Genomic DNA, 56825 nt, shown 5'->3' with positions numbered 1-56825 from the left:
GGAATTCGTCATCGTCCAGGACATCTTCATGACCAAGACGGCGATGCTCGCCGATCTGGTTTTGCCCGCCACCTCCTGGGGCGAGCACGAGGGCGTCTTCACCGCCGCCGACCGCACCTTCCAGCGCTTCTATCAGGCCGTGCCGCCGAAGGGCGAATGCAAGCACGACTGGGAAATCATCGCCGAGATCGCGACGGCGATGGGATATCCCATGCACTACCAGAACACCCAGGAAATCTGGGACGAGCTGCGCGAGCTCGCACCCAAGTTCTACGGCGCGACCTACGAGAAGATGGAAGGCCTCGGCTACGTGCAGTGGCCTTGCTATGAGGTCGAGGACGCCCATGGCGCCAAATACCTCTATCACGGCAACAAGTTCGAGCGTCCGAGCGGCAAGGGCCTGCTCTATGCGTGCGAATGGCATCCGCCGATGGATCAGACGGACAGCGATTTCCCGATGATCCTGTGCACCGTGCGCGAGGTCGGCCACTATTCGTGCCGCTCGATGACCGGCAACTGCTCGGCGCTGCAAACGCTCGCCGACGAGCCGGGCTTCGTGACGATGAACCCGAAGGACGCCAAGCGCCTCGGCATCAAGGACCGCGAGCTGGTCCACGTGTCGTCGCGTCGCGGCAAGATCATCACCAGGGCTCAGATCACGGAGCGCACCAACGAGGGTGCGGTCTACATGACCTACCAGTGGTGGATCGGCGCCTGCAACGAACTGACGGGCGAGAACTTCGATCCGACCTCGAAGACGCCGGAATACAAGTACAGCGCCGTCAAGGTGGAGCCGATCGCCGACCAGCTCTGGGCGGAAAACCACGTGCAGCAGGAATATGCCAGCCTCAAGGGCAAGCTGCGCGGCGCCGTCGAGAACACCGCCGCGATGAAGGTTGCGGAAGTGGCCTGACGAGGGCAAGCCTTGCGGGCTGCCGATGCGGCGGCCCGACGAGGCGCGCGATGCGGAAGAGAAAACAACGGGGCGCCTCGATTGAGGCGCCCCGTTGGCAATTCAAGGCCTCGACAGGGTCGGCATCAGCTTGATGCGTCGAAGAAATCTCAAGCACATCCTTCGACATAGCCCAGGATCGGCATCGTACCCACGTGGATCTGGCTGACCTTGCCATCAGTCCCGATCTCGAAACGCAGCGCGGAACTGCCGTCCTTGGCGTTCGGGGCGGTGAGGTATTTCGCTGGGGCGGACCAGTAGTTATGCGGCTCCTCCCGGAATCCGCCGAACCACTGCCTCACTTCTTTTTCGGTCGCTCCGACCCCAATCCCTTCTGCCAGTTTCACGTCCGAGCTCTTGGCGACGGAAATACGGCGGACCTTGCCATCCGTCACGATGGCATAGACTCCAGGATAGGCGGGCGAACTGACCGTCCGGCATTTGTCGCTGGTCTGCGCCCCGCGCTCCGCCCAGGAGCTGCCTCTGGGAACTGGCTCGCCGATCCGAAGATCGCCCAGCCCCTCAAGACCGATGATCTTGGCCGATGCGGGCTTGGGCGAAGGCGCCGGGGCCGCCTCGGCGGCGGCAACGACGCTCGTCCTCTCCTCCGTCTGGGAGCAGGCGCTGAGGGGAATGGCCACGGCGAGGGCGGCGACCGCGAAGGCAGGAAAATATCTCATGGCGCATAGAACGGCCGCGCGATGAAATTGGTTTCGCGCGACCGGAAAGGCGTTGTCGCCGACGCGCTCCCGAGAAGGCGGGGGCGTCGGCGGCATCATGGAATGTCAGGCGAATATCGCCGTTTCCAGGCTTCCGTCGCCACGAACGACGCCCCGGTACATGCCTGAGCAGTTGAACGGCATCGAAACATTGCCCTCGCCATCCACAGCGATCAATCCACCGGAGCCGCCGAGGGGCGCGATCTCGGCGATGATGCCCTCCGCCGCCTTCTTCAGCGACTGGCCGCCCCAGCGCATCCGCGACGAAATTTCGTGCGCAACGGCATGACGGATGAAGATCTCGCCGTGGCCGGTCGCCGAGATGGCGCAGGTATTATCCTCGGCCCATGTGCCGGCCCCGATCACCGGACTGTCGCCGACGCGTCCTTCGGCCTTGGCTGTCATGCCGCCGGTGGAGGTGGCGGCGGCGAGATGGCCGGCACTGTCCAGGGCGACGGCTCCCACCGTGCCGTGCTTGCGGGCCTCGTCGTTATCGTCCGCCTGCCCCGTGCGGCGGCGTTCCAGCTCGTCCTGCAACGACTTCCATCGCCGCTCGGTGCGGAAGTAGGATTCGTCTTCCATGACAAGGCCCGCCGAGCGACAGAAGGCAGCGGCGCCGGGGCCGGCGAAGAAGACGTGGTCGCTCTTCTCCATCACGGCTTTGGCCGCCAGGATCGGGTTGCGCGGGCCGCAGAGACCGGCGATCGCGCCGGCGCGGCGGTCGCTTCCGTCCATGATTGCCGCGTCCATCTCCAGCCGGCCCTCGGCGTTGAAGACGGCGCCGCGCCCGGCGTTGAACAGCGGGTCATCCTCCAAGGCCATGACCGCCGCGACCACGGCGTCCAGCGCCTTGCCGCCTTTCGAGAGCACGGCATGGCCGGCCTGCAGCGCGGTGCGGAGCCCCTCATGGTAGGCGGCTTCCATATCCGCCGTCATGGAGGCGCGAAGGATGACCCCCGCGCCGCCGTGAATCGCTAGAACGGGGCTCATCTTTGTCATGGTGGTCCTTTTTCGGATCAAGGTCTCGGTTTCGCACGCTGTCACAGAACGCAGGCGAATCCATCAAGTGGCACCGATGGAAATATCCTGTTGCGCGACGATGCAAGCCCTGATCCGGACCAATCTCGCTCAATCGGTGCTCTGGGCCGCGCCACCGGAGCAGAATGACGACATCTCGTCGGCGGAAAGCTGACCGTCGCCATTGGCGTCCATGGCCTTGAACATGCGGGCATGCACCGCCTGCACCTCGTCGAGCGACAGCGTGCCGTTGCCGTCGGTGTCCATCATGATGACCATCATTTTGGTCATGCCCGGTCCCATCATGCCGTGGGCGCCGCCGCGCATGCCGCCTTGGCCCATCATTCCCTGCATCATGCCGGCGCCCATCATTCCCGAGCCGGACATCATGCCCTGGCCCATCATGCCGGTTCCCTTCGCCTGTTGGTCCGCACCGCCATCGGGATGATGCGCCTCGTGCTCGCTTTGCGTCATGCCGGCTGGCTGCGCATAGGCGCTCGCCACGCCGAGGCTCATGAGTGCCGCCAATGCCGAAGCCGCGATCGCTCTTTTCATGGGAAAACTCCTGTCTTTCTGCTGCTATAAGGCTCGCGGGCTTGGTGCCCGGGGCGCCGTTCGAGAACCGCCGCGCTCGCGGCGATCATGGATGGGGCGTGGTCCTGGTCAGGGCCGCCCGTGTCCCACTGGCGTGTGGGCTTCGTCGGGAAACGGTCGGTCGCGGCTTTCCTCGGCCTGGGCCGCGCGCTGCTCCGGCGTCCAAAGGGTCTTGACGTAGATGAGGACCGCGCGGATTTCGCGGGGCTCCAGCACACCCTCGAAGGGGGGCATGGTGAGATCCTCCATCTTGTTGAAGGGATCACGCCAACCGTCGAGCACCATGTGGTAGAGCACCGCGTCCGGATGGCGCCAGGCGTGTCCGCTTGCGTCGTGCGGTGGCGGCGGGAGGTTGCCGTTCTCGTCCGGCTGCCGCCAGTTCTCCGCGCCTTGCCCGCGCTCGCCATGGCAGGCGACGCAGTTTTCGCCATAGATCGCCCTGCCGGCTTCGACCGTGGCGGGATCGAGGGGGGAGGGCACTTGAGCGGTAGAGGCGGATGTCGCCAGGACGCCCGCAAGGACGATGAGGCAACGCCTACTCATCGGCGCGGGTCCAACCCGCCGCCTTGTCGCGGCTGACGAGAACGGCGCCGTCCTCGGTGCCGGCATAGACCAGGCCGCCGGCCTGAACGGTCATGGCCGTCACCGGGGTCTCCGGCGCCGCAGCCGTGCTGAAGGTGCGTCCGCCATCGGCGCTCTTGAAGAGTTCCGCGCCGGCTGCGGCATAGACGTCTTCGGGGTGCGTGGGATCAGCGGCGACAGCCTCGACTGTGCCGGGAAATTCGCCGGTTTCCCGCCACAGGCAGAAGCAATCCATGGTCACGCGCAGGCCCTCCGAGGTGGCGGCGTAGAGCCAGCCGGATTCCATGCTGCCTTCCATGTCGGTGTGGAGAAACTGACGCACATTGTCGACGACCGCATCCATCTGGTCGAGCAGCGCGCCTTCGCGCGGCGCGGGGCCTCGCGCCATCATCGTCCACTCGCCGCCGGCGTCGCGGCTGCGATAGATGCCCTTCTCGGGGATGAAGGCATAGAGCGTGCTCGCCTCCGTGGCATGCGGGGCAAACGCCGTGACATGGAGGCTCGGCAGGGTGCCGCCGACATTCGTCCAGCTCTTGCCGTCATCCTTCGACTGGAAAACCCCGACGTCGGGACCGCTGGCATAGAGCGCTTCGTCCGGTCCGGCCGCGACGGCGACCTCGTCGATCCTTCCTGTCGCCTCGGCCGGCAGGGCAAGCTCGATCCAACTGCGTCCTTGGTCGCGACTGGCGTAGAGGTCGCCGCCCTGGACCTTCAACAGCTCGCCGTCCGTGGTTGTCGCAAGGGAGGAGACGGCGGCGCCCGACGCGCCATCCTCGGCCCAGCCGAGCGATGGGGAGGCAAGCAGGACAAGGGCGAGTGCCGGCCCGGCGAGACGCGAGGGGAAGCGGGCCGAGCTGCGAGAGGCTTTGGGTGCGGGCATGTCGATGGTCACGATGGAGGCTTGAAGAAGTTTGGCTGAGGGCAAGGGAGCGAATGCGAGACGCTTGCGGGCTACACCAGTTTGCCCACGACCCAGCCGGAATCGAGGGTCTCGATCTTCAGCTTGTCGCCGGGGCCGAGGCAGCGATTGTTCATCATGCGGTGGTTGTTGATCACGGTGATCGTTCGGCCGTCCGCCAGCTTGATCTCGTTGTGGCAGTGATTGATCCTGTCGGCGTCGGGCTCGCAGTCCGCATCACTCAAGACAGTGCCGGAGGTGGCGCTGGAGGGCGCCTGGCCGTCGATCAGTTCCAGCAGATAACGCCCGCCGCGACCGTTCTCGACCCAGGATGACAAGGTTTCGCCGCTCGGGATCGGCGGGTTGGCGGCCGCCGTCGCGGTCATGGAAGGATAGGCGAGGAAGACCGCGGCTGACGCGATGGCCAGGCCACCGACCGCGCCGAGCAGCCAGCGGCTCCTGGACTGCAAATTCCGGCTTTTGCTCTTTTTCATATCGGCTCTCTTGTGGGCGTGCCCGGCGCTTTGCGGCCCAAGCCGCCTGCCTTTGACAGTCCCCACCTGACAGCGGCCCTGAAACAGGGCTTTGTCACGCCGGCCGAAAAGTGTGTCAGTGTGTGACGAGCGCGCGCTTGGAGCATGATCCCGAAAAGTGGGAACCGGCTTTCGGAAAAGGTCATGCGCAAAGAAGAAGCTAGATCGGGACGATGAGCGACGCTCAACTCATCCTGCCCTAGCGCGGCAGCCGCAGGGTCGCGCGAAGGCCACCGCCATCGCGGTTCGCCAGGGCGATGTCGCCGCCATGGGCGTAGGCGACGCTGGCGACGATGCTGAGGCCGAGCCCGACGCCGCCGCTCTCGCGAGCGCGCGATCCCTCGAGCCGGTAGAAGGGGCGGAAGACCTCGTCGATCCGGTTTTCTGGAATTCCGGGGCCTTCGTCATCCACATGGATGAGAACCGCGCCGGGGTGTTCCTCGACCGCGACCTCGGCCCTGTGGCCGTATCTTGCGGCGTTCTCGATAAGGTTCCCCAGCGCCCGGCGCAGCGCCTGGGGCCGGCATGAAAGCACGAGCGAGGGGGGCTCGGCGCAGGAAACCGGCCTTCCGACCTCAGCGAGATCGTCGCACAGGCTTTGAATCAGCGCGCCGAGATCGACGCGCTGCATTGGCTCGCCTTCGGCGTCCTGCCGGGCGAAGGCCAGGGTCGAGCGGATCATCTCCTCCATCTCGTCGAGCGTCGCCAGCGTCTTGCCACGCTCCCCCTCGTCCTCGATCAGCTCGGCCCTGAGGCGAAGCAGGGTGATGGGTGTGCGCAGGTCATGGGAGATGGCCGCGAGCATCTGCGTGCGGTCCTCGACGAAGCGGCGCAGGCGCGCCTGCATTCCGTTGAAGGCGATCGCGGCGCGCCGCACCTCGTCCGGGCCACCTTCGTCGAGCGGGGGCGCGGCGACGTCGCGGCCCAGCCGTTCGGCGGCCAGCGCGAGCCGACGGAGCGGCCCGGTCATGCGCCGTACGGCGACCAAGGACAGCGCGAGAACCGCACCGGCCATCACCAGCGTGGAGGCGAGGGCGCCGCCGGACGGACGCATGCCATGGACAGGCAATGCGCCAGTCACCGAGATGTAGGACCCGTCGCCAAGGCCGATGGATGCCCGCACATTGGCCGCCGCCGTGGGGCCGAGGCTGGCAAGGCCGAAGCCGCCTTCGGGGTCCGGATCGAACACCTGGACGGTGGTGCGGCTGGCGAGCTCCGGCCCGAGTTCCTCGCCCAGAAGCTGGCGGATCATTGCGCCGCGCCAGTCTGATTCGTGTTCGCGCACCAGCGGGTTCTGCGGCGAGAGCGAGACGTCGAGATCGGTCGCCTTGGCCGCCTCGACGAGCTGCGGCCGCTGCGCGGCCGGCACGGCGGCGATCATCTCGACGACCACGGCGGCGCGGTGGGCGAATTCGCGCCCGCCGGTCGCGGCCAGCAGCGTGTCGCGATCGTGCGAATAGAACAACATGCTAACGGCGTGGGTGAGCGTCAGGCCGACGACGAGGAGCAGCATGGTCTGCCCGGCCATGCTGCGCGGCAGGGGCAGCCGCCAGCGCCTAGCTCTGATGGTCATCGAAGCTGACGTCGGCAGTGAACATGTAGCCATCGCCCCACACCGTCTTGATCAATGTCGGGTTGGCGGGATCGTCTTCCAACTTCCGGCGCAGCCGGCTGACCTGGGTGTCGATGCTGCGGTCGAAGGGGATGGCCGAGCGTCCTCGGGCGAGATCGAGGAGCTGATCGCGCGAGAGCACCCTTTTCGGCCGCTCCACGAAGGCGACGAGCAGCGTGTATTCGCCCTTGCTGAGCGGCAGCACAACGCCATCCGCCCTATGCAGGTCATGCCGCGCGAGGTCCAGCGTCCATCCGGTGAAACGGGCAATGGCCCGCTCGTCCCCGACTGTCGGGACCACCGCAGCGGCCGCCGCGTTCATCTGCGTTCGGCGCAGCACGGCCTTGATGCGCGCCAGGAGCTCGCGCGAGGAGAAGGGCTTGGCCATGTAGTCGTCGGCGCCCATTTCCAGGCCGACGACGCGGTCTGTCTCTTCGCCCATGGCGGTCAGCATGATCACCGGCGTCGTCGCCCCCTCGGCCCGCAGCCGCCGGCAAAGGCTGAGCCCGTCCTCGCCGGGCAGCATCAAATCCAGAACGATGAGATCGATCCGGTGATTGGAGAGCGCCTGCCACATCTCCGTGCCGTTGGCGGCCTGCGTGATGCGCAGGCCGTGCTTGGAGAGGAACTTGCCGACGAGATCGCGGATATCGCGATGGTCGTCGACGATCAGGACGTGAGGCGAGGCTTCCATGGCGCGGACTATACAGTCGCGGCGTGTCGCAACGACCGAAAAAAGTGTGACGGAGTTTGCCAGAAGCCATCCCTGCCAAGAACTGTCACCAAATCCCTCGCGGTCGTCAAACTTGAGAGAGCGTCGCGCGTCATCTTGTGCCGGCTTCGCAATGGCGGCGGCGTATCCGCTGCCTTGAACAAAGACTTGGGAAGGTCGCTGGATGTTGGACGGTATCGTCGGTTACGTAAGAAACAAGCCTCGGACGAGCGCCTTGACCGGCGCTGCCGTGGTCGCGGCTTTCGGGCTTCTTGCCTGGGACGCGAGCCGGGGCGGTGCGCTTCTGGCCTATCTGCCGCTGTTGCTCTGCTTTGCCATGCACGGCTTGATGCACGGGCGGCATGGCGGCCATGGCGGCGACCAGAATGGGGAGGGGGCGCTCAAGGAGATCATGCTCGAGCCGAACGAAGAGCGGACCAGCGGTCATGGCCACGACTGAGGGAGTGGCCGCTGCGGCCGGTGCCTCGGCGCGCCCGACCTCCCGCCATTGGCTCTTTGCGCTCCCCCTGCTGCTCTTCATCAGCCTCGGCGTCGCCTTCGCCGTCGGGCTGACGAGGAATCCGCGCGAGATTCCCTCGGCGCTGATCGGGCAGACCATCTCGGATTTCGAGTTGCCGCCGCTGCCGGGCCGGCCGCCCGGCCTCGCCAGCCGCGACCTCGTCGGCGAGGCCTCGATCGTCAACGTCTTCGCGTCGTGGTGCACCGCCTGCCTGGAGGAACATCCCTATTGGATGAAGCTGTCGGCGCAAGGCGCCGTGTCGCTCCACGGCCTCAACTACAAGGACGATCCGGACAACGCTCTCGACTGGCTCGCGGAACTCGGCGATCCTTATCACCGGGTCGGATCGGACCGTAACGGGCGGGTTGCCATCGATTTCGGCGTCTACGGGGTGCCGGAAACCTTCGTCATCGATCGCGGCGGGCGCATTGCCTACAAGCATATCGGGCCTGTCGACCAGAAGGCGCTGGACGAGACCATCCTGCCCCTGGTCCGACGCCTCCAGAGCGAGGCTTCCGGCGCCGAAGGGAACACGGCCGTGCGGGAAGGATCGGCTATCAAGGCCGAGCCTTCATCGCCAAAGCGATGATCTCGTTCAGCGCCTTCTTCTGGTCCTCGGCATCACCCGTTCGCGCCGCGACGCCCATCCGGTGGAGGCTGTGGTCGGCGAGGAGGAGCGCCTCGAACGATTGCAGCGCCCGGCGCACCGCCAGACTCTGGTCCAGGACATCCGCGCAGTCGCGGCTTTCCTCGATCATCTTGATGACCCCGCGCACCTGCCCTTCGATGCGCTTCAGGCGCTTCATCGCGGCGGCCCGGTTCTCTTCGGAATGCATCGAATGCTCCTTCGCCGCCGAAGCAAATCAAGCGGAACCGCAGGGGAACGAGCTTCGCGATCGGTCCGTTGCATACCCGCAGGGGTATCGGTGGCTGGAGCTTGTACGGCGCGGTGAGGGCGGCCGGCCCTTCGATCGCGCAAAGGAGGGGCACTTGGCGGGACTGGCTGGAGCATTGGTGATCGTGCTTGTCGCGGCAACGGTTGCCGCGCTGGTTCGGTCCGCGCGCTCGCCGTTCGCTGCTCCGATCACGGAGCCCCAAAAGGTGCCGTTTCTCGGCGGCGGCGCGCCGACCACTCACGCCTGGCAGCGCTATCACGTCCGCTACTATCCGATGACGCTGCTCTTCATCGCCTTCGAGATGGAGATGATGTTCATGTATCCGTGGGCCGTCGTCTTCGTCGAGGAAGGCGGCAAGGCGATGATGGAGATGGGCATGTTCCTCGCCATCCTTTCTGTGGGCATCCTCTATGGCTGGCGGGAGGGCGTCTTCCGGTGGCAGTGAGGCTTCTGGAAAAATCAGCTCCTTCGGCGCCCGTTTCCGTCTTCGCGGCCGTCGGCGCAGGAAGTCGCGGCCGGGTGGAGCGACTGTTCTATGATCCGCGGCTGACCCGTGTCCTCAGCGTCCGTCAGGCCAATGTTCTGCTTGTCGCCGGCTCCTTGCGCGACGAGGACCATGACGATCTTCGCCGGCTTCACGATCAGATGCCGCCCCCACGCGCAACGGTGTGGTGGGGGAGCGATCCCATCTTTGGTTTCGACGATCTTACGACAATCGCGGTGGAGGACGATCCGGTGGCTGCCATCGTGGCCGCTCACCGGGCGTTGATCATGGTTGAGCGGGCGAGCGAGCCCGACCTGTTGCCGAACGAACCAGCCAATCCATGGCGCGGTGAAGGCCCGCACGGCCAGGGTGGCAAGGGCATGATGGGTGGCACCCCCTATGGCCGGCCGATGGCTATGACCAACGACGATCTGCGCGACGGCTTGGCGCTCGACGCCTATACGGCGCCCTTTGGTCCCTTCCTGCCAATGCTGCCGCCGGGGCTGAAGCTGTCGCTGACGCTGCAAGGTGACGTGGTGCAGAAGGCTGAGGTGCTCCGGCCGCCGTTGGCACAGCACGACGATGGGCCAACACGCGCATTGCGCCTGCGCCGGGTCGCTCGCCTCCTGCGGATCCTCGGGCTCGACGCTCATGCCGATCGGCTTCAGGACGCATCCCGGGCTTCGGAGTGCGGAGAGGAGGTCGATTTCGCAAAGCTCCGACGTCTCGTGCGCTGGTCCGGCGCATTGGCGGCGATCCCGCCGGGGCTCGGAGTGGTTGATGGCCGAGACGTCAGGAGCCGGATGCGGCGCTGGCTCGATGAGTTGGGCGTGCAGAGACCCGATCCGGCCGATCCTGCCTCTTCGGAGCAACCCGCAAGGCTCGTCGACCTCCTCGAGGGACTCGAATGGACCGAGGCTATACTCGTGATCAACAGCTTCGATGACAAGGCTCTCCTGGCCATGGCGCCGGTCGAAAAGGAAGACGGGAACGCCGAGAAAGGCGAGGGCGAACATCATCATCACGACCATTCGAGCCGCGACCACCATTCCGCCGGCCACGCCATGAACCACGGCGGGGGCGGGAGCGCATGACACAGATGCTCGCGATCCTCATTCTACTGCTGTTCCTCACAGCCGGAATCGCCGCGGCGGCCATGCTGGACCGGGCGATTCCAGCGCTCGTCGCCGGGCGGCCGATGAAGAGTAGCCTTTCGGCGCCGTTCGCGGTGGCAGCGGCCATGGCCATCGCGCCGAAGAGCGACACGGAGCACCCGGATCGCGTGGGCTGGGTCCTTGCGCCCATCCTCTACTTCACCTTGGCGGCTGTCGGCCTCAGCGTCGTTCCGTTGTCGCCGAGGCTCGTCGCGGCCCCGTCTGAGGTCGGCATCGTTCTCTGGGGCGCTTGCGAGGCGCTGACCGTCGTCGCGGTCTTCCTGCACGGCTGGTCGGCCAACGCGCCGCTGCCGCTGATGGGCGCCTACCGCTATGTCGCCATCGGCCTGCCGGCAATGTTGCTCTCGATGTTCGTGCTGATCGGCGCGGCGCTTCCCGCGCAGTCCCTCGGCCTCGTCGAGATCGTCGAGTCGCAGCGGGACGTTTGGAACGTCGTGCGCCAGCCGGCGGGGCTGGTCCTCTTCCTGATGCTCGGCCTCTCGGTCAGCCTGCGCGGGCCTTTCGACTACGCCGATCCTTACGATCTCGCCGGCGGTACGCAGGCGGAGGTTTCCGGCGCCGCGCGGCTGAGCTGGCGGCTGGCGCGCCTTGCGATGCTCGTTTCGGTATCCGCCATGACGGCGACGGTGTTCCTCGGAGGGTATCTCGGCCCCGTCCTGCCCGGCTTCGTCTGGCTGGCGTTGAAGAGCGCCCTCGTGCTCGTCGCCTTGGTTGCGGCCGGTAACTGGTTCGCGCGGATGCCGCCGGCGCGCATGATGAGCTTTCTCTGGTTGGCGCTGCTGCCGCTGTCCTTCCTGATGCTCGCCGCCGTTGGCGTGGAGTTGCTGCTATGGGGTTGATCGACATCGCCTTCATCCTTCTCTCTGCGGTTGCGGTCATCTCCGGTTGGCGGGTCTTCGTCACCGACTCGATGGTGCGCGCCTCCTTCCTGCTGCTTCTCTCCTTCGTCGCCGTGGCGCTGATCATCCTCTTGATGGCGGCACCCTATATCGGCGTCGCGACTATCTTCATGATGGCGGTGGAGATGATGGTCATGGCCCTCTTCATGGTCATGTTCATGATGAACCCCGCCGGCCTCAATCCGATGATGATGGTTCATCAGAACCGCTTTGCCATCGGGGCCGGTGTCGTCGCCTTTGCCGGGCTGAGCCTTGCGGCGCTGGCCACGGACTTTGTGGACAACCGCGTCGATCCGGCCAAGCGCGTCGTTCATGATCTCGGCATAGAGCTTCTCGGCCCCTCGATGCTGACCTTCGAGACGGCGGGCGTCACGCTGCTCGCGACCATGGTCGGAGCCGTCGTCCTGTCGGCGCGCAGCGGCCGCTTCGGTGCTTCCGACGAAGGCTCGCTGCCGCCGGGGCTGGAGCCGGGCGGCGAGCCGGCGGGCCGCAAGCCGGAGGAATCCGGCGGTCACCACCATCACCATCACATGCACGGTTGAGATAAGGGGAGCCGGAAACTCATGACCCTATCCAGCGTCCTCATTGTCGCCGCCGCGTTGATCGGCATCGGCCTTTACGGCGCGCTGTCGCAGCAGTCCTTCGTCATGCTCATGATGGGACTCGAGCTGATGCTGAACGGCGCGCTCCTCGCCGTCATCGGCTTCTGGTCGTTCGCTCTCGGCGGCGCGCCCGAGGGGCAGCTTCTGGCGATCATCATCATGGCGGTGATGGCTGTCGACATGGCCGTGGGCTTCGCCCTGGTGACGGCGGTCTATCGCAAGCGACAGGCGGATACGACGGAAAGCCTCGGGACGCTGAAGAACTGATGCTGTTTCTTCTGATACTTCCGCCGATTTTGGCCGCCCTGGCTGTGCCCTTCGCGGTTTCGAATACCAGCGGAGGAGCGCGGGGCAGGCTGCTGGGCGTCGCCCTTGTGGGACTGGCGGGGACGCTGGCGTTTGCTTTCATCGCCGCCGTCAATGGCTGGGCAGGGATGCTGGTCTGGGCCAGACCCATCGTCCTGACGGCGGCGCTGACGCCGATCTCGGCCGCGATGGCGATGCTGGTGCCGCTGATCGCCCTGCCGATCCTCGCCTACGCAACCTTCCACGAAGAGGAGGAAGGGCTGGCGCGCCTTGTCGCTTTCCTGCTGCTCTTCGTTGCCGGCATGGAGCTTTTGGTGATCGCCGCCGACCTTCTGACGCTGCTCATCGGCTGGGAGCTGGTCGGCGCCTGCTCCTACCTCCTGATCGGGCACGAATGGCGCGAGGAGGAGAATCCCGCGTCCGGCCTTTATGCGTTCTTGGTGACGCGGCTCGGCGATCTCGGTCTTTTCGTCGCTGCCATCGCCACGTTCGCGGCCACCGGCTCCTTCTCCTACGCGGCGCTCGGCGGCATTCCTGCCCCCCTTGCTGCCGACGTCGCCTTCGGTCTCATCCTCTCGGCGGCGGCGAAATCCGGGCAGGTGCCGTTCTCGCCCTGGCTGTTCCGCGCCATGGCCGGCCCGACCTCGGTTTCCGCCTTGCTTCATGCCGCGACGATGGTCGCCGCCGGCGCCTATATCCTGATCCAGCTGGAGCCGTTCCTCGCTTCCGTGCCGGGCGCCTCGGTGACGATCCTCGGCCTGGGACTGGCGACGGCGCTCGCCGGCGGCATGGTGGCCGTGCTTCAGATCCACGCCAAGAAGCTTCTCGCCGCCTCGACCTCCGCTCATTTCGGCCTGATGTTCGTCGCCATCGGCGCCGGCTTTCCCGGCGTCGCATTCTTGCACCTCGCCGCCCACGCGGCGTTCAAGGCGCTCCTGTTCCTCGGCGCCGGCATCGCGGGAAGCCGCGCCGGCACCTATTCGCTCGATCGCATGAGCTTTGGGCGCGTCCTGCCATGGACCGCCGTCCTGGTGGCGGTCGGTGCGCTCTCTCTGGCTGGCTTGCCGCCGCTCGGCGGTGGCTGGACGAAGGAGGGGATCGTCACGGCCGGCGAGCACGTCGATCTTTGGATCGCGGCCGGTGTCATCGCGGCGGGCGCTCTGAGCGCGGCCTATGCGGCGCGATTCGCGCTTTCGGCTTTCGACGCTTCGTCGCCAGAAGAAGAGAAGGACGAGGGCTATCGCCCCGGACGGATAGAACTCGCCGCCTTGGCCGTTCTGGCGGTCCTGGTAGTCGTGACGTCGCTGCTCTGGCTTCCCCTCGTCCGGAACGCGGTGGCGTCTTGGCTGAACGTTGAGCTGCCGGAAGCGAAGCTAGTGACGTTCGTTCTCTCGACCCTTGCCGTGCTTTTCGGCGGCATCGCGGGCGCGGTTGTCGCCCGTCGCCATCCGGGGCTCGGGCGGGAGGGAGACGCGCGCGGCGCCGCGAACTGGCTTGGCTTGCCGGCGCTCATCGATCGGCTGGTGACACGTCCGGCCATCGGCCTGGCGAAAGCCGCCGCCGCCGTGGACGATTGGGTCATCGATGCGATGGTGCGGGCCATCGGCAAGGGCGGCAGACAGGCCGGACGGCTTTGGTCGAGTCTCGCCGATGTCAGCGTCGACAGCGTCGTCGCCGGATTGGCTGCCGCAACCAGTCGGGTGGCTTCACTCGGCGGAGGTGTGGGGGAAAGGCTGCTCAACGGTCTCGCCGATGGGACGGCGCTCATGGTCGGTCAGAGCGGCCGTGACGCCCGCCGCATCCAGACCGGGCTCTCCCACCACTACTACGCCCTGGCGGTCGCCGCGGGCGCTGTCGCCATCCTATTCCTCTTGTCCGTGTCCTGACCCATGCTGACGCTCGCCATCCTCCTTCCGTTGATCGCCTCCCTCGCGCTGGCCCTTGGCCCCGGCTTTGGGGAGAGAGTCGCGCGGGTGATCGCACTGGTGGCCTCCGCCCTGTCGCTGCTGGCGCTGGTCGTGGTCTGGCTCGGCTTCGACACCGGCGCCGGCGCGCCCGCCTTCCAGGCCGTGGCCGAATTTGCCTGGATTCCGGCGCTTGGTGTCGCGTGGCGCGTCGGCGTCGACGGCATGGCGCTGGCGGTCGCCCTGATGAGCGCGCTCCTCTTCGTCGGCTCGATCGCCTGGCCGGCCGACTACAAGGGCAAGGCGCGGCAATATTACGCCTGGTTCCTGTTTCTCCAGGGCGTTTCGCTCGGCCTGTTCCTGGCGCTCGACCTCCTTCTTTTCTACGTCTTCTTCGACCTCAGCCTCGTCGGCATGTACTTTCTGATCGGGCGCTGGGGGCATGGCGATGCGGAATATGCGGCGCTGAAGTTCTTCATCTACACGCTGGCCGGCTCGCTCGCGATGCTGCTGGCGATCCTTGCCCTGGTGCTGGCGAACGATACGCTCACCTTCGACATGCGCGCGCTGATCGCCGCCCAGCCGCTGCGGGGGACGGACCTTAAGGCGAGCCTCGTTCTTTTCGGCCTTCTCCTTGGCTTCGCCATCAAGACGCCGCTGGTGCCGTTCCACACCTGGCTGCCGCTCGCCCATGTCGAGGCGCCGGGGCCGGCCTCGGCCATTCTTGCGGGCGTCCTGCTCAAGATGGGCACCTACGGCATCGTGCGCATCCCGTTCTCGATGATGCGCGAAACCTTCGCCGCCTATGCCCTGCCGCTCGCCATTCTGGCGCTCGTTTCGATCCTCTGGGGTGCGATTGTCGCCCTCGGCCAGACCAGCCTGAAGCGGCGGATCGCCTACACCTCGGTCAACCATATGGGCTACACGGTGCTCGGCATCGCCGCCGCGGGCGCGGCCCTGGGGGCGGAAAGTGCCCGGACGTTGGCGCTCACCGGCGCCGTCACGGAGATGGTGGCGCACGGGCTGATCACCGGCTCGCTGTTCCTGATGGCGGGATCGTTCTGGCAGCGGGCACAAACCTATGAGATGTCGGCTTTCGGCGGCTTGGCGCGTACGGCCCCCAAGCTGACGGCCGCCTTCTTCCTGGCCGCCTTCGCCAGCCTGGGGCTTCCGGCGCTCGCGGGATTCGTCGCCGAATTCCAGATCTTCGCCGGCACCTTCGCCGTCTATCCCTGGCTGGCGGCGGTCGCGCTGATCGGCATCGTCGTCACGGCGGCGCTGTTCCTGTCCATGGCGCAGAAGCTCTTCATGGGCCGGGCGGCCGTTCCGACGCGGGACTTCCCGGATTTCTCTCGCACGGAGGCGGCGGTCGTCGCCGGGCTTCTCGTGCTCGTCGTTCTGATCGGCATCTACCCGAGTTGGCTTCTTACGCTGATCGAAACGGGCTCGGCGTTCCTGCCCGGTGCCGGGGGCGTCCGCTGAGATGCCGATCGGCGACATCCTTCCCGAGATCGCGGTCGTCCTTTCGGCGGTCGCGATTCTGCTCTTCGCGTCCTTCGCGCCGCAGCGCTTGCAGTGGATCGGCGCGCCGCTGGCGCTTGTCGGGCTCGCCGCCGCGGCCGCCCTGTGCGTTGCCCAGTTCGGCGAGACGCGGCTGACCTTCTCGCAAAGTTGGGCGCTCGATGCGGCGAGCCAGTGGGGGCGCCTTCTCATTCTCGGCGCCACCGCCTTTACGACCCTGCTCGCGCCGGGCTGGTTTGCCGAGGACCGGCGGCACGGGGAATACTACGCCATGCTCCTGTTCTCGGCGCTTGGCGCGATGGCGATGGCGGGGGCGGCCGATCTTCTGCAACTCGTCATGGGCGCGCTGCTCTCGTCGGCATCGGGCTATGTGCTCGCGGCCTATCACCGCGACTGGGCGCTCTCGGTCGAGGCGGGGATGAAGTTCTTTCTCATCGGCGCGCTCGCCAACACCGCAATGGTGGTCGGTGTCGTCCTGACATTCGGCATGCTTGGCAGCACGGGCTTTGCCGGCATGGGGGGCGCGCTGGCAGGCGGACAAGGCTCACCGGTTTTGCTCGTCGGCGCTGTGCTCGTCATCCTCGGCCTTGCCTATAAACTCGGCGCGGCGCCGATGCACGCCTGGATGCCGGATGTCGCGGAAGGCGCGCCGGTGCCGTCAACCGCCTTTCTCACCGTGGTGCCAAAGGTGGGCGCGGCGATCGCCTTCGCCCGCTTCGTCTCGCTGTTTCCTGAAGGCAGCGTCGCCATCCGGCCGCTGGTGGCGGCGCTCGCGCTGATCACCATGACGCTCGGCAACCTCGCCGCGCTCTGGCAGGAGGATCTTCGCCGGATGCTCGGCTGGTCGTCGGTCTCGCAGTCGGGCTATGCGCTCATGGCTGTCGCCGTCGTCGGCCTGTCGCCGCATGCCGTGCCGGCGTTGATCCTCTTTCTCTTCGGCTATGCCGCGAGCAACCTCACGGCATTCGCTGCCGTCGCGCATCTGCGCGGGCGGACGGCGCGCGCCGACTATGATGGTCTTGCCACGACGAGGCCATGGGTCGCGGGAACGATCATCCTCGCGCTGTTGTCGCTGGTGGGCATTCCGCCCTCGATCGGCTTTGTCGGAAAGTTGGAGCTGTTCCTGGCGACCGTGGACGGCGGCTATTCTTGGCTGGCGGCGGCGGCGGTCATCAACACGGTCGCCTCGCTCTTCTATTATCTGCGCTTCATCGCACCGATGATGTTCGCGCCGCCGACGAGGCCGGTGGCAACGCTCGGCCTGCCGACGGGCGTTGCAGTGGCGATCGGATCGGGTGCCATCCTGATCCTCGCCATGCTGGCCGAGGGGCTTCTCACGCCCCTCATGCGCTCGGGCTTCCTGCCGTTGGGGTGACGCTGCCGCCTGTCGGCGCGATTCCGGGGAAAATCAGTTGAGACGCGCGCCGGATGCCGCATCGAAGAGATGAGCGGCGGCAACGTCCGGCCGCAGGCGGATTGTCTCGCCCGGACGGGCGGAAATCCGCTCGCGGAACACGGCGATCATCTGTTGCCCGGCAAGGCGCAGCGTCACCTGCGTCTCCGACCCCATCGGCTCGACCAGAAGAACTTCCGCTTCCAGCCCCTCGCCATCGAGGGCAAGATGCTCGGGCCGTATGCCGTAGACCGCGTCCTGGCCGTCGCGTTCGGCTATCGGTCCTGGCAATGGCAAGGTCACGCCGCCTGCCTCGAAGCCCGCGCGGGTGATCGTTCCCGGCAGGAAATTCATGGCCGGTGAGCCGATGAAGCCCGCGACGAAGCGGTTGGCGGGACGATCGTAAAGCTCGAGCGGCGTGCCGATCTGCTCGACCTTGCCGCCGTTCATGACGACGATGCGGTCGGCCATGGTCATGGCCTCCACCTGATCATGGGTCACATAGACCGTGGTGACGCCGAGCCGCTGGTGCAGGCTCTTGATCTCCGCGCGCATCACCACGCGCAGCTTGGCGTCGAGGTTGGACAGCGGTTCGTCGAACAGGAACACCTGCGGGTTGCGCACGATGGCGCGGCCCATGGCGACGCGCTGCCGCTGGCCGCCGGAGAGCTGACGCGGATAGCGGTCGAGCAGCTTCGCAAGGTCCAGGATCTGTGCCGCCCACTGCACGCGCTCGGCGATCTCGGACTTCGAGTGGCCGCGATGTTCGAGCGAGAAGCCCATGTTCCTCTCGACCGTCATGTGCGGATAGAGGGCGTAGTTCTGAAAGACCATCGCGATATCGCGGAATTTCGGCTCCAAATCATTGACGACGCGATCGCCGATCGCGATCTCACCGCTCGAGATGGATTCGAGGCCGGCGATCATCCTGAGAAGCGTGGACTTGCCGCAGCCGGAGGGGCCGACCAGCACCAGGAATTCGCCGTCGACGATATCGACGTCGACGCCCTGGATGATCTCGACAGCGCCGAAGGACTTGCGCACGTTCGCGAGTTTGACGGGGGCCATGACGGGTCCTTTCAGCCTTTGAGGCCGGTATGGGCCAGGCCTTCGATGAACTGCTTCTGAGCGACGATGAAGACGATGAGAACGGGAATGGCGGTCATCGTCGCGGCGGCGAGCTGGATGTTCCACATGGCTCCGCCATAGGCGTCGGTGAACTGGGTTAAGGCCTGCGGCAGGGTGAACTTCTCCGGCGAGGAGAGGAACACGATCGGCTCGAGATAGAGGTTCCAGCTGTGGAGGAAGGTGAAGATGCCGACGGCGCCGAGCGCCGGGCGCGCCAGCGGCAAGGCGATGGTGCGGAAGATCTTGAAGCGGCCCAGCCCGTCGACGCGCGCGGCCTCCTCCAGCTCCACCGGCAGGGCGATGAAATACTGCCGCATCACGAAGGTCGCGAAGACCGAGGGGGCGCCGAAGATGGGCACCAGGATCAGCGGCCAGTGCGTGTTGACCATGCCCCACGACAGGAAGATGCGGAACAGCGGCACGATCGTCACCTCGGAAGGGATCAGCAGCCCGAGCAGCACGATCATGAAGAGCGTGTTGGCGAATGGGAAGCGGATGCGGGCGAAGGCATAGCCCGCCATGGAGGAGAACAGCATCGTGCCGACCGTAACCACCGCCGCGATATAGGCCGAGTTCCAGTATTGCTGCGCGAAGGGCTGCAGCTCGAAGACCTTGGCGTAGGTCGAAAGATCGAGGCGGCTGGGCACGATCTCCGGCGGAAAGGCGAAGATGTCTGAGATCGGCTTAATCGAGGACGTGACCATCCACCAGGTCGGAAACACGAAGGGAATCAACAGGACCGACATCAAGCCGTAGACGACGACCTTCATGCGCGGGGAGAGCTCACCGTTCATAGAAGACGATCCTCTTGCGCATCTGCCATTGGACGAAAGTCAGGACCGCGACGATGACGAACAGGACGATGGAGAGCGTCGAGCCGTAGCCGAAGCGGTGGAACTGGAAGGCCTGCTGGTAGAGGTAGTAGACCAGCACGGTGGTCGACATGCCGGGGCCGCCCTGGGTGAGCACCGCGATCTGGGCGAAGACTTGGAGCGAACCGACGATGGTGATGATCGAGGTCAGAAGGATCGTCGGGCTGATGAGCGGCACCGTGATGCGCCGGAACTGCTTGAAGGGCGAGACGCCGTCCACCCGCGCGGCCTCATAAAGCTCCTTCGGCACGCCCTGGAGAGCAGCCAGGAATAGGATCATGTTCAGGCCGACATTCTTGAACACCTGAACGACGATCACCGAGATCATCGCGGTCGTCGGATCGCGCAACCAGTTGCTGCCCTCGAGCCCGAAGACCTGCAGGATGGCGTTCAGGCCGCCGTTCTTCTGCAAGAGGAAGCTCCAGACGATCGTCCAGGCGACGAGCGAGACCACCACCGGGGAGAAGAAGAGGGTGCGGAAGACGGTGATGCCGGTGAGCTTCTGCGACAGAAGCACGGCCAGCAACAGCGCCAGGCTCATGTTGAGGACGACGAGGCCGAGCGAGAAGATCGCCGTCGCTCCGAACACCTCGCCAAGGCCGGGGTCGGAGAGCAGCGCCTTGTAGTTGGCCGCACCGGTATAGGTGAAGCGCGCCGCCAGCACGTTCCATTCGTGCAGCGAGAACCAGAAGACCAGGCAGAGCGGGATCAGCACGAAGATGGTGATCCCGATCAGCTGCGGCGCGATGAAGAGATAGCCGGCCAAGGCATCGCGACGCTCCATCGTCCAGAAGGGGCGGCGGCGCGATCCGGTGTGGTCCGAGCCGGTGGGTGACGTCGCGGGTGCCATGGCTTTGCCGTCGCCTAGAGCATCGGTCCGACGCGGTCGCAGACGGACTGCATCACCGCCGCCACGTCCGCGTCAGGACGCCAGAGACTGTCGAGCTGGGCGCGGACGGTCTGCTGGATCTGCGCGAAGTTCGTGTGTCCGGGCAGAACCTTGCCGTTCGCGATGCCCTTGATGACGACGTTCTCGATCTGCTCGGGCGAAAGGCGCGGGTTGGTGGACGACAGCGTTTCGGTGTTGAGGAGGCTCTTGCGCGCCGGCGGGAAGAACTGGGCCAGCTTCTTCGAGTTCTCGGGGTTGGACATATAGGCGAGGAAATCGATCGCCGCGTCCGGATGGGCCGAGTTCTGGAAGACGCCGATGCCTGCCTGGCCGACCACGGCATAGTCGCCGGCCGGGCCCTTGGGCAGCGGCACGAGATCCCACTTGAACGCGCCGTCGCCCTTGGGCAGCAGCGAGGCACGCGAGATCTGGGTGATGGTCATGGCCGCGTCGCCGGCGAAGAAGTCGACATTCTCGCCAGGGCCCGGCATCGCCTTTTGCTCAAAAATGGCCTTGTGGATGAAGCTCATGGCATCGACCATCGCCGGCTCGGTAAAGGCGCAGGTCTTGCCGTCCGCGCTCCAGGCGGTGGCGCCCCAGCCACGCCAGATCGTGGCGAGGTTCTGCCAGATCTGGTAGTTGAAGTCGCGCACGATCAGGCCCGCATGACCGGCTTTCGCGACCTTGGCCGAGACGTCCACCGCGTTCTCCCAGGTCCACTCGCCGCTCTTGATCAGCTCCGCAGGCGATTTTGCCCCGGCTGCCGCGACGAGATCGCTGTTGACGAAAACGGCGAAGGGCGAGGTGGAGAAGGGATAGGCGTAAAGCTCACCATCCTGCGTCCAAAGGGCGGTCGCCTGCTCGGACACGTCGTCGAGGTCGTAGCCTTCGGTGTTGGTGAACGCTTCATTCAGGGGCGCCAGCGCGCCGGAGGTGACGAAATCGGCTGCCGTGCCTTCCAGGATCCAGGCGAGGTCCGGCGGATTGCCGCCGGCGATCTGGGTGGTCAGCGTCGTCGTGTAGTTGTCGAACGGCAGGGAGTCGAACGTCACCGACACGTTCGGATGCAGCTTCGCATAACCGTCGGCGATGTCCTTGAACATCGCCAGATGCGCGTCGTTGGCGCTCCAGATCGTCATGCGAAGGTCGATCTTGTCCTCGGCCCGCGCCATGCCCGCCGCAAGGGGCAGGGCGAGGGCGGCGATGGCGACGGTGGTCCTCAGTCTCGCAATGGTCATGCTTTCCTCCTCTTGATTGCGCAGGCGTCTCAGTACCCGCGGATGACCGGCCAGCGGATTTCGATGCCTTCCTTGTGCAGGAGTGCCTGGAAGTCGGCCAAAGCCGCGTCGTCCTCCTGGACCGCGTGCGGCGTCGTTTGCCGGTCGAGACAGTGGCTGGCGAGCAGGCCGGCAACCTCGCCGATGTTCCACTCGATGGGATGCAGCCTGTAGCAGCCGTTGGTGATGTGCGTCGTGCCGATGGTCTTGCCGGCGGGAAGCAGGTTGCTCATGCGCGTCGGCAACAGCGCGCCGAGCGGGATCTCGAACGGGCAGGACGGCACGTCGATATAGTTGTCTCCGCCCGTCGAGGGATGGAGATCGATGCGGTACATGCCGACGCCGATGCTGTCGCGATAGCTGACCGCGCCCTGTTCGCCGCGCACCGAGTAGGAAAGATCCTGCTCGACGACCGTCGTCACCGCGCGGATGCGCCGGCTTTCGCGGATGTAGGGAGCCATGGCGAGACCATGATCGGTGCCGGTGACGTCGCCGCGCAGCCGCAGGCCGGGGAAGCCGACGCCGCCATCCTGCCTCGGCGCTTCCGTCTGCAGCCAATAGAACATGGCATAGGAGAGCTCCGCCGCCGCCTTGAGGCGGGCGCGATATATGTCTTCGGGAACGTCGATGATCGGCGCCTCGAAATAGTCGATCATCGGCCAGTTGACGAGGCAGATGTCGGAAGCATAGGCGCCGGGCACGAAGTTGTCGCGCGCGGCAATGCGCCGGAAGGTCCAAAGGTTGGCATCGCCGGCGTTGAGGCGCTGATCGGCGTCGACCTCCAGCGGATCGTCGCCGGGATTGGGCGTGAAGGAGCGCTCGGTGATCTCCAGCGTGCGCGGGTTCGGCCCCTTGAAGCTGAGGAGCGGCGCACCCCAGAAATCCGGTCGATAGGAGCGCCAGAAGTCGTAGTTGGCCGGCTTGTCGATAACGTGGTTGCCGTCGACATGATCGACGGCGAAGCAGATCGAGACCGCCTGCTGATTGTCCGGCTGCGCCTCGTCCGGCGCGCTCGGCTCCCCCGTTTCCTTTTGGCTTTCGAAGCCGGTCACGTACTCCGTGCCGGTCAGGGGCAGAACGTCGCCAAGTTCGGTCGCGTCGATGAAATAGGGCGCGGTGACGACGACCTTCTCGCCGCTGTCGCGGTGGCGCACCGTCACCGAACGGACGCTATCCCCGTCGGTTTCGGCCTCGACCGGGAGGTAGGGCTTCAGCAGTCGCAGGCGGGCCGAGCCGATATAGGGCGTCAGCATCGCCTCCATCACCGCCAGCGCAACGCGGGGCTCGTGGCAGAGGCGGCTGACCCAGCCGGCGCCGGGATTGAGATCGGTCCAGGCGCGGGCGCGCTCGGTCAGCGGGTAATGATCGCGGTAGTACTGGCGGATGCCGTTCCGCAGCGCCCGATAGGAGCGCGTCGCCCCCATCTGCTCGATCCAAGAGTGCTCGTCAGGCGGCACGGCCTGGCTGGTCATCTGACCGCCGATCCAGTCGTATTCCTCGGTCAAGATGACGGAGCGGCCGCTGCGCAGGGCGCCGAGCGCCGCCGCGACGCCGCCCAGGCCGCCACCGATGATCGCGATGTCTGCAGAATATTCCTTCACGGCGAACCTATTGGATTGAGCCGAGGGTCTCGCCCTCGATGCGTTGACATGTCAGCAGGATCTGGCGTTCGCCCTCCCGCCCCTCGAGCTCGTCGACGAGCATGCGCGTGGCCCGGCGGCCCATCTCCTCGCGCGGGATCGCGTAGGTGGCGAACTGTGTGCCGTGGTCGGCCGGGCGAACATGGCTGCCGAGAACGATCAGGGAGAGGTCGCCGGGCACACGCAGCCCCTCAGCAAGCGCGGTGCGGCGGAAGGGGATGGCATCGGCGAGTTCGGTGAAGAAGACCGCCGTCGCGCCGTCGCGCCGAATCTCGGCGAGCAGATGGCCAGGATCGCGACCCACGGTCTTCGTGTGATGCACCAGGCGTGCGTCGCCCATCGCGGCCTGGAAGCCGCGCCAGCGATCAAAGGTGGATTCGGCGCCTTGATGCGGGCCGACATAGGCGAGGCGATCATGTCCGTTTGCGCGGGCGAATGCGACCAGATCGGATGTCGCCGCGACATAGTCCGCGCCGACATAGGGAACCGGGCCGCCGGCGTCGTCGCGTCGGCCAACTGCGACGAAAGGGTGGCCGTCCGAGACAAGGCGGGCGAGCTCGTCCCGATCGAAATTGCGTCCCAGCACCAGGCAGCCATCGGCCAGGCGAAGCCGGTTTCTCTCGTCGAAGATCTTCTTGGAGCCGTCCGCGCCTGGAGCGGCTGCCGTCAGCAGCAGCAGATCGTAGCCCTGCGATTGGGCTTCCTGCTCAATGCCGAACAGAAAGGGCGCGAAGAAGTCGGCCTGCTCGCTCGGGAAGGCCGGCTCGTAGGTGAAGACGCCGAGGATGCTGTTTCGCGAATGGGCCATGCGCCGGGCCACCGGATCGGCGACATAGCCGGTTTCGCGGATGATCTTCCAGACTTTCTGGCGCGTCGTGTCGGGAATGCGGTCCTGGGAATGCGAGGAGCCGTTCAGCACCAGTGACACGGTCGCCTGGCTCACCCCAGCCAGTTGAGCAATGTCCCGTTGTGTGAGGCGCTTGACGGCCATGCTCGCAACATCCCTCCCAGGTAATGCGAATTAGCAATCTGATAATACGCATTATCAACTGAGGGCATCCTCGTCAAGCCGAGGCGAAGGAAGTGCGCGAAGGGGACGGCGTGAGGTGGGAGATCGCCCGGACCTGCGCTGGAAAGCGCGTGGGGTGATTGATCTCAGGATCGGCGAATACGGCTGAAGCTGGTTCAACAAAAAGCCCGAACGTGCTTTGGAGGAAAAGCTCGTTCGGGCGAGGATTTGGCGCGGGGGCATGCCCTGCCGAGGTCAGCCGGCGATCTTCAGTCCGCCGCGAGCTGCTGCAACAGGGCTGCGATGTAGCCATAACAGAAAGCGAAGGCGACGCCTCTGGGATCGGGGCCGCTCACCTGCGGCGCGTGGTCCGGCATGATCATGTAGCGGTAGCCGACATCGCGGTAGACCTTCAGCGAGCGCGCCATGTCCATGTCGCCCTCATCGGGAAAGGTCTCCATGAACGACAGCTTGCCGCCGCGGATGTTGCGGAAATGAACGTTGAATATCTTTCCGCGCTCGCCGAACCAGCGGATGACGTCGTCGATCTCGTTGCGCGGGTCGTCGAGCATCTCACCGACGGTGCCTTGGCAGAAATTGAGGCCGTGATAGGGGCTCTCACGCATCGTGACGAAGCGCTTCAACCCATCCACCGTGCCGAGGACGCGCGTGACACCGCGGTATCCCGGCGGCGTGTAAGGATCGTGCGGGTGGCAGGCGAGGCGCAACCGGTTGCTTTCGGCAACGGGAACGACCCGTTCCAGAAAATAGTCGATCCGCTCCCAGTTCTCATCCTCGGAAAGGACGCCTGCGGCGCCGGGAGCGGCATCCTTGTCCGCGGCTTCCCAGCGGAAGGCCTCGTTGCTCGAGCCACCCCGGCCGGTCTCGCGCGCCGTGCGCGGAATGCCGATCAGATTGAGATTGTATTTGACGGCGGGGATGCCGGCGTTCGCTGCGTTCTCGATCATCTTGCAGACCAGGTCGATCTGGCGGTCGCGGTCGGGCCCGGCAAGCAGAATGTCCGGGCAGGGGGCCTTCTCGATGGGCTGGGACGGCAATGGAAGCTGGATCATGTCGAGAACGAGGCCGAAGCTCTCGACATGCTCGCGGTGGCGCTTCAGATCACCGAGAGTCCAACTATCCGGTCGTCCCGGAGGGTCCATGCAAATGTGATTGACGCCGAGCTGGGCGAACACGCGATAGTCGTCATCCGAGCGGACTTCGAACTGAGTTCCGAGATACAACGCCGTCTCCTCAGGTTTTGGGTTCGCGCATTCATACTACGAAAACGTACTATGAATCTAGAACAACTCGTTCCGCGAGGGCGCGATAGCGCCGATGGCTCGCCATCAGATGCTCCCGCATGGCAGAGCGCGCCCGATCGGCATCCTGATCCTCAATGCTCCGGTATATTTTCTCGTGCTCTGCGACCACGACCTCGAGGTAGGAGCCGTTGTCTTCGTCGCGAAACCCCGGAAACTGGCTTCGCGGGATATATTCTCGGCCAAACTTGGAACAAACCTCGATGTAGAATCGGTTGTTGGTTGCCTTGGCGATCGCGGCGTGAAACTCAACGTCGAAGTCGACGGCGGGCTCTCTGTTGCGGACGGCCGACGCCATCTTGAGATGGGCCAGCCGAATGGCGTGCTCCTGCATGGCGCTGCGGCGAACGGACGCGATGGCCGCTGCTTCCACCTCGACTGAAAGGCGGAATTCGAGCATTTCCAGCACAACCGGCAAGCTCAGCATGTCGACATGTGGCAGAGTCAGCAGGCCGGCTTCCTCCCGCTCTCTGACGAAGACGCCCCGCCCTTGGATCGGCTTCACCATGCCGGTCGAACGCAGTTCCGCGATGGCCTCGCGAATGACCGTGCGGCTGACGCCAAACGATTGAATAAGCTGCGGTTCCGTCGGCAGCTGGGCGCCAGGCAGCAAGTCTCCTGACAGGATCTGGGCGCGCAGCAACGCAACGACTCGTTCCGACAGGCGCTCCTTGCGTTTGTCGCCTTTCGCGCTGCGTCCCTGCTCCGGCTTGCTTTGCATCCGTGAAATTTCCTCGCGTCGCGTGCTGGACAAACACATCATACTATGAATTCATAATAGCGCAAAAGGCTCAACATGTCTCTATCGGGGAGGACGAGGATGACACGAACCGGGCTGGGCGCGATAGGTGCCCTCAGAGTGGCGTTGCTGGGGGTAGCCCTCTCGGCGGTTGCGGTGCCGGCGGCCTTTGCGGAGACGCCTGCCAACCAATTGGTAATCGGTACATCCCTTGCTCAGCTTCTTTCGCTCGACCCTCATCAGGGGCAGGAGCCAGGGGCTCAGGAAATCATCGCCAACATCTACGACCGCTTGGTCGCGACGAACAATGACGGCAAGGTCCTGCCGCAGCTCGCCGAGAGCTGGGAAGCCGACGACAAGGGGATCACCTTCCATCTCGTGAAAGACGCCAAGTTCGCTTCGGGCAATCCGGTGACAAGCGAGGATGTCGTCTACTCGATCGTGCGTCTTATCAAGATGAACCAGGCCGCTGCCATGAAGATGACGGCGGCCGGCTATACGAAAGACAATGTCGAGTCGATGGTGCATGCGGTCGATGCACACACCTTCCGCATCGACCTCAGCGACGTCATCACGGCGGACTATCTGCTTTATCGTCTGGCGCTCGGGAATACGAGCATCGTCGACAGCGTCGAAGTCAAGAAGCACGATGCCGGCGACAACGGCAACGAATGGCTGCGCACCCATTCGGCCGGTTCGGGGCCGTTCACGCTGTCGAGATGGTCGCCCAACGAGATTGTCATCCTGGAGGCCAATCCCGATTATTTCGCCGGCGCTCCAAAGATGCGCCGCGTGATCATGCGCCATGTTCCAGAGAGCCAGGTCGAGAGGCTGATGTTGGAGCGCGGCGATATCGACATCGCCAACGCCCTGACGGCCACCGATCTGGCGTCCTTCAAGGATCGCGACGGTTTCGCCATCCAGAAGGTGCCGACGGGCGGCTTCTACGTGCTGGCGATGAACGCGGGACGAGAAGCCCTCTCCAAGCCCGAGGTGCGCGAGGCTATTGCCTACGGCATCGACTATGACGGCATCGAAAAGGCAGTCATGGGCCTCTATGGACGCGCTCGCACGATCCCTGTGCCTGCCAACTATGACTGCGTCGTCAAGGATCTCGGCTGGTCCTATCAGCCCGAAAAGGCCAAGGAGCTCCTGAAGCAGGCGGGCTATGGCGACGGCTTGTCGCTGACCCTGAAGACCATCGCGCAAACGCCACGCGTCGATCTCGCGACGGCGATCCAGGCCTCGCTCAAGAAGGTTGGGATCGATATCTCCGTGCAGCAGGGCAACGGGCCCGACATCATCTCGGACCACAGGGCGCGCAACTTCGATCTGCTGATGCCTCAGACCGGGTCCTACATGCCGAATGTGATCGGCACGATGGAGCAGTTCTCCACCAATCCGGATAACTCCAAGGAAGCCAACAACGCCGGCAACTTCGTCTGGCGCTCGGATTGGGACATTCCCGAGCTGACCAAGCTGACCGCAGAGGCGACGCTGGAAAAAGATCCGGCCAAGCGCTGCGATATGCTCAAGCAGATGCAGCAGATGTTCTTCGACCTCAAGCCGGCGGTTCTGCCGATGTTTGAACGCTTCAATCCGATCGTCTTGTCCGATCGGGTAGAGAATTATGTCGGCCACTCGATGCAATCGACGCGGCTGGAAAACGTGACCAAGAGCGACTGATAAGGTCCGAGCCCTCTTCCCATGAAGCACTTTTCTCCCAGTCAGCTGGGCAAGCGGTTGGCCCAGCTCGTACTGAGCCTGTTCATCCTGCTTGCTGTGACCTTCGTGATCGGTCGGGTTCTCCCGACCGATCCGGTCGGCTCCATCGTCGGCGAGCTCGCTGATCCGGCCGCTTACGCAGCGATGCGTGAGCGGCTCGGGCTCAACCTGCCGGTTTACGAGCAGTTCTTCGTCTATCTCTGGAATCTTCTGCACGGCGACCTCGGCATGGCCGCGCTCACCGGCAACCCTGTTTCGAGCGACCTCGCCCAGGCTTTCCCCGCGACGATGGAACTCGCCACCCTCGCCATTTTCATCTCGGCTTTCGTTGGCGTTCCCCTGGGGCTGGCTGCGGCCCTGTTCCGCGACACCTGGATCGATCAGACGGCGCGTGTCGTCTCGCTCGTCGGTCATTCCATCCCGGTGTTCTGGCTGGGGATCATCGGCCTCCTGATCTTCTATGCCGGCCTTGGCTGGGTCGGTGGCCCCGGACGGCTCGACGTCTACTATGAGGGGCTGGTGCCCAGCGTGACGGGCATGCTTCTGGTCGACAGTTTGCTGGCCGGTGAGAAGGAGATCTTCTTCAACGCCCTTTCCCACATCGCGTTGCCGGCCTTCATGCTGGCCTATTCGGCGATGGCCTACATCACCCGCATGACGCGCAGCTTCACCTTGGAGCAGCTGGGGCAGGACTACGTCATCGCCGCGCGCGCCAAGGGCGTCTCGCCCCGCCGCACACTGTTTCGTCACATCCTGCCGAACATCGCCGTGCAGCTCGTCACGGTGCTCGCCATCTCCTACGGCGCCCTTCTGGAAGGGGCGGTGGTCACGGAGATCGTCTTCTCCTGGCCGGGCATCGGTCAATACATGACGAGCGCTCTCTTGATCGGCGACGTCAATGCGGTGACGGCGACCACCATCGTCATCGGTATCGTCTTCATGCTTCTGAACTTCCTTTCGGACATCGCCTATGCGGTGCTCGATCCCCGCACCCGCGAGGCGACGTCGTGACCGAGATGCCCGTCGAAACCGTGCGCGCGCCGCGTTCAGCGGCCGCATTCCGCGCCATCGGCACGCTGTTCAGGATCGGCCGCGAGATGACGCGCGAGCCGCTGGGCTTCGCTGGATGCATCGTGCTGGCCATCATCATCATCGTCGCCGCGCTGGCGTCGGTCATCGCGCCCTATCCGCCCAACGTGCAGTCTCTCGGCGAGGTGCTGCAACCGCCGAGCTGGGCGCATTGGGCTGGCACCGACGAGTTTGGCCGCGACATTCTGAGCCGGCTTATGTTCGGCGCCCAGATCACCATTCGCACGGTCTTCTCCGTCTGCATCATCATCGGCCCGATTGGCCTTGCCATCGGCGTCATCGCCGGTTTCTTCGGCGGGCGCATCGACGCCGTCCTGATGCGGGCAACCGACATCGTGCTGTCGTTTCCGGCCCTCGTGCTCGCCCTCGGCTTCGCCGCCGCGATGGGCGCGGGGCTCAACACGGCGGTCATCGCAATTTCCTTGACCTCCTGGCCGCCAATCGCCCGTCTTGCCCGCGCCGAGGCCCTGGTGGTTCGGCGCACGGACTACGTGGCAGCCGCGCGCCTCTACGGCGCCTCACGGATGCGGCTGTTGTTCCTCTACATCGCGCCGATGTGCATTCCCTCCGTCATCGTGCGACTGACGCTGAACATGGCGACCATCACGCTCACCGCCGCCTCCCTTGGCTTCCTCGGCCTCGGGGCGCAGCCGCCGGCGCCGGAATGGGGCGCCATGATCGCCAGCGGTCGCAAGTTCATGCTGGATTATTGGTGGGTGGCGGTCATGCCCGGCATTGCGATCCTACTCACCAGCCTTGCCTTCAACATCATCGGCGATGCCATGCGCGACATTCTGGATCCGCGATATGACCGTTCCTGAACACGCACCCATCCTGACGATCGAGGGGCTCGACGTCACCTTTCGGCGTTCCACGGTCAAGGCGGTGGACGGCTTCAACCTGACGCTCGGGCGCGAGCGCTTCGGCATCGTCGGCGAGTCCGGTTCGGGCAAGTCGACGGCGGGTCGCGCCATCATGCGCCTTCTGCCGAAGTCCGCGCGCATCGAGGCGAAGGAGATGCGCTTTGGCGGGCGGTCCCTGCCGGAGTGTTCCGAAAAGGAGATGCGGTCTCTGCGTGGGCGCGAGATCGCGCTGATCATGCAGGACCCGCGCTATTCGCTCAATCCTGTGCTGACGGTCGGCAATCAGGTGGCGGAAGCCGCGTTGCTGCATCTCGGCCTCAAGGGCAAGGCGGGGCGCGACAAGGCCCGCGAGATGCTGAGCCATGTGCGTATTCGCGATGTCGATCGCGTCATGGATCTTTATCCCCACCAGATATCGGGCGGCATGGGCCAGCGGGTGATGATCGCCATGATGCTGCTCGCCAAGCCGCGCCTCGTCATCGCCGACGAGCCGACCTCGGCCCTCGATGTCAGTGTGCGCCATGAAGTCCTGAAGCTGCTCGACGAGTTGGTGCGCGAAAACAACTCGGGGCTGATCCTGATCAGCCATGACATCCGCATGGTGGCCGCGTTCTGCGAGCGGATCGCGGTGATGTACAAGGGACGTATCGTGGAGATGCTGACCAGCCTGTCCGATGCTCGCCACCCCTATACGAAGGGGTTGATCGCCGCGATGCCGGACCCGCGCCATCCCGTCCGCCGCTTGTCCACGCTCGACCGGTCGGTGCTGGAGGCCCTGTCATGAGCGAGACGATGATCGAAGTCCGCGATCTCGATGTCGTTTTCGATCGAGGCTCGCCACAGGAAAACCACGTCGTGCGCTCGGTCAGCTTCCAGGCGGCCAAGGGCGAGACCCTCGGTATCGTCGGCGAATCCGGCTGCGGCAAGTCAACGGTGCTGCGCTGCATTGCGGGGCTCGAGAGCCACTGGAGCGGCGAAATTCATCTTGCCGGACGGCTCGTCGGGAAGGAGCGCAGCCGGGACGAGCTGAAGAGCGCCCAGATGGTCTTCCAGGACCCTTACGGCTCGCTGCATCCGCGCCATCGCATCGGAATGGCGCTGGCCGAGCCTCATCGCGCCATGGGAATCGGCGAGGGCTGGAACGCCGTTGCCGGAGCGCTCACCCAGGTCGGACTGCCCGCCGACTTCGCCAATCGCTTTCCGCACGAGCTCTCGGGCGGCCAGCGCCAACGCGTGGCGATCGCCCGCGCGCTCATGCTGTCGCCGCCGATCCTGCTTCTGGACGAGCCGACCTCGGCGCTGGACGTCTCGGTTCAGGCGGAGGTTCTCAACCTGATGTGCGACCTGCGGGACGAGCGCACGCTGACGCTGCTTCTGGTCAGCCACGATCTGGCCGTGATCGGGCACATGTGCGATCGCGTTCTGGTCATGAAGGAAGGCGTTTTCGTCGACGAGCTGACGAAAGACGATATCCGCTTCGGCCGCACCCATCACGAGTATTCGGCGACGCTCTTCGAGGCGAGCCTTTTGGGCGACGATGCCCCGGATGCGATGGCACGCGGGGCGGAGGCCGGCTTCGGCTCGTAGTATCGACCTGTCAAACCTTCAGAGCGTCGCGCAGCCGGCAGGCGAGGTCCGTCGCCTCGCGCGCGTCCTCGAGTGACAGCGGGGAAGGCTTGCCACTCCGCACCGCCTCGACGAACGCGTTGGCTTCCAGAAGGAACGCCTCGTCGAAGCGCTGGAAGAAATCCGTCTGCCCTTCGAGGAAGCGGCCTCCGGTGCTTCGTGACAGAGTGGGAACGCGCGTGAGGCCGGCGCCGATGTCGATGCCGGCCTTCGTTCCCGAAAGGCTCATCGTTGCCTCATAGCCCTGATGCGAGGTGCGCGAGACGTGAAAGGTCGCGACGGCTCCGCTCTCGAAGGTGACTGTCGCAAAGCCATTGTCGACATCGCCGCATTCCCCCAGGGCCGGATACATGATGCGCGTGCCCGTCGCGCTTATGCCGACGGGTTTGGCGCCATCGAGCATCCACTGCACGAGGTCGATGTCGTGGATGCAGCAGTCGAGAAAGATGCCACCGGAGGTTGGCGCGAACTTGACGAAAAAGCCGTCGGGATCGATTGGGTCTTCCGACCGGCAGGCAATGTGGAAGACCTGTCCGAGTTCGCCGGCGTCGATGCGGCGCTTGGCCTCGGCATAGGCGCGGTCGAACCGGCGCATGAAGCCGACCATTGCGAGCTGGCCGCCATGGCGTCTGGCCACGTCGAGAACGCGGTCGCAATCCTCGACTTCGAGCGCGAGCGGCTTCTCACAGAAGACATGCTTGCCGGCTTCAAGAACCGCAATGGTCTGATCCGCGTGGAGAGAGGTCGGCGTCACCAGCCAAACTGCCTCGACCGTTTGATCGGCGAGAAGGTCTGGCAGGCCACTGTAGATGCGAACCCCCGGAAGGGCGCGCTCCGCCCAGCGGCGTTCCTCCTCGACGGGGCTTGCCGCGGCGACGAGTGAGGCGCCGGGTACGCGAAAGGCGAGATTGCTCGCGTGCCGTTTGCCCAACCTGCCCAGCCCGACGATGCCAATTCGAAGTTCTTGCGACATTTTCCTTCGCGCCTTCGCGCCTTCGCGCCTTCGCGCCTTCGCGCCTTCGCGCCTTCGCGCCTTCGCGCCTTTGGTGCTGTGCTTTCGGACGTCCGGCTCTTCCGAGGCACTGCCTTTGACCGCAGCCAAGGCGCCCGATCCCGCCGACTATCCCGCCACGGAGGGAACATCCCTCCGTGGCGGTTGACGTCGTTTTGCCGAGCCCTGATGTGCCGCGACGGCCGCTCCAGGCGTCATGCGGAAGGGCGCGGCTGCTGCGACGTCACTGTGACATGTTGGCCCGATCGTCCAGCACCTTCTGGGCATTCTCCTTGGTCACGAGCGTCGCGCCCGAGTCGATGCGCTTGTCGACCGGTTTGCCGTTGATGGCGTCGAGCGCCTTCTCGATGCCGAGATAGCCCATCTGGTAGTTGCCCTGGGCGATGGAGCCATAGAGGTCGCCGGAGAGAATGGCCTTCAGGTTCTCGTCGTTGGCATCGACGCCGATCACCGGAACCTTCTTGCCGCTCTGCTGAAGCGCGCGCATTGCGCCCAGCGCTTCCTCGTCGTTGCCGGCGAAGACGCCGGCGATGTCCGGTGTCGACTGAAGAATGTTCTGTGTGACCGTGAAGGCCTTCTCGCGGTCGCTGTAGGCCGGTTGGCGAGACGCGACCTCGATCCCGGCGGCTTCAAGAACCTCTTTCGCTCCATCGACGCGGTCCGTCATGGAGGGATTACCTGGCGCGCCGTCGAGAAGGATGACCTTGTCTCCCTTCTTCAGCACCTTGGCGAGGGCCTCGCCGCCGGCCTTGCCCGCCGCCAGATTGTCCGTTCCGATGAAGGTCACATAGTCCGTGAAGCGCTCGGGCATTCCGGTATCCACGAGGATGACCGGCACCTTCGCCTCTGCGGCCTTCTTGAGAACGCCGACCGCCGTCGGAGGCTGCGACGGGCTGAAGACGAGGGCGCCGGGATGCTGCGAAAGGGCGTCCTGAACCATGTTGATCTGCTGTTCGACGGCGTCCTCGGTCGGCGGCCCGAGCAGGATGAGGTCGACGTCGTACTTCTTGGCGGCATCCTGGGCACCGGCCGCGACGACCTTCCAATACTGGCTGCTGAGGGTCTTCAGGATCACGGCGATGCGCGGCTTTTCAGCGGCTGCCGCGCTGCCGGCGTTGATGGCGACGGCCGCGGCTGCCAGCGCGAACATGAGATGGCGGAATTTCATATCGGTTCTCTCCCATTGGTTCTTGCTTGGTATGATGCTGGCTGTTCGCCGGGTCTGCGCCTCCCGCGCATTGTGATGCGACCCGGCGATTCCGAATCCAGGCCATGCCTGGCCTGGTACAGGGCCGCCGGATCAGCGCGCGACCATGAACTTCTGACGCACCACGTCGACAGCCACGGCGACGATGATGACGGCGCCGATGGCGAAGGTCTGGTAGGCGGAATCGACGTTGAGCAGGTTGAGACCGTTTCGCAGCACGGCGATGAGAAGAACGCCGATGATCGTGTTGCCGATCGAGCCGACGCCGCCGAAGAAGCTGGCGCCGCCGATGATGACGGCGGCGATCGCATCGGTCTCGTAATCGAGCCCCGCCAGCGGATAGACGGCATCGACCCGGCCGGCGAGGACGAGGCCGGCGAGCGCGGCGGTGAAGCCGCTGATCGTGTAGACGAGGTTGAGAATGCCGTTGACGCGAATGCCGCTCAGGCGGCTCGCCTCCTTGTTGCCGCCCACCGCGTAGATGTATCGCCCCGTCGTCGTGCGGGTGAGGAAGAGGTACATGCCGATATAGAGAACGGCGACGAGGACGAAGCTCACCGGAATGCCGCCCACCGAGGCGCTGCCGAGATAGGTCACCGGCTCCGGGAACATGCTGATCGGCGCCGCGGCGGTGATCACCAGTGCGATGCCGCGCGCCATCTTCTGCATGCCGAGCGTCGAAATGAACGGATGCGGCAGACGCAGCTGCGTCAGCATCAAGCCGTTGCAAAGGCCGAGAAACGCGCCGGTCGCTAGGCATGCGAGGATGGAGGTGTAGGGGCCGAACCCCCAGTTCACGCCGACGACGCCCATGACCATCGTGGACAGCGCCAGGATGGAGCCGACGGAAAGATCGATACCGGCCGTCAGGATGGCCAGGAACATGCCGATCGACACGATGGCGCTGACCGCTGCCTGGGCCGCCACGTTCATCAGATTGTCCATCGTCAGGAAGCGATTGGACAGGAAGCTCATGATCAAGCACAGGAGCAAGAGACTGAGAAGGACGCCCAGGCTATACAGCCGCTCGGTCATCGAGCCTTTCTTGCCCTTTTCCAATTGATCGGCGACGCTCGTCATGGGTGTCATCTCCGTCATCGCTCCCGATGCATGTTCATGCTTGGCAGTCTTGGCGAACGATTCCGAACTAGTTCACAGAAACGTTGGATGCCGCATACATGATCTTTTCCTGGGTCGCGTCCGAACGCATCATGTTCGCCGTGATGCGCCCCTCGTGCATCACCAGGATGCGGTCGGCCATGCCGAGGACCTCGTCCATTTCGGAGCAGATGATGATGATGCCCGCCCCGCCGGCCACGAGCTCGTTGATGAGCCGATAGACCTCGACCTTGGCTCCGACATCGATGCCGCGCGTCGGCTCGTCGAAGATGAATATCTTCGCGTGGGACAGCAGCCACTTGGCAATCACGACCTTCTGCTGATTGCCGCCTGAGAGCTGCCCAACAGGCATCTTCACCGAAGCCGCGCGCAGCCTCAGGCCGGTCGCCATCTTCTCGGTCATGGCCTTGAGCTTGGCGAGATCGAGGATGCTGCCCTTCGCATACTGCTCCATCTTGACCATGGTCGAGTTGAACTCGACGCTCTGGATCAGGATGAGGCCCTGCTCCTTGCGGTTCTCCGTGAGGAACGCGATCCCGGCATCGATGGAATCGCGTGGCTCGCGGATCCTGACCTCCTTGCCGAAGACCTTGATCCTGCCCTTGTCCAGCGGATCGGCGCCGGCGATGACTCGCGCGGTCTCCGTGCGACCCGAGCCGACAAGGCCCGCGAGCCCGAGCACCTCGCCCGCGTGCAACTCGAAGGAAATGTCATGGAGGACGCCCTTGCGGGTCAGGCCCTCGACCGCCAGAACGACGTCGCCCCAGGTCGCTTTGACCTTCGGGTATTTGTTCGTGATGTCGCGTCCGACCATCAGCTTGATGATTTCGTCGACCGATGTTTCCGCGATCTTGAGAGTCGCGACGCTGCTGCCGTCGCGCAGAATGGTCACTCGATCGCAGTGGTTCTTCATCTCGTCCAACCGATGCGAGATGAACAGCACGGCGACGCCGCGCGCCTTGATCCGGTGCACAATGCGGAACAGCTCTTCCGCATCTTTCTCGGACAGGGACGAGGTCGGCTCGTCCATGATGATCAGCTTGGCGTTGGAGCGCACGGACCGGGCGATCTCGACCATCTGCTGCTGTCCAACGCCGAGAGTGGCGATGCGCGCATCAGGATCGATCGCAAGCCCAAGCTCTCGCATCAGCTCTCCGACTTCCTTGCGCATCCTGCTGCGGTCGAGGACGTTGGTGTGACCAACCAGTCGGTATTCACGCCCAAGGAAAATATTCTCAGTAACCGTTAGGTGCGGAATGAGGTTGAGCTCTTGATAGATGCAGGCGATTCCGGCCTGCATGGCCCTGCGCGGATCGGTGTGGATCATCTCTTCGCCATCGAAGATGATCTTGCCCTCGTCCGGCGTATAAGCGCCGGTCAGGATCTTGATCAGCGTCGACTTGCCCGCGCCATTCTCTCCTGCAATGGCGTGGATTTCTCCGGCCTTCGCGTCGAGGCTCACATGATCGAGGGCAACGACCCCTGAAAACTTCTTGCAGATTCCCGTCGCCTGCAGCAGCAACTTACCGGTACTCATGGATGATCCCTGCGCAATCGCCGGTCATCGAAGCACGGCCGATCCCCGAAATGATCCGAATTCCGTCAAGAATATTGAGGGAAGGAAGAAGGCAGGTGGATGATCGGGTGAAAAATCCCTCGAGCGCAAGATAAGAACGAGAGACGCCGCCATCATCACCTTCTTCGGCCGGCGCCCGGCCAAAGATCTCGATGCGGCTGAATTCGACAAGCTTCGAGCTGCTTTCGGTCATTGCCGTTCCGCAGAAGAACAAGCCTCTGCGTCTCCTCCATTGGCAGGGGGATGTATGATTCATCCCCTCCGCTCGGCGGCAGAAGCATGCAGATCGTCTGCATCCTCCAGCTTCTGCCTTCTTATGCAGATATGAAATATCAATCCCATTCGGCAGTCAATATGGAATATTTCGATCCGCGCCATTCTTGAACGGTTTTGCTGATGCCGGTCAGAGCCTTGGATCGACGGGAAGCGGAACGCGCGGAAGAAGCCGACCGGCGCCTCGCCCATTTCTACGGGTTCGGGCATCGTGCGGCTTGCCGCGACTTAAGAATGATGGGTTGGATGGTTTGATGAGGCGGCTCGTGCAAGGACTGGCCGCCCCGGATGGCGCACGGCGTTCAGTTGATCGCCTTGCGGGCCGCCAGATGCGCCTCGTAGTCATCGCGCGCCTTACGAACCTCGGCGCGGTTGGAGACTTCAGGCACGGCGACTTCCCACCACGCCCCACCGGCCTCGGTGGAGGGAAGGGGATCGGTGTCGATGACGATGACATGGCTCCGGTCGGACGCTCGCGCTCGTCCCAGAGCCTCTTCGAGTTCGGAAATCGAATCGACCTTTTCCGCGATAGCGCCCATCGCGGCGGCGTGGGCGGCGAAGTCGATGTTGGAAGGCACGACGTGGCGCGCCGTGTCCAAGAGATTGTTGAAGCTCTTTCCGCCGCAGGCCATTTGCAGGCGGTTGATGCAGCCGAAGCCCCGATTGTCGAGGAGGATGACGATGATCTTTTGTCCGATCATGACCGAGGTGGCCAACTCGGAATTCATCATCATATAGGAGCCGTCGCCGACCATCACGCAGATTTCCCGGTCGGGCATCGCCATCTTGGCGCCTATGGCCCCGGCGATCTCATAGCCCATGCAGGAATAGCCGTATTCCATGTGATAGCCGTTGGGCTTGGAAGCCTTCCACAGCTTCTGCAATTCGCCCGGCAGGCCGCCGGACGCACATAGGAGAACGGCGTTCTCGTCGAGGCCGCGTTGCGCGGCGCCGATCACCTGGGCATCTGTCGGCAGGGCATTGCCGTGGGGCGCCGCCGTCGCACGGTCGACCTCCTTGAACCAATCCTCTCGGATGGCAGGGTCGGGGAGTGTCGCCTTATGCTGGCCGAGCGCAGCGTCGAGTGCTTCAAGCGCGACCTTGGCATCGGCGATGAGCGGCACGGCGCCGTGTTTGATCCCATCATAGGAGCAGACGTTGATGGCGAGGAGCCGGCGTTCCGGGTTTTTGAACACGGCCCAGGAGCCGGTCGTGAAGTCCTGGAAGCGCGTGCCGACGCCGATGACGAGATCGGCCTTTTCGGCGACGGCATTTGCGGCCGCGCTGCCGCAGACGCCTGGGGCGCCGAAGTTGAGCGGATCGCTCCAGGGAAGCGCCGAGCGGCCGGCATGGGTTTCCGTGACGACGATGTTGTGGGCATCGGCAAACCGCTTCAGCGCATCCATCGCGCCGGAGTAGAGAACGCCGCCGCCGGCGACGATCATCGGCGTTTTCGCAGCCCGGATCATCTCCGCCGCGCGATCGATCTCGCGCGGATCGGGATGCGGGCGACGGCGCTGCCAAATACGTTCGGCGAAGAACGATTCTGGCCAGTCGTACGCCTCTGTCTGGACATCCTGCGGGAAGGCCAGAACGACCGGGCCGCAGTCCGCAGGATCCGTCAACACGCGCATCGCTCGGGGAAGTGCCGAGAGCAGGTGCTCGGCACGGCCGATCCGGTCGAAGTAGCGGGCCACTGGGCGGAAGCAGTCGTTGACCGAGACGGTGCCGTCGTCGAAATCCTCGATCTGCTGCAACACCGGATCGGGCTGACGGGTCGCGAAAACGTCGCCGGGGACGAGAAGCAAGGGGAGGCGGTTCACGTGCGCGACGGCGCAGGCGGTCACCATATTGGTGGCGCCGGGGCCGATCGAGGTCGTGACGGCCATGGCCTGACGCCGATTCGTCGCCTTGGCGTAGGCGATGGCGGCGTGGGCCATGGATTGCTCGTTGTGCCCGCGCCACGTCGGAAGCGCATCGCCCGCTTCGGCCAGCGCCTCGCCGAGGCCCGCGACATTGCCGTGACCGAAGATGGCCCAGACGCCGGGGATGAGGGGGGCTCCCTCCTCGTTGCGTTGAACGATGAGAAAGCGCACCATCGCCTGAGCGGCGGTCAGTCTGATGGTTCCCATGTCTGTCGTCCTCCCCTCGGCCCGCGTCGCATCTCGCCGAATGGGCGATGGAGCGCCATAGGAAAATTGCTTCTCACCCGCCAGGATGATCGTGTCATTCGGCACACTTCCCGGCGAGCTGTCGAAGCCGTGCCAATATCATGGTCCCTTTCAGGCAGCCCGGAAAGGAAGCTCCGCATCCTCAGGCGAATTGGGCCAGCTCGATCGTGCGGCCGGTGCGATGGCTCTCCGTCGCCGCATCGGCAAGGCGCCCGGCCTCGAAGCCGTCGAGCGCCGTTGGGCTGGGCTCGCGACCATTGGCAAGGGCACTGATGAAATGTTCGATCTCGCTCCGGTACGCCGCCATGTAGCGCTGGAGGAAGAAATTCTGGATGGGGTCGGCCGTGATGCCTGCGCCGTTCGCGAGGCAGACGGTCGTCTCGTGGATGTTGCCGGCCGTGAGCAGCCCCTTCGATCCATGGACCTCGATGCGCTGATCATAACCATAGGTCGCCCGGCGCGAATTGGAGATCTGGCAGATCTTGCCGGACGCGGTCTTCAAAAGGACCGCCGCGGTGTCCACATCGCCGGCTTCGCCGATACCTGGGTCGACGAGGCATGAGCCGACCGCCTGAACAGTTTCGAAGGGCTCGCCGACAAGAAACCGCGCCATGTCGAAATCATGGATCATCATGTCGCGGAAAAGCCCGCCCGACTTCTGGATATAGCTGACCGGCGGCGGCCCCGGATCTCGGGAGACGACCGAGACGAGCTCGACCTCGCCGATCTGGCCGGCGTCGATGCGCGCCTTCAGGGCCGCGAAATTGGGATCGAAGCGCCGGTTGAAGGCGATCATCGTCGGGACCGCGCGCATGCGTCCGAGAAGCGCCTTGATGCGCTGGCTGGAAAGATCGACCGGCTTTTCGCAAAAGATGGCTTTTCCTGCCGCGGCTGCCCGCTCGATATATTCCGCGTGACTATCCGTGGGGGTGCAGATCGCCACAACGTCGATGTCATCGGCATCCAGGATGGCGTCGATCGAGCGCACCTCAGCGCCTGTTTGAGCGGCGAGGGCCTCGGCAGCGGACGGAACCGGGTCCGCCAGAGCCACCAGGCGTGCCTCGGGATTTGCCGCGATGTTGCGCCCATGGATCTGGCCGATCCGGCCGGCGCCCAGCAGCCCGAAATTGAGCATGAGTCTTCTCCCTCACCAAGCTCACCATCTCTGCCATACCGCTTCCGTGTGGAATATTCAATCCGTGTTGACACCGAATGGAATTTGCTGTTTCAATTATTGCGCAATGGCAGAGCGACCGAGAGCAAGTCGGATCCGACCGCTGTCCGCATTTCCGACGAATTCGGCGAGCCTTGCGGAGTGAGGAAAATATTCATGGCTGTGGGATTGGGTTCGCCGATGCTGGACGTCATCACCATCGGCCGTTCGTCGGTGGATCTCTACGGCCAGCAGATCGGATCGCGGCTCGAGGATGTCACGTCGATGGCGAAGTCGGTGGGAGGGTGCCCGTCGAACATCGCCATCGGGACGGCGCGCCTGGGGCTGAAGAGTGCCGTCCTCACGCGCGTCGGCGACGAGCAGATGGGGCGCTTCATTCGCGAGCAGCTGGTTCGCGAGGGGGTCGACGTTGGCGCTGTCGTCACCGATCCGAACCGTCTGACGGCGCTGGTGCTCCTGGCTGTCGAGAGCGACAAAAGCTTCCCGATGATCTTTTATCGCGAGAACTGCGCCGACATGGCCCTCAGTGAGGACGACGTCGATGAGGCGTTCTTTTCCCGCGCCCGCGCGATCGTCGTATCCGGAACGCATTTCTCACGGCCGAACACCGCCGCGGCCCAGAAGAAGGCGATGGCGATCGCCAAGAAGAACGGCGCGAAGATCTGCTTCGATATCGACTATCGGCCGAACCTTTGGGGTCTGGCCGGCCATGCGGCGGGCTTTTCCCGATACGTCGCCTCCGATGTCGTCTCGCAAGCGCTTGCGAGCGTCCTGCCGGACTGTGACCTGATCGTCGGCACCGAAGAAGAGGTCATGATCGCCGGGGGATCTGAAGACGTTCTTACGGCTCTAAGGGCGATCCGCGCGCTCTCGGCGGCGACGATCGTTCTGAAGCGGGGGCCGATGGGGTGCATCATCTATGAGGGCCCCATCGCCGGCGACCTGGAGGAAGGGATCGTCGGCAAGGGCTTCCCGATCGAGGTGTTCAACGTGCTGGGGGCGGGCGACGCCTTCATGTCGGGCCTGCTGCGCGGCTATCTCGCGGGCGAGGACCTGGAGACGGCCGCGACATGGGCCAATGCCTGCGGCGCCTTCGCGGTGTCGCGCCTGCTTTGCTCGCCGGAAAGCCCGACTTTTACCGAACTCCAGTATTTCCTGGAGCACGGCTCTCCGTTCAAGGCGCTGCGCAAGGACACGGAGATCAACCACCTTCACTGGGTGACGACCCGCCGCCGCCAGTGGCCGAAGCTCGCGGCTCTCGCGATCGATCATCGCACGCAGTTGGAAGAGATGGCCCGCGAGGCCGGTGTGGAGACAGAGCGGATCGGGCTGTTCAAGGAGCTGGCCGTCAAGGCCGCGCAGCGCGGGGGGGAGGGGCGGCCGGGCATCGGCATGCTCCTCGATGAAACCTATGGTCGCAGGGCGCTGGGGGCGGCGGGCCAAGCGGGATTCTGGATCGGTCGACCCGTGGAGAAACCGGGGTCTCGGCCTCTCGAGTTCGAGCATGGCCGCGATATCGGGTCGCGCCTGGTCGAGTGGCCCGTTGACCACGTCATCAAGTGCCTGTGCTTCTTTCATCCCGACGATCCGGCCGCGCTCCAGTCTGAGCAGACGGAAACTCTGCTGCGCGTCTACGAGGCCTCCCGCCGGGTCGGTCGTGAACTTCTGGTGGAGATCATCGCCGGAAAGAACGGACGCCTTGAGGACGATACCGTCGCACGTGTCGTGAACCATCTCTATCGGTCGGGGATCAGGCCGGACTGGTGGAAGCTCGAGCCGCAGGCCTCGCCTCGCGCCTGGGCCAATATCGCGGCGGTGATCGAGGAGTGTGACCCCTGGTGTCGCGGGATCGTTCTGCTTGGCCTCGACGCGTCGCGGCCGGAATTGGAAGCCGCTTTCGCTGCCGCCGCTTCCACGCCCATGGTCAAGGGCTTCGCCGTCGGCCGCACGATCTTTGCTGATGCCGCCCGCAAATGGCTGGCCGGCGCGATCGACGACGAAGTGGCGATCGACGACATGGCCGGGAAATTTCTTGCTCTTCTGGAGGCCTGGGAGGCAGCGCGCGCTTCGCAACAGACGATGGCATAACGCACGGAGCGCTTTGAAAGCGCTATGTTTGAAGGGGACATAAGGGCCCGGCGGGCCCGAGGGATGCCATCCGCGATCGAGACAGGGATGAGGCCGCTACTGCTGTGTGCCAAGCAGCTTTACGGCGGCGAGGCAATTGGAACTGGAGAAGACCATGATCCGCATCGGCGCCAATCCGATCTGCTGGTCGAACGACGACATGAAAGAGATCGGCGGAAACATTCCGCTGGAACAATGCCTCTCGGAAGCGTCCGAGATCGGCCTGGAAGGCATGGAACTCGGCAACAAGTTTCCCAAGACTGCCTCGGAGATGAGAGCGAAGCTCGGGCAATACGGTCTTGTCTTCGTTTCCGGTTGGCTGTCGACCTTCCTTCTGGAGCGCGACGCCGAGGCCGAGCTGGAAGCGCAACGCCCCGAACTCGCCTTTCGCCGCGACTCCGGCGCCGAGGTTCTGGTGACTTGCGAATGCACCCGCACGGTTCATGGCAGCATCGACGTGCCCTTGTCGCGGAGGCCGATCCTGACTCCGGACGAATGGGCCCGTCTTTTGCCGCGCATGACGCGCTTCGCGGAGCTGGTGAAGCAGGAATACGGCCTGACGCTCGTCTACCACCACCATATGGGCACCGTGGTTCAGAGCGAGGCCGACATCGATCGCTTCATGACCGGAACGGGAGAGGCGGTGAAGCTGCTGCTCGATACCGGCCACGCCACATGGGCGGGGGTCGACCCCGTGGCACTCGCCGCCCGCTACCGCGATCGGATCGCGCATATCCACACCAAGGATGTTCGCCTGGACGTCGCCAGGAAGGCGGCGGAAGGCGACTGGTCCTTCCTGAAGTCGGTCCTTGAAGGGGTCTATACGGTTCCCGGCGACGGTGCCGTCGACTATGTGGCCTTTTTCAGAGAGCTCCCGAACTATACGGGCTGGGTCATTATCGAGGCCGAGCAGGACCCGGAAAAAGCCAATCCCAAGAAGTATGTGGCGATGGGCTATGCCAATCTCGTTCGTTTTCTGAACGAGGCCGGACTGCGCAAGACTGCCTAGTCGGCGCGCTCTGCAGGTTTCGTCGTTGGCGCCGGCCGGGCGCCTTCGCTGGAATGCAATAGGACAGACAGTGTCCGCAGAAAGAGGGGATCTGAATGTCCCGGCTGAAGGTAAGGGCAAGCAAGGCGAACGGTCGCGTGATCGAGATCACACCGGAAAGCGCGGGCTGGACCTATGTCGGCTTTTCTCTGGTCAGGCTGGCGCCTGAAGAGAGCTTTGCGGACACGACGAAGGACAGGGAGGTCTGCCTGGTCCTGGTTTCGGGTATCGCGGCGGTGGATGCCGCCGGCCAGGATTTCGGCGCGCTTGGCGAGCGAATGGACCCGTTCTCGGGCAAGCCCTGGTCCGTCTATGTGCCGGCGGGCTCGGACTTCCGGGTGAGGGCAAAGACCCCCGTCGAACTCGCGGTCTGCTCGGCTCCGGCCAAGGCGGGGTCTCACGCGGCGCGCGTGATCCGTCCCGACGGCTTGCGCCAGACGACCCGCGGGGTCGGGACCAATACGCGCTACGTCACCGATATCCTTCCCGAGAGCGACGTCGAGGCGGATTCGCTGCTGGTTGTCGAGGTCATAACGCCGGGAGGGCACACCTCGTCCTATCCCCCGCACAAGCATGACACGGACAACCTGCCGGACGAATCCTACCTCGAAGAGACCTACTATCACCGCATCAACCCGCCCCAGGGGTTCGCCTTCCAGCGTGTCTATACGGACGCGGACGGGAGCGGGCATCGCGAGCTCGACGAGGTCATGACCCTCGAGGACGGCGACGTGACCATGGTACCAAAGGGCTACCATCCCTGCGCCGCGACGTACGGTTATGACCTCTACTACCTCAATGTCATGGCCGGACCGAAGCGCACCTGGAAATTTCACAATGCGCCGGAGCACGCGTGGCTGCTGTCGAAGCCTGCGTGACGGGCGACCGAGATGCTTCGTATCGGAAGGCATGCGGAGCGGCAGATCACGCGCCCGATCGCGCAAGAGTGGCGCAAACCGTGCCTGGATCGTCAGGCCAATCGCGGTGAAATCAAACAGTTCGGGCCGAGCATGTTCGGCTTCGACCTTCTAACCCGTTCGTAGGAAGTGACCGATGTCAGCAATGCCCAAGACTGAGGCTCCGAACCGTTACTTTTCGACCGATTCCGAGACTAAGCCTGATCCCATCAGCGGAAAGCGGCCCAAGATCCTCCATTATGGCGTCGGAGGAACGTGGAAGCGCTCCCGCAGCGAAAAGCTCATGCCGTGCTACGATCCCTCGACCGGCGCGGTCATCGCCTATGCGCCCCAGTGCACTGCCGCCGAGGTCGAGGAAGCGATCGCCGCTGCGGCTGCCGCCTTTCCCGCGTGGCGCGACACGCCGGTTTCCAAGCGTGTTCAGGTGCTGTTTCGCATGAAGCACCTTTTGGACGAACACCTCGAAGAACTCACTCGTCTTTGCGCGGAGGAGAACGGCAAGAAGTGGGACGAGGCTCAGGGCGATATCCTCAAGGTCATCGAAGTCGTCGAGTTCGCCTGCGGCGCGCCGCAGATGATGAAGGGCGAATCCCTGATGAACGTCTCGTCAGGCTATGACACGGTGCAGTTCCGCGAGCCCATGGGCGTTTTTGCGGGCATCGCCCCATGGAACTTCCCGGCGATGATTCCGCAGGGCTGGATGGCGCCGATCTGCCTGGCGACCGGCAACTGCATGGTGCTCAAGGCGGCGAGTTTCGCCCCGCAATCGGCGATGCGGATCACCGAGCTGTGGGCTGAGGCCGGCTTGCCCGAAGGGGTCCTCAACATCGTGACGACCAGCCGCAATGAGGCCGAAATTCTGCTTCGCCATCCCGATATCAAAGGGGTTTCCTTCGTGGGTTCGACGGCGGTCGGCCAGCATATCTATGCGACCGCGGCAAGCAACGGCAAACGGGTTCAGGCGCTGACGGAAGCCAAGAACCATGCGCTGGTGCTTCAGGACGCGGTGCTGGAGCGCGCGGCGCAGAGCATCATCAACTCCTTCTGCGGCTGTGCCGGCGAGCGCTGCATGGCCCTGCCTGTGGTCGTGGTGGAGAACGCCATCGCCGACAAGCTCGTCGGGCTCGTCAAGGATCTGGCCGAGAAGGTCAATCTGGGAGCGGCCTATGACAAGGCGACAGGCATGGGGCCGGTGGTCAACAAGGGGCACAAGGACTTCGTTCTCAACTGGATCGAAACAGCGATCAAGGAAGGGGCGGAACTCGTTCTCGACGGGCGCAAGCCGGACGTCGCATCGGGCTGTGAAACCGGCTTCTTCGTCGGTCCGACGATCTTCGATCACGTCACGGACGAGATGTCGTGCGGCCGCGAGGAGATCTTCGGGCCGGTTCTCTGCATCAAGCGCGTCGACAGCTTCGAGGAAGGATTGAAGGTGATGAACGCCAGCCGCTTCGCCAACGGCTCGGTGATCTTCACCGAAAGCGGCCACTATGCGCGGGAATTCGCCAAGCACACGGATGGCGGGATGGTCGGCATCAATGTCGGCATTCCCGTGCCCTTGGGCATCTTCGGCTTCACCGGTCACAAGCAGTCCTTCTTCGGCGACCTGCACTGCATGGGCAAGGACGGTTTCATGTTCTTCACGGAAACGAAGAATGTCACGTCGACCTGGTTCACCGGCAAGGCTATCCCTGCCAAGGTGACGACCTGGGACGGCACGATGACGCGATAACATCGCGCGAAGAGCGGCTTGAGCTTTCGGGCGACGACTGCTCTTCGCGCAAGTATATTCCAAGTTGAATTGGTGAGCTAATGGTTGTTGTGGCCGATGAAGACGCTTCACCGCAGGATTTCGATTCCCTGCGGGCGCTGATCCTCGCGCGGCATGGCACCTTGCCGAAGCGCTTGGCGCAGGTCGCGCGCTTCGCGGTGGAAAACCCGGAGGAGGTGGCGTTCGGGACAGCGGCGAGCATCGCCAAGGCCGCGCATGTGCAGCCCTCGACGTTGGTGCGCTTGGGACAGAGCCTCGGCTACCAGGGCTTCACGGACCTTCAGGCGGTGTTCCGCCAACGTCTGAAGGTGCAGAATTCCTCCTACGAAGAGCGGCTGGCGCATGCCAAGTCGATGATCCCAGACAACACCTCGGCCACGCATGTACTGGCCGTTGGGATTCTCGAAGCGGCTGTCCAATCCATCGAACAGGCCCTGCCGAAGCTCGATCCCGAGGCTCTGGAAGCGGCCACGACGGTTCTGGCCGAGGCCGACACGATCTATCTGCTCGCGCAGCGGCGCTCATTCCCGGTCGCCAGCTATCTCGCCTATATCTTCGGGAAGCTGAAGATGCGGGCCTGTATCGTGGGGTCGGCCCAGGGCGGCGAGGAAACCGTTCTGGAACTGGCTCGGCCGCAGGACGCGGCGATCGCTATTTCATTCACACCCTATGCCTCGGCAACGGTCGACTGGGTTCAGATTCTCGCCAACCGTGACGTGCCGGTGGTCGGCATCACGGACAGCGTCTTTTCCCCTGTCGCCCGGTTGTCGAAGGTTTGGCTGGAAATCGCCGAGTCCGATTTCGAAGGCTTTCGCTCGCTTGGCGCCACGATGGCGTTGAGTGTGGCACTGGCGGTGGCCGCAGCCAACAAGAGACGAGGGCACTAGCCTCCCGCCGTGGCCTGTATTGTCGCTTATCGCGCGATCGAGGTCGGCATTTCTCCGGAGACGACCCGTTGGATGTTCTCCCACGAAAAACTGCTGCGCCGGAACCATCCTTCATAGGAATGACCGGCCGAGTGGGGCGACAGGACGACGTTGTCGAGCCTGAGCAGCGGGTTGTCCGGCGCCACAGGCTCGCGCTGGAAGACGTCCAGGCCGGCGCCGGCGATGCGCCCCTCGCGCAGAGCCTCAACAAGCGCGGCCTCATCGACGATCTCGCCACGGCTGGGATTGAGTAGCACCGCGTTGGCCTTCATCAAGGCCAGTTGCTCGCGCCCGATAAGGTTCGCTGTCTCCTTCGTCAGCGGCAGATGCAGGCTGACGATGTCGGACACCCGCAAGAGCTCCTCCAGGGAAACGCGACGCGCCTGAAGCTGTTGCTCAAGCTCCGGGCGCGCGACGGGATCGAAATAGACGATCTCGGTCTCGAATGCCTTCAGCCGGTGCGCAACCTTTTTGCCGATGGTCCCCGCGCCCGCAATGCCCAGGGTCTTGCCGGCGACCTCGAACGTGCCGAACTCGGTGGCTGGGCGCCGCCACGTTCCCGCCCGGACCGAGGCATCGCAGGCGGTGAGGCGCCGATAAAGCGCGAGTAGCATCGCGATGGTGTGCTCGGCCACGGCCCAGGCATTGGCGCCGCCGTTGGTGGCGACCAGCGCGCCGCGCTCGGCGACGGCTCCGAGATCGATCTGGTCGTATCCGGCGCCGAGAAGCTGTAACAGCCGAAGCTTGCGACATTCTCCAATCACCGTGCTGGAGATATCGGCGGGTTGCAGAACGATGAATTCCGCATCCCTGACCGCGGCGATCTTCTCCTCCTCCGTAGCCGACATAGGCAGAAAGAAGACCTCGAAGTCGGTCGGCACGGCGCTACGGAAAATGTCCGCGACCCGGTTGAGCCGCGTGATCAGAACGACCTTGTGCATCTTGCTATTTCATCTTTCATCGAGCCGGGAAGGGCCTTTGCCCATGGCTCGCCGCAGGGGCGGATTTGGACAAGCTCAAGGACGTGATGTCGAGACGTCGCATTGCGCCTCGGAAAACATCGCGCACAAACAGAAGGTTACCCGGGGGGCGCGGCGCGGCGCCCTTTCTGGAGCACTTCCGGTGACATACGGTTCACCTTCGCTGCTCCAAGGCTTTGGCGTTCGATCCATTCCAAAGGCGGAATCGCTTCGCGTCTCTACGGGGATTGCGTTAAAGCGCACCTATGCCGCGAAGCACGGTCTCGATTTCGTCCCGGGCCGCTTGCGTCAGTGGCTGCTGGGGCTGAATCGGCGCGCCGACCGGAAAGCCTTGCAATTCTAGCGCCGCTTTGATGCATGCAGCGATCGAGTACTTGGCGAAGATCTCGTTGACGCGCCACAGCGGGCGCTGAAGTTCCATCGCGCCGACCCAGTCGCCGCGTCTGGCGGCGTCGTAAAGCGCAATGCTCTGGCCGGGCGCGATGCAGGCCGGCCCTGCCATCCAGCCCACGCCCCCAATCATCATGACGCAGACAGGGATGTGCGCCGATGCCGCGAATACGTCCAGGCGGCCGCGTGTACGCTCTATGATGGAAAGAAGGCGCCCGGTGTTGGTGGAGGCGTCCTTGATATAGCGGATGTTCTCGACGTGGCTGAGCCGCTCGATGACTGGCAATGTCAGGTCCGAGCGTTGGAACTGCGGGTTGGTGTAAATGACGACTGGTCGCCCCTGGGCGGCTCCGGCGATGGCAGTGAAGTAGGCTTCCACACCCTCGTCACCGATCGGGAAATAGGTTTCCAGAATTGCCAGGATGCCGTCGGCACCGGCGGAGACCATGTGCTTCGTCTGCGCCACGGCATCGCGCGTGGAGGTGGAGGCGACGCCGGCGATCACCGGCACCCGGCCCCTTGCAGTGGCCACGACCGTCTCGACCACTTCTCGCCGCTGCTCCCAGGTCAGGTAGGCGAACTCGCCGGTGCTGCCAAGCGGCGTCAGCCCATGAACCCCGGCATTGATGAGATGCTCGACGAGATCGCCGAGTACATCGCGCATCACTGCGCCGGACTCGTCGATAGGCGAGACAAGATACGGAAACACACCACCGAAGGCCATTTCAATTCTCCAACTTGGCTCTGTTCGCCCATGTTCGGCGCGTCGATGGCTCGTTGGCCACCGCCCTCGGCGCCTGGGGCGAGGGGGGGCGCGATCACTCCGGATCAAGCGAGGAGAACGTCACGGCTGGCTGGCCAGCACGCCTGTCGACTCAGAGGCATCTCATGACTCTTTGAGCCCAGGATCCGGCATCGCCGGGGCGGCAGGAGCGGGCGCGAGAGTCCAATCCCAGCCGAAGGAGTTCTCATTCGTGGCGAACGTCACCCTCTAGCGACGATTGTGCCTGCATGTTTCCGAAGTGCTCGCGCAGTTTGTTGTATGCGCGGCGTTTATGCTTGAGGATCAGGTTGTAAACCTCATCTCCGCTTCCGTGTTCGATAAGCTCAATTATTTCTCGGTGCTCTTTGAGCGAGCTTTCTATGATGTCCGGGAAGAGATCGAAAACTGTCTTCGTGTACAATTGTACGCGCAGCAGCTCGCTCATGATCTTGTTGATGTAATCGTTGCCGCAGGATTCGGTAATAAGCCTGTGGAACTCGCGATTCGCGTCTGAATACTCAAGATAGTCGCCCTCTTGTGCCAGCCAGACGCATTTGGCGTTGATCGCCTTGAGAGCCGCCACCAGCTCGGGTGTCGCATGTTCCGCCGCAAGCTTGGCGGCAAGCGGCTCCAGGACCTCGCGAACCTCCAGCATATCCCGCATTTCCTTGAAGGAGAGGTTCTTGACGACAGAACCTTTGTGCGGGCTCATCTCGATCAGGTTTTCGGCTGCCAGTTCTTTCAGCGCTTCCCTGACGGGAATATCGCTGCTCCCGTACAGCGTTGCCAGCTCACGGATTTTCAATCGGGTCTCCGCCTTAAGCTCGCCGGATAGAATTCTACCTTTCAGGTCAGAATATATCGTCTCCGACTTTGTCCTCATCTGGATTTTTACAGGGTTCATTTTGTCGAGCTGGGGTCGGGCCATGCCTAGATCTTTCGGAGACTCGGTCGGAATAAGAGCATTCTATTCCGACGCCAATGGGCGGCACCATATCAGATCGGGATCGTCGTGAGATACCGGCCCGACAACCCTGCCTCTCAATGGCCGCGATTGGGTCAGTCCAGATACTGTGAGCCACGGTCGATGGTCGTGGCCTTCCGACGATACCCAGCTTCGACTGCGACTTGATGGTTCTCCTTTCTTTCGATTGCTTCAGGGCTTTGTGTTGGCACCCTAGTTACGCCGTGCGTTTGTTGATGGATCGATTTATTTTTTTGATATTGATCGTATTTTTCTTGTCGATGGATGACGGCGTCAAAGGCTTTTTAAGAAATCCAGAAGTGGTGTTATGCTTGGCGAGGTGTCAATATTCTGTACGAACGCGAAAGCCGACCGCGATCCATTGCTGTCGACGTCTTTCGCTTGATCGAAGAATTTCTTGTCGAGAACGATGGGATCGGCGATGTCGGTCGAATCCATGGTTTCTCTGCTGAGGATGGTCCCATCGGTCAATTCGACCGAAACCTTGGCCTGGCGTCTCGGAAAGCGTGCTGTCGCTTCCCCGCTTTCGATGACGGACACCTTTCTCGCCAGTGCCAGAATGGCTTCATCGCTCCGCATTTCGGGGGCGAATTCGGCGAGCGATACACGTCCGAACATGATGGCGACGGCCAGGCAATAGGGAAGCGAGAACTTGGCGGCATCTTCGCTCTCGGTCTTCAGGGCGCCGGTCAGCGCGACGGAAACGCTATAGGTTTCCGCCCTGATGCTCTTGATGGCCGAAGGTTTCAGCGGGTGATCTCGCAAGAGCGCGAACATCACGTCCAGCGGCGAGTTCGTGTGACCGCAGGAGGCGTAGACCTTGTAGAACGCGGTATCAGACAACAAGGTCGCCTCGGTGGGAACCTCGATGCCGGTTCCTTCGCGGCTCGTGGCGCTGAGGAAGCCTTTTTCGCCGGCGATCGCCCGGGGCGAGCCGGTAAAGCCCGCCTCCGCCAGCATCGCCGCCTGGATGCCGTTCTGGCAGGCATGGCCGACGTTCAACGCCTTGGCATGAAAGCCGAAGGATGCCACCAGGCCACCCGTCAAGGTTCCGGCAATGCCGAGCGCGTTGCACGTCTGCGTCGGTGACAGCTTCATGAGCGAGGCCGCCGTTGCGGCCGCCGCGAAGCTGCCGCAGGTGCTGGTGGTGTGCCAGTAAGCATAATGGGATGGGTTAACCGCCTGTCCGAGACGGATGAAGACGTCGTAACCGATGATCAGCGCCTTGAGGAAATCGGCGCCTGTCACCGATCGCTTCTCGCCCAGCGCCAATGCGACGGGCAGGGTGACGGAACCGGGATGGCCGATCGCCTTTCGATGACCGTCATCGAGTTCCGAAACATGGCCGACGATGCCGTTGACCATGGCCGCGCTGGCAACGGGGTAGAGCCCTCTGGCGCCGATCATGGTCGCCTCGGACGCACCGCCCATTTCGCTGAACAGCCGCCGCGCGATCGCGCATTGCTCGTAGTTTCTCCCGACTGAAGCGCATCCGAGCCAGTCGATGACGCGGTACTTCATGTCAGCGATGAGCCGGTTGGGAATGAGCTGCAGGTCGCAACCGGCTATGAATGAAGCCAGCTCTTGCTGAGGGGATGCCGTCATGTCTCACCTTGGGATGGCGATGCCTGGAGCATGATGCTGGAAAGTCCTGGGACTTTGGAAGAAGCAACCTGCTGAGGCAGTGCGTTTCGAGAGAAGCGGCGGTCCGTCGCATTCTCTCTGGCTTGGTTCTCGTGTGGGGGCCCTGCCGCCTGAAAGACTGCCTCGAGAGGCGCCTTCCAGGCGACCGCCCGCACGGCTGTCAGGGAAGGACCACCAGGAAGGTCGCGAGGAACGTAACCAGAGTGCACAGGACCAGCTGGATGGCGTTGCGCTTCACGATCTGGAAGGGCGAGACACCCGCAATGCCAGCCACGGCCACAATCGCGCCGGTGACCGGCGACATCGTGCGTCCGATACCGGTCATGATCTGCAGAGGCAGCAACATGGCCGCCGCCGGGATGCCCAGTTTGGTGGCAATTTCCGGGATCAGCGCCGCGAAGGAGAAGAACGGCGCGTTGCCGGATCCCATCAGGAAGGCGACCACGCCGATGATGAGGCCCATGACGACGACCATGAAGCCAGCCCCTAGGTTGGCGGTCTCCGCACCGGTGATCAGAGAGTTGACGGCACCGGTGGCGATCAGGCCTTCACCGAACACCTGGCCAGCGACGATCAGCGCGACCACGACCGCCAGCTGCTTTCCCATTCCCTCGAAGAACTGCTTCATGCCGCCCAGCACGTCGAGCGCATTCCGCCGACGGATGAAGTCGAACATCATGGCGATCAGCACGCTCAGGACGATGGCCGTCGGTACGCCGACCTTGATGTTGATGCCATAGCGGCCCAGCACGATCGGGTTGAACGCCAGCAATATGACGAGTGGAATGATCGGCAGCAGGGCGTATATATTCGGTACGCTTCCCTCTGCGCTCTCGTGCTCCTGTTCGTTGCGGAACCGCTCCTGCAGGATGAGGTCCTCAGGATCAGGGCCTTCACGGCGCTCCCAGAATCGCTGCACGAAATAGTGCGACACAAGCATGGTGATCAGCAGCGGGATATAGATCTGCATCTGCCAGCTGAAGAAGTACTCGGCCCATGAGATTCCTGCCGTCTTGGCCGCCAGCAGGCAGTTGGCCGAGCCGGGCCCGAGATCGAAGAAGCGGCTCGATCCGATGATCGCCACGGCCGTCATGCGCGAGACGCCGGCGCGGATCATCACAGGATAGAGCGTTACCATCAGCATGAGTGCCAGGCCCGATGCGCTCGGGATGGCGAACCCGATGATCTGGCTGACCACGAAACCCATGCATGCCAGCAGATAGGGTGAGCGGACGTATTTGAGCGGGCCGCCCACCACGGAATAGAGCGCCTGCCCGGCTGACAGCGTATCCATATACTTGGAAAAGCCGCCCATCGCCATGATCGACAGGCCGAGGCCGCCGAGGTTGCTGGACATGACTTTCTCGACCACCAGGAAGATGTCGAAGAACTGACTTCCCGTAGACTTTTCGAGATCGATCCCGGGGCTCAGGTCCAAGAGAACCGAGGCACCCAACAGCACGACGCCGGCACAGAGCAGGACGGCCGTCGCATAGCCCTTTCTCGCGATCATCCAGGCAACCCAGACGATCACGATGAGTGAAATAAACAGCCCCATATGGAGCCCCCCTCCAAAAAAGGAGTAGCTTGAGTGCAAGCTACTCCTTTGCAGATGTTACTTGACGGTTTCCTTCGGCGATTCCGCGATCGACTTTTCAGTCAATTCCTGGCCGATGCCTGGAAGGTCCGGAATTTCGTAGAAACCGTTCTTCGGCAAGTAATCGTACTTGCAGGTTTCCCTGTTGCCCTCGAGAAGCGCGTAGCGGTGCAGTTCGTGGATGCCGAAGTTCGGAATGGCGCATTCCAGATGGAGTGACGCGGCCGTCATGATGGGGCCGCCGCAAACGTGGATCTGGCAGGTCGTGTCGTAGATGTGACCCATGTCACAGATCTTCTTGGCCTCGCTGAAGCCGCCGCAGGTGCCGAGATCCGGCTGAATGAGGTCGATGATGTGCTCCTCGAAGAAGGGGCGGAATCCCCAGCGCGTGTAGACGCGTTCGCCGGCAGCGATGGGGATGTTGACGTTCCGCTTGACCTCTTTGAGCTGACCGTGATTGAGGGCCATGACCGGCTCCTCGTAGGCCGATATCCGCAGGTCCTCGATCATCCGGCCGAAGCGGATGGCTGAGGCCGTGTCCGTCAGCGCGTGAGCCTCGACGATGATGTCCATCCCATCGCCCACGGCCTCGCGGATCGCCTGGAGACGCTTGTAGCCGACCATGAGCTCGCGATCGGTGAAGACGCCATAGAGGTCGCGCGCCTTGGCCCGTCCCTGCTCGTCGATCTCGTTCACATCCACCTTGATGGCGTCGTAGCCATCCGCGAGCGCCTTCTCGGCGGCCGCCGCGTACTGGGCGGGCGTGGTGAGAATCTCCTTCTTGGCGGCATCGCCCCAGCCAAACTGAATCTGGCTGGCATAGGTGCGCAGCTTGTCGCGGAACTTGCCGCCAAAGAGCTGATAGCAGGGCACGTTCAGGGCCTTGCCCTTGATGTCCCACAGGGCGATGTCGATGGCGCTCATGCCGGCCGAGATGACCGTGCCGCCGCCCTGACCCCAGAAGGTCTTCTTCTGCATCTTGTCCCAGATCTTCTCGCTCTGCATGGGGTCCATGCCGATGAGGAGGCTGGCGAGATCCTTGGCCATGCCGAATCCGGCCGAAGCGCCGACGCCGTAGGCCATGCCCACTTCGCCGAAGCCCGAGATGCCTTCGTCCGTGTTGATCCGTACGACGACCGGGCGCCATTTCGCGACAGCCGACTGAAGGGGGTTTTTGACGTCGATAACGTCGACGCTGACTATTTTCATTTCGTTCTCCACCAATGGGTTGCGGCCTGGAAATCGGACTTACGAGCGTCCAGTGACGCTTGCGTCTTAGCTATTATATATAATATATGATATTGGAACGCGCAACGAGATTGCCGCCTTCCCCCCTGTGACAAAGCGTCAGGAGCCTTCCGATGACATCAAGCGTTTTCGACTCGTCCCTTCTTCAGAATGTCTGGTCGACACCCGAAATGCGGGAGGTCTTTTCCGAGAAGAACCGCATGCAGAAGTGGCTCGACTACGAGGCCGCGCTCGCCATGGAGCAGGGGGCGCTCGGCATCATTCCCGCCGAGGCTGCCGAGGAAATCGCTGCGCGGGCCAAGGTCGAGTATCTCGATCACGCACTGATCCTGGCGGAGACCGCGCGTACCAAGCACGCGCTGGTGCCGACGGTGCGGGGGCTCGAACATGCGTGTCGCAACGGGCATGGCGAATACGTGCATTTCGGCCCGACGACCCAGGATGTCGTCGATACGGGGCTGATGCTGCAGCTCAAGGAGGCTCACGAGATCATCAAGCGCGATCTGAAAAAGATCGGGCAGCACCTCTTTCACCTCGCCGAGGAGCATCGGAACACCCCGATGACGGGGCGCACCCTGGCCCTGCAGGCGCTGCCGATCACGTTCGGGCATAAGGCAGCGATCTGGCTGACAGAGCTCCACCGTCACCATCAGCGCCTGGTCAGTCTCGAGAAGCGAACCTTCGTCGGCAGCGTCGTCGGAGCGGTCGGCACCAAGGCATCATTCGGCGAGCACGCGGACGAGATCGAACGACGCGTTCTGGAGCGTCTCGGCCTTGGCGTACCGGAAATCTCGTGGCAACCCTCGCGGGACCGGTTCGTGGAATTCGGTGGCGTTCTGGGGATGATTGCCGGTACGCTTGGCAAAATTGGTCACGAAATCCTTCTGCTCGCCCACAACGAGATCGACGAGCTGCATGAGCCGTTCGGGGAAGGGCAGGTCGGCTCCTCGACCATGCCGCACAAGCGCAATCCGGCTGTCAGCGAGAATGCCGTCACTGTGTCGACGGCGATCAAGGGCAACATCAACATCTTGCAGGACATGCTGCGCCAGGAGCACGAGCGCGACGGCGCGTACTGGAAAATGGAATGGAAGATCATGCCGGAGATTTGCATGATGACCTCCATCGTCCTGCAGAACATGGAGTTCTCGCTGGGCGGTCTTCTCGTGAACAAGAGGAAAATGCGCGAGAACATGGATATCCTCGGCGGCTTCATGCTTTCGGAGCGCGTGATGTTCGTGCTGTCGGACAAGGTCGGCAAGCAGACGGCGCATGAGCTTATCTACGAGGCGTCGCGCCGGGGCATGGAGGGCGGCGTCTCCTTCCACGATGCCTTGTTCCAGGATGATCGCATCCGCAACGTGTTGACGGACGAGGAATTGGCAGATGTGCTGGACCCGACGACCTATGTCGGCAAGGCACCAGAGGCAACCGATCGCGCCCTCGCCATCGTCGGCAAGAGCGGGTGGCTGGACTAGCGGCTGCCGCCATCGTCGCCGCCAAACGGGCCTGGCGACGATGGCAACCGCTCATTGATGCAATGCCGAGCCCCGCCCGATTCGGCGGGGTTCGTCGGATCAAGCGGATTCGGAGCCGGCGTTTTTCTGCCGGCGTTCGCGTCCCCTTAGTCTCTGTGCCGCAAAGCCTCGACGATGACGGAGAAGGCCGGCGAAGTCCGTCGCCTGTGCGGGTAATAGAGAAAATACCCGGGGAACGGCGGGCACCAGTCCTCCAGCACCGCCGTCAGCCGGCCCGCTTCGATATGATGACGAACCAGGCTTTCGGGAACGTAGCCGATGCCGTAGCCTTGGAGCGCGGCCTCGACCATCGGATCGATGGTGTTGAAGGTCAGCTGCCCGTCGACCCGAACGCGAAGCTCCCGTCCGTCCCTCTCAAACTCCCAGGCATAGAGGCCGCCGTGGGTGGCGAGGCGGAGGTTGATGCAGACGTGATCGGTCAAGTCCTGCGGCACCCGAGGAATGCTCCGCCCCGCGAAATAGGTCGGTGAGCCGATCGCCAGCATGCGGAAATCGGGACCGATACGGACCGCGATCATGCCTTCAGCGACCTGCTCGCCCAACCGGACGCCTGCGTCGAACCTTTCACCGACGATATCGGTCAGGCCGTAATCCGAGACGATCTCGACCTTGAGGTCGGGATAGTCCTTGAGAATGGGCGCGAGCTTCGGCCAGATCACGGTATCGGCCGCATAGTCGGTCGTGGTGATGCGGATGGTTCCGGCCGGCCGGTCGCGCATTTCGATCAGCGATTCGAGCTCTTCCTCGATCTCTGCAAGATGAGGGGCAATGCGCTCGAGCACCCGCTCACCTTCCGGCGTCGGCGTTACCTTGCGGGTCGTGCGGGCAAGGAGCCGCATTCCCAGCCGTTCCTCGAGAGCA

Annotated in this window: 54 protein-coding genes (2 of these 54 cut by a window edge); 22 read left to right on the top strand and 32 right to left on the bottom strand. The window is 63.9% G+C overall.

Annotation, left to right across the window (positions count from 1 at the left end; all coding sequences use genetic code 11):
• Nucleotides 1-913, top strand: the end of a protein-coding gene (fdhF, locus tag B5D38_RS11695) for a formate dehydrogenase subunit alpha (protein WP_078708606.1). 1265 nt of this gene lie to the left of the window's left edge; 913 of the gene's 2178 nt are visible here — the last part of the coding sequence; its start codon lies off the left edge, out of view; it ends in the stop codon at nt 911-913.
• A 149-nt stretch (nt 914-1062) separates the two neighbouring features.
• Here fdhF and B5D38_RS11690 read toward each other — a convergent pair whose 3' ends face one another.
• From B5D38_RS11690 to B5D38_RS11655, 8 genes are all read right to left on the bottom strand, one after another.
• Nucleotides 1063-1632 carry a hypothetical protein gene (locus B5D38_RS11690; protein ID WP_078708729.1) on the bottom strand — a complete coding sequence of 190 codons (570 nt, stop codon included), beginning with the start codon at nt 1630-1632 and terminating at the stop codon, nt 1063-1065.
• Between the two features lie 105 nt (nt 1633-1737).
• Nucleotides 1738-2670, bottom strand: a complete 933-nt coding sequence (locus B5D38_RS11685; RefSeq protein ID WP_078708605.1) for an isoaspartyl peptidase/L-asparaginase family protein — start codon at nt 2668-2670, stop codon at nt 1738-1740.
• Between the two features lie 129 nt (nt 2671-2799).
• Nucleotides 2800-3243, bottom strand: coding sequence for an EF-hand domain-containing protein (locus B5D38_RS11680; RefSeq protein ID WP_078708604.1), 444 nt, complete (start codon nt 3241-3243; stop codon nt 2800-2802).
• 108 nt (nt 3244-3351) lie between these two features.
• On the bottom strand, nt 3352-3825 hold the full coding sequence (locus B5D38_RS11675) for a c-type cytochrome (RefSeq protein WP_078708603.1): 474 nt from the start codon (nt 3823-3825) through the stop codon (nt 3352-3354).
• Nucleotides 3818-4744, bottom strand: coding sequence for a WD40/YVTN/BNR-like repeat-containing protein (locus B5D38_RS11670; protein WP_078708602.1), 927 nt, complete (start codon nt 4742-4744; stop codon nt 3818-3820). The genes B5D38_RS11675 and B5D38_RS11670 overlap by 8 nt, the downstream gene beginning before the upstream one ends.
• Nucleotides 4745-4815: 71 nt before the next feature.
• On the bottom strand, nt 4816-5256 hold the full coding sequence (locus B5D38_RS11665) for a hypothetical protein (RefSeq protein ID WP_078708601.1): 441 nt from the start codon (nt 5254-5256) through the stop codon (nt 4816-4818).
• Nucleotides 5257-5494: 238 nt separating this feature from the next.
• Nucleotides 5495-6868, bottom strand: a complete 1374-nt coding sequence (locus B5D38_RS11660) for an ATP-binding protein (RefSeq protein ID WP_207552937.1) — start codon at nt 6866-6868, stop codon at nt 5495-5497.
• Nucleotides 6852-7601 carry a response regulator gene (locus B5D38_RS11655; RefSeq protein ID WP_078708600.1) on the bottom strand — a complete coding sequence of 250 codons (750 nt, stop codon included), beginning with the start codon at nt 7599-7601 and terminating at the stop codon, nt 6852-6854. The genes B5D38_RS11660 and B5D38_RS11655 overlap by 17 nt, the downstream gene beginning before the upstream one ends.
• Nucleotides 7602-7803: 202 nt before the next feature.
• Between B5D38_RS11655 and B5D38_RS11650 the strand changes: the two genes are divergently transcribed.
• Together B5D38_RS11650 and B5D38_RS11645 are read left to right on the top strand one after the other, a co-directional pair.
• Nucleotides 7804-8079, top strand: coding sequence for a DUF2933 domain-containing protein (locus B5D38_RS11650; RefSeq protein ID WP_078708599.1), 276 nt, complete (start codon nt 7804-7806; stop codon nt 8077-8079).
• Nucleotides 8066-8728, top strand: coding sequence for a DsbE family thiol:disulfide interchange protein (locus tag B5D38_RS11645; RefSeq protein WP_078708598.1), 663 nt, complete (start codon nt 8066-8068; stop codon nt 8726-8728). The genes B5D38_RS11650 and B5D38_RS11645 overlap by 14 nt, the downstream gene beginning before the upstream one ends.
• Here B5D38_RS11645 and B5D38_RS11640 read toward each other — a convergent pair.
• Nucleotides 8697-8975, bottom strand: coding sequence for a metal-sensitive transcriptional regulator (locus B5D38_RS11640; protein ID WP_078708597.1), 279 nt, complete (start codon nt 8973-8975; stop codon nt 8697-8699). The two genes, B5D38_RS11645 and B5D38_RS11640, sit on opposite strands and share 32 nt — an antisense overlap.
• Before the next feature lie 154 nt (nt 8976-9129).
• Here B5D38_RS11640 and B5D38_RS11635 point away from each other — a divergent pair, with 154 nt between their 5' ends.
• The 8 genes from B5D38_RS11635 to B5D38_RS11600 are packed head-to-tail and all read left to right on the top strand — an operon-like array spanning nt 9130 to nt 17301.
• Nucleotides 9130-9480: an NADH-quinone oxidoreductase subunit A gene (locus B5D38_RS11635; protein ID WP_078708596.1), complete on the top strand. Its 351-nt coding sequence runs from the start codon at nt 9130-9132 to the stop codon at nt 9478-9480.
• Nucleotides 9471-10613, top strand: a complete 1143-nt coding sequence (locus B5D38_RS11630; protein WP_131829909.1) for a hypothetical protein — start codon at nt 9471-9473, stop codon at nt 10611-10613. Before B5D38_RS11635 ends, B5D38_RS11630 begins: the two co-directional genes overlap by 10 nt.
• The gene (locus B5D38_RS11625; RefSeq protein ID WP_078708594.1) at nt 10610-11533 is read left to right on the top strand and encodes a complex I subunit 1 family protein; all 924 of its coding nucleotides are present in this window, start codon (nt 10610-10612) and stop codon (nt 11531-11533) included. The genes B5D38_RS11630 and B5D38_RS11625 overlap by 4 nt, the downstream gene beginning before the upstream one ends.
• On the top strand, nt 11524-12135 hold the full coding sequence (locus B5D38_RS11620; protein WP_078708593.1) for an NADH-quinone oxidoreductase subunit J family protein: 612 nt from the start codon (nt 11524-11526) through the stop codon (nt 12133-12135). The genes B5D38_RS11625 and B5D38_RS11620 overlap by 10 nt, the downstream gene beginning before the upstream one ends.
• Nucleotides 12136-12156: 21 nt before the next feature.
• Nucleotides 12157-12462, top strand: a complete 306-nt coding sequence (gene nuoK, locus B5D38_RS11615) for an NADH-quinone oxidoreductase subunit NuoK (RefSeq protein WP_078708592.1) — start codon at nt 12157-12159, stop codon at nt 12460-12462.
• On the top strand, nt 12462-14387 hold the full coding sequence (locus B5D38_RS11610) for an NADH-quinone oxidoreductase subunit 5 family protein (protein WP_078708591.1): 1926 nt from the start codon (nt 12462-12464) through the stop codon (nt 14385-14387). The genes nuoK and B5D38_RS11610 overlap by 1 nt, the downstream gene beginning before the upstream one ends.
• Nucleotides 14388-14390: 3 nt before the next feature.
• Entirely contained in the window at nt 14391-15887 is a 1497-nt protein-coding gene (locus B5D38_RS11605) for a complex I subunit 4 family protein (protein WP_078708590.1), read from the top strand.
• Between the two features lies 1 nt (nt 15888).
• The gene (locus B5D38_RS11600) at nt 15889-17301 is read left to right on the top strand and encodes an NADH-quinone oxidoreductase subunit N (RefSeq protein WP_078708727.1); all 1413 of its coding nucleotides are present in this window, start codon (nt 15889-15891) and stop codon (nt 17299-17301) included.
• Between the two features lie 33 nt (nt 17302-17334).
• On the opposite strand, the gene B5D38_RS11595 is transcribed toward B5D38_RS11600, so the two are convergent.
• The 8 genes from B5D38_RS11595 to B5D38_RS11560 all read right to left on the bottom strand — a co-directional run bounded on the left by B5D38_RS11595 (nt 17335) and on the right by B5D38_RS11560 (nt 26177).
• Entirely contained in the window at nt 17335-18387 is a 1053-nt protein-coding gene (locus B5D38_RS11595; protein WP_078708589.1) for an ABC transporter ATP-binding protein, read from the bottom strand.
• Between the two features lie 11 nt (nt 18388-18398).
• Entirely contained in the window at nt 18399-19241 is an 843-nt protein-coding gene (locus B5D38_RS11590) for a carbohydrate ABC transporter permease (RefSeq protein ID WP_078708588.1), read from the bottom strand.
• Complete coding sequence (locus B5D38_RS11585) at nt 19231-20169, bottom strand: carbohydrate ABC transporter permease (RefSeq protein ID WP_078708587.1); 939 nt, start codon at nt 20167-20169, stop codon at nt 19231-19233. Before B5D38_RS11585 ends, B5D38_RS11590 begins: the two co-directional genes overlap by 11 nt.
• Nucleotides 20170-20183: 14 nt before the next feature.
• Nucleotides 20184-21446, bottom strand: a complete 1263-nt coding sequence (locus B5D38_RS11580; protein WP_078708586.1) for an ABC transporter substrate-binding protein — start codon at nt 21444-21446, stop codon at nt 20184-20186.
• 29 nt (nt 21447-21475) lie between these two features.
• The gene (locus B5D38_RS11575; RefSeq protein ID WP_078708585.1) at nt 21476-23086 is read right to left on the bottom strand and encodes an FAD-dependent oxidoreductase; all 1611 of its coding nucleotides are present in this window, start codon (nt 23084-23086) and stop codon (nt 21476-21478) included.
• Nucleotides 23087-23093: 7 nt separating this feature from the next.
• A complete protein-coding gene (locus tag B5D38_RS11570) occupies nt 23094-24116 on the bottom strand; it encodes a LacI family DNA-binding transcriptional regulator (RefSeq protein WP_116002675.1) in 1023 nt (340 codons plus the stop codon).
• 287 nt (nt 24117-24403) lie between these two features.
• Nucleotides 24404-25378, bottom strand: a complete 975-nt coding sequence (locus B5D38_RS11565) for a mannonate dehydratase (protein ID WP_078708584.1) — start codon at nt 25376-25378, stop codon at nt 24404-24406.
• Nucleotides 25379-25427: 49 nt separating this feature from the next.
• Nucleotides 25428-26177, bottom strand: coding sequence for a FadR/GntR family transcriptional regulator (locus B5D38_RS11560; protein WP_078708583.1), 750 nt, complete (start codon nt 26175-26177; stop codon nt 25428-25430).
• Nucleotides 26178-26276: 99 nt separating this feature from the next.
• On the opposite strand from B5D38_RS11560, the gene B5D38_RS11555 reads away from it, so the two are divergent.
• Genes B5D38_RS11555 through B5D38_RS11535 form a run of 5 tightly spaced genes read left to right on the top strand, consistent with a single transcriptional unit; the run spans nt 26277 to nt 31459 of the window.
• Nucleotides 26277-27881, top strand: coding sequence for an ABC transporter substrate-binding protein (locus tag B5D38_RS11555; protein WP_078708582.1), 1605 nt, complete (start codon nt 26277-26279; stop codon nt 27879-27881).
• Nucleotides 27882-27902: 21 nt separating this feature from the next.
• Entirely contained in the window at nt 27903-28931 is a 1029-nt protein-coding gene (locus tag B5D38_RS11550; RefSeq protein WP_078708581.1) for an ABC transporter permease, read from the top strand.
• Nucleotides 28932-28936: 5 nt separating this feature from the next.
• On the top strand, nt 28937-29830 hold the full coding sequence (locus B5D38_RS11545) for an ABC transporter permease (protein WP_078708726.1): 894 nt from the start codon (nt 28937-28939) through the stop codon (nt 29828-29830).
• Nucleotides 29817-30656: an ABC transporter ATP-binding protein gene (locus tag B5D38_RS11540; RefSeq protein ID WP_078708580.1), complete on the top strand. Its 840-nt coding sequence runs from the start codon at nt 29817-29819 to the stop codon at nt 30654-30656. Before B5D38_RS11545 ends, B5D38_RS11540 begins: the two co-directional genes overlap by 14 nt.
• Before the next feature lie 8 nt (nt 30657-30664).
• The gene (locus B5D38_RS11535; RefSeq protein ID WP_078708725.1) at nt 30665-31459 is read left to right on the top strand and encodes an ABC transporter ATP-binding protein; all 795 of its coding nucleotides are present in this window, start codon (nt 30665-30667) and stop codon (nt 31457-31459) included.
• A 10-nt stretch (nt 31460-31469) separates the two neighbouring features.
• On the opposite strand, the gene B5D38_RS11530 is transcribed toward B5D38_RS11535, so the two are convergent.
• The 8 genes from B5D38_RS11530 to iolG form a co-directional block, all read right to left on the bottom strand.
• Nucleotides 31470-32471 (bottom strand): Gfo/Idh/MocA family oxidoreductase, encoded by a 1002-nt coding sequence (locus B5D38_RS11530; RefSeq protein WP_078708724.1) that lies wholly within the window; start codon nt 32469-32471, stop codon nt 31470-31472.
• Nucleotides 32472-32733: 262 nt separating this feature from the next.
• Nucleotides 32734-33678, bottom strand: coding sequence for a sugar ABC transporter substrate-binding protein (locus B5D38_RS11525; RefSeq protein ID WP_078708579.1), 945 nt, complete (start codon nt 33676-33678; stop codon nt 32734-32736).
• Between the two features lie 132 nt (nt 33679-33810).
• On the bottom strand, nt 33811-34797 hold the full coding sequence (locus B5D38_RS11520) for an ABC transporter permease (protein WP_078708723.1): 987 nt from the start codon (nt 34795-34797) through the stop codon (nt 33811-33813).
• A gap of 67 nt (nt 34798-34864) precedes the next feature.
• Nucleotides 34865-36373, bottom strand: a complete 1509-nt coding sequence (locus B5D38_RS11515) for a sugar ABC transporter ATP-binding protein (RefSeq protein WP_078708578.1) — start codon at nt 36371-36373, stop codon at nt 34865-34867.
• Complete coding sequence (locus B5D38_RS11510; protein ID WP_078708577.1) at nt 36360-36605, bottom strand: hypothetical protein; 246 nt, start codon at nt 36603-36605, stop codon at nt 36360-36362. The genes B5D38_RS11515 and B5D38_RS11510 overlap by 14 nt, the downstream gene beginning before the upstream one ends.
• Nucleotides 36606-36664: 59 nt before the next feature.
• The gene (locus B5D38_RS22045) at nt 36665-36895 is read right to left on the bottom strand and encodes a hypothetical protein (protein ID WP_131829908.1); all 231 of its coding nucleotides are present in this window, start codon (nt 36893-36895) and stop codon (nt 36665-36667) included.
• A gap of 92 nt (nt 36896-36987) precedes the next feature.
• The gene (iolD, locus tag B5D38_RS11505) at nt 36988-38817 is read right to left on the bottom strand and encodes a 3D-(3,5/4)-trihydroxycyclohexane-1,2-dione acylhydrolase (decyclizing) (RefSeq protein ID WP_078708576.1); all 1830 of its coding nucleotides are present in this window, start codon (nt 38815-38817) and stop codon (nt 36988-36990) included.
• Between the two features lie 181 nt (nt 38818-38998).
• Nucleotides 38999-39991 (bottom strand): inositol 2-dehydrogenase, encoded by a 993-nt coding sequence (gene iolG, locus B5D38_RS11500; protein ID WP_078708575.1) that lies wholly within the window; start codon nt 39989-39991, stop codon nt 38999-39001.
• A 195-nt stretch (nt 39992-40186) separates the two neighbouring features.
• Here iolG and B5D38_RS11495 point away from each other — a divergent pair, with 195 nt between their 5' ends.
• The 5 genes from B5D38_RS11495 (at nt 40187) to B5D38_RS11475 (ending at nt 46780) form a co-directional block, all read left to right on the top strand.
• On the top strand, nt 40187-42118 hold the full coding sequence (locus B5D38_RS11495) for a bifunctional 5-dehydro-2-deoxygluconokinase/5-dehydro-2-deoxyphosphogluconate aldolase (RefSeq protein WP_078708722.1): 1932 nt from the start codon (nt 40187-40189) through the stop codon (nt 42116-42118).
• A gap of 154 nt (nt 42119-42272) precedes the next feature.
• Complete coding sequence (gene iolE / locus B5D38_RS11490) at nt 42273-43166, top strand: myo-inosose-2 dehydratase (protein WP_078708574.1); 894 nt, start codon at nt 42273-42275, stop codon at nt 43164-43166.
• Nucleotides 43167-43261: 95 nt separating this feature from the next.
• Nucleotides 43262-44083, top strand: a complete 822-nt coding sequence (gene iolB, locus B5D38_RS11485) for a 5-deoxy-glucuronate isomerase (protein ID WP_078708573.1) — start codon at nt 43262-43264, stop codon at nt 44081-44083.
• Nucleotides 44084-44258: 175 nt separating this feature from the next.
• A complete protein-coding gene (locus tag B5D38_RS11480; RefSeq protein WP_207552936.1) occupies nt 44259-45854 on the top strand; it encodes a CoA-acylating methylmalonate-semialdehyde dehydrogenase in 1596 nt (531 codons plus the stop codon).
• Between the two features lie 80 nt (nt 45855-45934).
• On the top strand, nt 45935-46780 hold the full coding sequence (locus tag B5D38_RS11475) for a MurR/RpiR family transcriptional regulator (protein WP_078708571.1): 846 nt from the start codon (nt 45935-45937) through the stop codon (nt 46778-46780).
• A 26-nt stretch (nt 46781-46806) separates the two neighbouring features.
• On the opposite strand, the gene B5D38_RS11470 is transcribed toward B5D38_RS11475, so the two are convergent.
• The 6 genes from B5D38_RS11470 to B5D38_RS11445 form a co-directional block, all read right to left on the bottom strand.
• Entirely contained in the window at nt 46807-47760 is a 954-nt protein-coding gene (locus tag B5D38_RS11470; protein WP_078708570.1) for a 2-hydroxyacid dehydrogenase, read from the bottom strand.
• Nucleotides 47761-48031: 271 nt separating this feature from the next.
• Complete coding sequence (locus B5D38_RS11465; RefSeq protein ID WP_078708569.1) at nt 48032-48913, bottom strand: dihydrodipicolinate synthase family protein; 882 nt, start codon at nt 48911-48913, stop codon at nt 48032-48034.
• Nucleotides 48914-49157: 244 nt separating this feature from the next.
• Nucleotides 49158-49880 (bottom strand): GntR family transcriptional regulator, encoded by a 723-nt coding sequence (locus tag B5D38_RS11460; protein ID WP_078708568.1) that lies wholly within the window; start codon nt 49878-49880, stop codon nt 49158-49160.
• Between the two features lie 330 nt (nt 49881-50210).
• Nucleotides 50211-51542 carry an MmgE/PrpD family protein gene (locus tag B5D38_RS11455; RefSeq protein WP_078708567.1) on the bottom strand — a complete coding sequence of 444 codons (1332 nt, stop codon included), beginning with the start codon at nt 51540-51542 and terminating at the stop codon, nt 50211-50213.
• A gap of 199 nt (nt 51543-51741) precedes the next feature.
• On the bottom strand, nt 51742-53139 hold the full coding sequence (gene dcuC / locus B5D38_RS11450) for a C4-dicarboxylate transporter DcuC (RefSeq protein WP_078708566.1): 1398 nt from the start codon (nt 53137-53139) through the stop codon (nt 51742-51744).
• A gap of 57 nt (nt 53140-53196) precedes the next feature.
• Nucleotides 53197-54387: a mandelate racemase/muconate lactonizing enzyme family protein gene (locus B5D38_RS11445; protein ID WP_078708565.1), complete on the bottom strand. Its 1191-nt coding sequence runs from the start codon at nt 54385-54387 to the stop codon at nt 53197-53199.
• A 152-nt stretch (nt 54388-54539) separates the two neighbouring features.
• Between B5D38_RS11445 and purB the strand changes: the two genes are divergently transcribed.
• Entirely contained in the window at nt 54540-55904 is a 1365-nt protein-coding gene (purB, locus tag B5D38_RS11440; protein ID WP_078708564.1) for an adenylosuccinate lyase, read from the top strand.
• Nucleotides 55905-56050: 146 nt separating this feature from the next.
• Here the strand turns inward: purB and B5D38_RS11435 are convergent, their stop codons facing one another.
• A protein-coding gene (locus B5D38_RS11435) for a LysR family transcriptional regulator (RefSeq protein ID WP_078708563.1) crosses the window boundary here: on the bottom strand, nt 56051-56825 show its 3' portion. Its footprint extends 119 nt past the window's final position; only the last 775 of its 894 coding nucleotides appear in the window; its start codon lies off the right edge, out of view; the stop codon is at nt 56051-56053.

Source organism: Consotaella salsifontis, assembly GCF_900167365.1.
Lineage (GTDB): Bacteria > Pseudomonadota > Alphaproteobacteria > Rhizobiales > Rhizobiaceae > Consotaella > Consotaella salsifontis.
This window is presented reverse-complemented; position numbering and strand designations above follow the sequence as displayed.

Coding starts and splice junctions, on each gene's coding strand:
- B5D38_RS11540 (WP_078708580.1), top strand. CDS start 29,817: ATGACCGTTCCTGAACACGCACCCATCCTGACGATCGAGGGGCTCGAC.
- B5D38_RS11550 (WP_078708581.1), top strand. CDS start 27,903: ATGAAGCACTTTTCTCCCAGTCAGCTGGGCAAGCGGTTGGCCCAGCTC.
- B5D38_RS11460 (WP_078708568.1), bottom strand. CDS start 49,880: ATGGCCCGACCCCAGCTCGACAAAATGAACCCTGTAAAAATCCAGATG.
- B5D38_RS11570 (WP_116002675.1), bottom strand. CDS start 24,116: ATGGCCGTCAAGCGCCTCACACAACGGGACATTGCTCAACTGGCTGGG.
- B5D38_RS11670 (WP_078708602.1), bottom strand. CDS start 4,744: ATGCCCGCACCCAAAGCCTCTCGCAGCTCGGCCCGCTTCCCCTCGCGT.
- B5D38_RS11605 (WP_078708590.1), top strand. CDS start 14,391: ATGCTGACGCTCGCCATCCTCCTTCCGTTGATCGCCTCCCTCGCGCTG.
- B5D38_RS11640 (WP_078708597.1), bottom strand. CDS start 8,975: ATGCATTCCGAAGAGAACCGGGCCGCCGCGATGAAGCGCCTGAAGCGC.
- B5D38_RS11650 (WP_078708599.1), top strand. CDS start 7,804: ATGTTGGACGGTATCGTCGGTTACGTAAGAAACAAGCCTCGGACGAGC.
- B5D38_RS11515 (WP_078708578.1), bottom strand. CDS start 36,373: ATGAGTACCGGTAAGTTGCTGCTGCAGGCGACGGGAATCTGCAAGAAG.
- B5D38_RS11595 (WP_078708589.1), bottom strand. CDS start 18,387: ATGGCCCCCGTCAAACTCGCGAACGTGCGCAAGTCCTTCGGCGCTGTC.
- dcuC (WP_078708566.1), bottom strand. CDS start 53,139: ATGGGGCTGTTTATTTCACTCATCGTGATCGTCTGGGTTGCCTGGATG.
- B5D38_RS11470 (WP_078708570.1), bottom strand. CDS start 47,760: ATGCACAAGGTCGTTCTGATCACGCGGCTCAACCGGGTCGCGGACATT.
- B5D38_RS11665 (WP_078708601.1), bottom strand. CDS start 5,256: ATGAAAAAGAGCAAAAGCCGGAATTTGCAGTCCAGGAGCCGCTGGCTG.
- B5D38_RS11495 (WP_078708722.1), top strand. CDS start 40,187: ATGGCTGTGGGATTGGGTTCGCCGATGCTGGACGTCATCACCATCGGC.
- B5D38_RS11585 (WP_078708587.1), bottom strand. CDS start 20,169: ATGGCACCCGCGACGTCACCCACCGGCTCGGACCACACCGGATCGCGC.
- B5D38_RS22045 (WP_131829908.1), bottom strand. CDS start 36,895: ATGCCCGAACCCGTAGAAATGGGCGAGGCGCCGGTCGGCTTCTTCCGC.
- iolB (WP_078708573.1), top strand. CDS start 43,262: ATGTCCCGGCTGAAGGTAAGGGCAAGCAAGGCGAACGGTCGCGTGATC.
- B5D38_RS11535 (WP_078708725.1), top strand. CDS start 30,665: ATGATCGAAGTCCGCGATCTCGATGTCGTTTTCGATCGAGGCTCGCCA.
- B5D38_RS11520 (WP_078708723.1), bottom strand. CDS start 34,797: ATGACGAGCGTCGCCGATCAATTGGAAAAGGGCAAGAAAGGCTCGATG.
- B5D38_RS11600 (WP_078708727.1), top strand. CDS start 15,889: ATGCCGATCGGCGACATCCTTCCCGAGATCGCGGTCGTCCTTTCGGCG.
- iolE (WP_078708574.1), top strand. CDS start 42,273: ATGATCCGCATCGGCGCCAATCCGATCTGCTGGTCGAACGACGACATG.
- B5D38_RS11475 (WP_078708571.1), top strand. CDS start 45,935: ATGGTTGTTGTGGCCGATGAAGACGCTTCACCGCAGGATTTCGATTCC.
- B5D38_RS11445 (WP_078708565.1), bottom strand. CDS start 54,387: ATGAAAATAGTCAGCGTCGACGTTATCGACGTCAAAAACCCCCTTCAG.
- B5D38_RS11680 (WP_078708604.1), bottom strand. CDS start 3,243: ATGAAAAGAGCGATCGCGGCTTCGGCATTGGCGGCACTCATGAGCCTC.
- B5D38_RS11560 (WP_078708583.1), bottom strand. CDS start 26,177: ATGCAAAGCAAGCCGGAGCAGGGACGCAGCGCGAAAGGCGACAAACGC.
- B5D38_RS11645 (WP_078708598.1), top strand. CDS start 8,066: ATGGCCACGACTGAGGGAGTGGCCGCTGCGGCCGGTGCCTCGGCGCGC.
- B5D38_RS11555 (WP_078708582.1), top strand. CDS start 26,277: ATGACACGAACCGGGCTGGGCGCGATAGGTGCCCTCAGAGTGGCGTTG.
- purB (WP_078708564.1), top strand. CDS start 54,540: ATGACATCAAGCGTTTTCGACTCGTCCCTTCTTCAGAATGTCTGGTCG.
- iolG (WP_078708575.1), bottom strand. CDS start 39,991: ATGCTCAATTTCGGGCTGCTGGGCGCCGGCCGGATCGGCCAGATCCAT.
- B5D38_RS11465 (WP_078708569.1), bottom strand. CDS start 48,913: ATGGCCTTCGGTGGTGTGTTTCCGTATCTTGTCTCGCCTATCGACGAG.
- B5D38_RS11590 (WP_078708588.1), bottom strand. CDS start 19,241: ATGAACGGTGAGCTCTCCCCGCGCATGAAGGTCGTCGTCTACGGCTTG.
- B5D38_RS11690 (WP_078708729.1), bottom strand. CDS start 1,632: ATGAGATATTTTCCTGCCTTCGCGGTCGCCGCCCTCGCCGTGGCCATT.
- B5D38_RS11580 (WP_078708586.1), bottom strand. CDS start 21,446: ATGACCATTGCGAGACTGAGGACCACCGTCGCCATCGCCGCCCTCGCC.
- B5D38_RS11620 (WP_078708593.1), top strand. CDS start 11,524: ATGGGGTTGATCGACATCGCCTTCATCCTTCTCTCTGCGGTTGCGGTC.
- B5D38_RS11510 (WP_078708577.1), bottom strand. CDS start 36,605: ATGACCGAAAGCAGCTCGAAGCTTGTCGAATTCAGCCGCATCGAGATC.
- nuoK (WP_078708592.1), top strand. CDS start 12,157: ATGACCCTATCCAGCGTCCTCATTGTCGCCGCCGCGTTGATCGGCATC.
- B5D38_RS11610 (WP_078708591.1), top strand. CDS start 12,462: ATGCTGTTTCTTCTGATACTTCCGCCGATTTTGGCCGCCCTGGCTGTG.
- B5D38_RS11455 (WP_078708567.1), bottom strand. CDS start 51,542: ATGACGGCATCCCCTCAGCAAGAGCTGGCTTCATTCATAGCCGGTTGC.
- B5D38_RS11625 (WP_078708594.1), top strand. CDS start 10,610: ATGACACAGATGCTCGCGATCCTCATTCTACTGCTGTTCCTCACAGCC.
- B5D38_RS11525 (WP_078708579.1), bottom strand. CDS start 33,678: ATGAAATTCCGCCATCTCATGTTCGCGCTGGCAGCCGCGGCCGTCGCC.
- B5D38_RS11685 (WP_078708605.1), bottom strand. CDS start 2,670: ATGACAAAGATGAGCCCCGTTCTAGCGATTCACGGCGGCGCGGGGGTC.
- iolD (WP_078708576.1), bottom strand. CDS start 38,817: ATGGGAACCATCAGACTGACCGCCGCTCAGGCGATGGTGCGCTTTCTC.
- B5D38_RS11660 (WP_207552937.1), bottom strand. CDS start 6,868: ATGACCATCAGAGCTAGGCGCTGGCGGCTGCCCCTGCCGCGCAGCATG.
- B5D38_RS11545 (WP_078708726.1), top strand. CDS start 28,937: ATGCCCGTCGAAACCGTGCGCGCGCCGCGTTCAGCGGCCGCATTCCGC.
- B5D38_RS11530 (WP_078708724.1), bottom strand. CDS start 32,471: ATGTCGCAAGAACTTCGAATTGGCATCGTCGGGCTGGGCAGGTTGGGC.
- B5D38_RS11480 (WP_207552936.1), top strand. CDS start 44,259: ATGTCAGCAATGCCCAAGACTGAGGCTCCGAACCGTTACTTTTCGACC.
- B5D38_RS11655 (WP_078708600.1), bottom strand. CDS start 7,601: ATGGAAGCCTCGCCTCACGTCCTGATCGTCGACGACCATCGCGATATC.
- B5D38_RS11675 (WP_078708603.1), bottom strand. CDS start 3,825: ATGAGTAGGCGTTGCCTCATCGTCCTTGCGGGCGTCCTGGCGACATCC.